At 69.5% G+C, this 55,750-nt stretch carries 56 protein-coding genes (2 of these 56 only partly in view); 30 read left to right on the forward strand and 26 right to left on the reverse strand.

Annotated elements, in window-relative coordinates:
- The 9 genes in view from DMH01_RS01610 to DMH01_RS01650 are tightly spaced (at most 48 nt apart) and all read left to right on the forward strand, a layout consistent with a single transcriptional unit that may run on beyond the window.
- Window positions 1-598: the 3' portion of an MCE family protein gene (locus DMH01_RS01610; protein WP_125673340.1), read on the forward strand. 668 nt of this gene lie to the left of the window's left edge; only the last 598 of its 1,266 coding nucleotides appear in the window; the start codon falls outside the window, past its left edge; it ends in the stop codon at window positions 596-598.
- Complete coding sequence (locus DMH01_RS01615; RefSeq protein ID WP_125673341.1) at window positions 595-1,602, forward strand: MCE family protein; 1,008 nt, start codon at window positions 595-597, stop codon at window positions 1,600-1,602. The genes DMH01_RS01610 and DMH01_RS01615 overlap by 4 nt, the downstream gene beginning before the upstream one ends.
- A complete protein-coding gene (locus tag DMH01_RS01620; RefSeq protein ID WP_125673342.1) occupies window positions 1,599-2,588 on the forward strand; it encodes an MCE family protein in 990 nt (329 codons plus the stop codon). The genes DMH01_RS01615 and DMH01_RS01620 overlap by 4 nt, the downstream gene beginning before the upstream one ends.
- Window positions 2,585-3,577, forward strand: coding sequence for an MCE family protein (locus DMH01_RS01625; RefSeq protein ID WP_125673343.1), 993 nt, complete (start codon window positions 2,585-2,587; stop codon window positions 3,575-3,577). The genes DMH01_RS01620 and DMH01_RS01625 overlap by 4 nt, the downstream gene beginning before the upstream one ends.
- Window positions 3,577-4,632: an MCE family protein gene (locus DMH01_RS01630; protein ID WP_125673344.1), complete on the forward strand. Its 1,056-nt coding sequence runs from the start codon at window positions 3,577-3,579 to the stop codon at window positions 4,630-4,632. Before DMH01_RS01625 ends, DMH01_RS01630 begins: the two co-directional genes overlap by 1 nt.
- Window positions 4,632-5,825: an MCE family protein gene (locus DMH01_RS01635; protein WP_125673345.1), complete on the forward strand. Its 1,194-nt coding sequence runs from the start codon at window positions 4,632-4,634 to the stop codon at window positions 5,823-5,825. The genes DMH01_RS01630 and DMH01_RS01635 overlap by 1 nt, the downstream gene beginning before the upstream one ends.
- On the forward strand, window positions 5,810-6,313 hold the full coding sequence (locus tag DMH01_RS01640; protein WP_125673346.1) for a hypothetical protein: 504 nt from the start codon (window positions 5,810-5,812) through the stop codon (window positions 6,311-6,313). The genes DMH01_RS01635 and DMH01_RS01640 overlap by 16 nt, the downstream gene beginning before the upstream one ends.
- The gene (locus DMH01_RS01645) at window positions 6,310-6,879 is read left to right on the forward strand and encodes a hypothetical protein (RefSeq protein WP_125673347.1); all 570 of its coding nucleotides are present in this window, start codon (window positions 6,310-6,312) and stop codon (window positions 6,877-6,879) included. Before DMH01_RS01640 ends, DMH01_RS01645 begins: the two co-directional genes overlap by 4 nt.
- A gap of 48 nt (window positions 6,880-6,927) precedes the next feature.
- Entirely contained in the window at window positions 6,928-7,587 is a 660-nt protein-coding gene (locus DMH01_RS01650; protein WP_125673348.1) for a hypothetical protein, read from the forward strand.
- Window positions 7,588-7,640: 53 nt separating this feature from the next.
- Here DMH01_RS01650 and DMH01_RS01655 read toward each other — a convergent pair whose 3' ends face one another.
- Window positions 7,641-8,558, reverse strand: a complete 918-nt coding sequence (locus tag DMH01_RS01655) for a hypothetical protein (protein WP_125674281.1) — start codon at window positions 8,556-8,558, stop codon at window positions 7,641-7,643.
- A gap of 366 nt (window positions 8,559-8,924) precedes the next feature.
- On the opposite strand from DMH01_RS01655, the gene DMH01_RS01660 reads away from it, so the two are divergent.
- The 5 genes from DMH01_RS01660 (at window position 8,925) to DMH01_RS01680 (ending at window position 12,808) form a co-directional block, all read left to right on the forward strand.
- The gene (locus DMH01_RS01660; RefSeq protein ID WP_233621374.1) at window positions 8,925-9,530 is read left to right on the forward strand and encodes a DUF6801 domain-containing protein; all 606 of its coding nucleotides are present in this window, start codon (window positions 8,925-8,927) and stop codon (window positions 9,528-9,530) included.
- Window positions 9,531-9,599: 69 nt separating this feature from the next.
- Window positions 9,600-10,205, forward strand: a complete 606-nt coding sequence (locus tag DMH01_RS01665; RefSeq protein WP_125673350.1) for a DUF6801 domain-containing protein — start codon at window positions 9,600-9,602, stop codon at window positions 10,203-10,205.
- Between the two features lie 20 nt (window positions 10,206-10,225).
- Window positions 10,226-10,846, forward strand: a complete 621-nt coding sequence (locus DMH01_RS01670; protein WP_233621375.1) for a DUF6801 domain-containing protein — start codon at window positions 10,226-10,228, stop codon at window positions 10,844-10,846.
- Between the two features lie 16 nt (window positions 10,847-10,862).
- A complete protein-coding gene (locus tag DMH01_RS01675; protein WP_125673352.1) occupies window positions 10,863-12,227 on the forward strand; it encodes a DUF6801 domain-containing protein in 1,365 nt (454 codons plus the stop codon).
- Window positions 12,191-12,808 (forward strand): hypothetical protein, encoded by a 618-nt coding sequence (locus DMH01_RS01680; protein WP_125673353.1) that lies wholly within the window; start codon window positions 12,191-12,193, stop codon window positions 12,806-12,808. Before DMH01_RS01675 ends, DMH01_RS01680 begins: the two co-directional genes overlap by 37 nt.
- A 23-nt stretch (window positions 12,809-12,831) precedes the next feature.
- Here the strand turns inward: DMH01_RS01680 and DMH01_RS01685 are convergent, their stop codons facing one another.
- The 5 genes from DMH01_RS01685 to DMH01_RS01705 all read right to left on the reverse strand — a co-directional run bounded on the left by DMH01_RS01685 (window position 12,832) and on the right by DMH01_RS01705 (window position 21,044).
- On the reverse strand, window positions 12,832-14,112 hold the full coding sequence (locus DMH01_RS01685; RefSeq protein WP_125673354.1) for a CdaR family transcriptional regulator: 1,281 nt from the start codon (window positions 14,110-14,112) through the stop codon (window positions 12,832-12,834).
- A gap of 220 nt (window positions 14,113-14,332) precedes the next feature.
- On the reverse strand, window positions 14,333-15,127 hold the full coding sequence (locus tag DMH01_RS01690; RefSeq protein WP_125673355.1) for an arginase family protein: 795 nt from the start codon (window positions 15,125-15,127) through the stop codon (window positions 14,333-14,335).
- Window positions 15,128-15,448: 321 nt separating this feature from the next.
- Window positions 15,449-18,826, reverse strand: a complete 3,378-nt coding sequence (locus tag DMH01_RS01695; protein WP_125673356.1) for a pyruvate carboxylase — start codon at window positions 18,824-18,826, stop codon at window positions 15,449-15,451.
- 88 nt (window positions 18,827-18,914) lie between these two features.
- Window positions 18,915-19,814, reverse strand: a complete 900-nt coding sequence (locus DMH01_RS01700) for a S8 family peptidase (protein ID WP_125674282.1) — start codon at window positions 19,812-19,814, stop codon at window positions 18,915-18,917.
- 69 nt (window positions 19,815-19,883) lie between these two features.
- Window positions 19,884-21,044 (reverse strand): erythromycin esterase family protein, encoded by a 1,161-nt coding sequence (locus DMH01_RS01705; RefSeq protein WP_125673357.1) that lies wholly within the window; start codon window positions 21,042-21,044, stop codon window positions 19,884-19,886.
- Between the two features lie 31 nt (window positions 21,045-21,075).
- Between DMH01_RS01705 and DMH01_RS01710 the strand changes: the two genes are divergently transcribed.
- Window positions 21,076-21,684: a TetR/AcrR family transcriptional regulator gene (locus DMH01_RS01710; RefSeq protein WP_125673358.1), complete on the forward strand. Its 609-nt coding sequence runs from the start codon at window positions 21,076-21,078 to the stop codon at window positions 21,682-21,684.
- Between the two features lie 288 nt (window positions 21,685-21,972).
- Here the strand turns inward: DMH01_RS01710 and DMH01_RS01715 are convergent, their stop codons facing one another.
- Window positions 21,973-23,226, reverse strand: coding sequence for an HNH endonuclease signature motif containing protein (locus DMH01_RS01715; protein WP_125673359.1), 1,254 nt, complete (start codon window positions 23,224-23,226; stop codon window positions 21,973-21,975).
- 219 nt (window positions 23,227-23,445) lie between these two features.
- Here DMH01_RS01715 and DMH01_RS01720 point away from each other — a divergent pair, with 219 nt between their 5' ends.
- Entirely contained in the window at window positions 23,446-23,847 is a 402-nt protein-coding gene (locus DMH01_RS01720; protein ID WP_125673360.1) for a hypothetical protein, read from the forward strand.
- On the opposite strand, the gene DMH01_RS01725 is transcribed toward DMH01_RS01720, so the two are convergent.
- The 5 genes from DMH01_RS01725 to DMH01_RS01745 form a co-directional block, all read right to left on the reverse strand.
- Complete coding sequence (locus DMH01_RS01725; RefSeq protein ID WP_125673361.1) at window positions 23,837-24,340, reverse strand: GNAT family N-acetyltransferase; 504 nt, start codon at window positions 24,338-24,340, stop codon at window positions 23,837-23,839. The two genes, DMH01_RS01720 and DMH01_RS01725, sit on opposite strands and share 11 nt — an antisense overlap.
- A gap of 2 nt (window positions 24,341-24,342) precedes the next feature.
- Window positions 24,343-26,403, reverse strand: a complete 2,061-nt coding sequence (locus DMH01_RS01730) for a caspase family protein (protein WP_125673362.1) — start codon at window positions 26,401-26,403, stop codon at window positions 24,343-24,345.
- Window positions 26,400-26,780, reverse strand: coding sequence for a hypothetical protein (locus DMH01_RS01735; protein ID WP_125673363.1), 381 nt, complete (start codon window positions 26,778-26,780; stop codon window positions 26,400-26,402). Before DMH01_RS01735 ends, DMH01_RS01730 begins: the two co-directional genes overlap by 4 nt.
- Window positions 26,781-26,864: 84 nt before the next feature.
- The gene (recG, locus tag DMH01_RS01740) at window positions 26,865-29,018 is read right to left on the reverse strand and encodes an ATP-dependent DNA helicase RecG (protein WP_125673364.1); all 2,154 of its coding nucleotides are present in this window, start codon (window positions 29,016-29,018) and stop codon (window positions 26,865-26,867) included.
- A gap of 4 nt (window positions 29,019-29,022) precedes the next feature.
- Complete coding sequence (locus DMH01_RS01745; RefSeq protein ID WP_125673365.1) at window positions 29,023-30,609, reverse strand: DAK2 domain-containing protein; 1,587 nt, start codon at window positions 30,607-30,609, stop codon at window positions 29,023-29,025.
- A 133-nt stretch (window positions 30,610-30,742) separates the two neighbouring features.
- Between DMH01_RS01745 and rpmB the strand changes: the two genes are divergently transcribed.
- The gene (gene rpmB / locus DMH01_RS01750) at window positions 30,743-30,934 is read left to right on the forward strand and encodes a 50S ribosomal protein L28 (protein WP_007031450.1); all 192 of its coding nucleotides are present in this window, start codon (window positions 30,743-30,745) and stop codon (window positions 30,932-30,934) included.
- A 331-nt stretch (window positions 30,935-31,265) separates the two neighbouring features.
- Here rpmB and DMH01_RS01755 read toward each other — a convergent pair whose 3' ends face one another.
- From DMH01_RS01755 to DMH01_RS01765, 3 genes are read right to left on the reverse strand one after another with little or no spacing between them, the layout of a single operon-like run.
- Window positions 31,266-31,943 (reverse strand): uracil-DNA glycosylase, encoded by a 678-nt coding sequence (locus DMH01_RS01755; RefSeq protein ID WP_125673366.1) that lies wholly within the window; start codon window positions 31,941-31,943, stop codon window positions 31,266-31,268.
- A gap of 11 nt (window positions 31,944-31,954) precedes the next feature.
- Window positions 31,955-32,485 (reverse strand): gamma carbonic anhydrase family protein, encoded by a 531-nt coding sequence (locus DMH01_RS01760; protein ID WP_125673367.1) that lies wholly within the window; start codon window positions 32,483-32,485, stop codon window positions 31,955-31,957.
- An 8-nt stretch (window positions 32,486-32,493) separates the two neighbouring features.
- Entirely contained in the window at window positions 32,494-32,964 is a 471-nt protein-coding gene (locus DMH01_RS01765; RefSeq protein ID WP_125673368.1) for a GNAT family N-acetyltransferase, read from the reverse strand.
- A 51-nt stretch (window positions 32,965-33,015) separates the two neighbouring features.
- Between DMH01_RS01765 and DMH01_RS01770 the strand changes: the two genes are divergently transcribed.
- Window positions 33,016-33,738, forward strand: a complete 723-nt coding sequence (locus DMH01_RS01770; protein ID WP_125673369.1) for a GNAT family N-acetyltransferase — start codon at window positions 33,016-33,018, stop codon at window positions 33,736-33,738.
- Here DMH01_RS01770 and DMH01_RS01775 read toward each other — a convergent pair.
- A complete protein-coding gene (locus DMH01_RS01775; RefSeq protein ID WP_034320373.1) occupies window positions 33,735-34,691 on the reverse strand; it encodes a thiamine-phosphate kinase in 957 nt (318 codons plus the stop codon). The genes DMH01_RS01770 and DMH01_RS01775 overlap by 4 nt on opposite strands.
- Window positions 34,692-34,824: 133 nt before the next feature.
- On the opposite strand from DMH01_RS01775, the gene DMH01_RS01780 reads away from it, so the two are divergent.
- Entirely contained in the window at window positions 34,825-35,058 is a 234-nt protein-coding gene (locus tag DMH01_RS01780; protein ID WP_007031456.1) for an Lrp/AsnC family transcriptional regulator, read from the forward strand.
- A gap of 19 nt (window positions 35,059-35,077) precedes the next feature.
- Window positions 35,078-35,620 carry a DUF3515 domain-containing protein gene (locus DMH01_RS01785; protein ID WP_125673370.1) on the forward strand — a complete coding sequence of 181 codons (543 nt, stop codon included), beginning with the start codon at window positions 35,078-35,080 and terminating at the stop codon, window positions 35,618-35,620.
- Window positions 35,621-35,624: 4 nt separating this feature from the next.
- Here the strand turns inward: DMH01_RS01785 and DMH01_RS01790 are convergent, their stop codons facing one another.
- Together DMH01_RS01790 and DMH01_RS01795 are read right to left on the reverse strand one after the other, a co-directional pair.
- The gene (locus tag DMH01_RS01790; protein WP_125673371.1) at window positions 35,625-36,593 is read right to left on the reverse strand and encodes a zinc-binding dehydrogenase; all 969 of its coding nucleotides are present in this window, start codon (window positions 36,591-36,593) and stop codon (window positions 35,625-35,627) included.
- Between the two features lie 33 nt (window positions 36,594-36,626).
- A complete protein-coding gene (locus DMH01_RS01795; protein WP_125673372.1) occupies window positions 36,627-37,985 on the reverse strand; it encodes a PLP-dependent aminotransferase family protein in 1,359 nt (452 codons plus the stop codon).
- A gap of 88 nt (window positions 37,986-38,073) precedes the next feature.
- Between DMH01_RS01795 and DMH01_RS01800 the strand changes: the two genes are divergently transcribed.
- Window positions 38,074-38,727, forward strand: a complete 654-nt coding sequence (locus DMH01_RS01800) for a pyridoxamine 5'-phosphate oxidase family protein (RefSeq protein ID WP_125673373.1) — start codon at window positions 38,074-38,076, stop codon at window positions 38,725-38,727.
- Between the two features lie 202 nt (window positions 38,728-38,929).
- On the opposite strand, the gene DMH01_RS01805 is transcribed toward DMH01_RS01800, so the two are convergent.
- Together DMH01_RS01805 and DMH01_RS01810 are read right to left on the reverse strand one after the other, a co-directional pair.
- On the reverse strand, window positions 38,930-40,363 hold the full coding sequence (locus tag DMH01_RS01805; protein WP_125673374.1) for a cell wall metabolism sensor histidine kinase WalK: 1,434 nt from the start codon (window positions 40,361-40,363) through the stop codon (window positions 38,930-38,932).
- Window positions 40,360-41,055, reverse strand: coding sequence for a response regulator transcription factor (locus DMH01_RS01810; RefSeq protein WP_125673375.1), 696 nt, complete (start codon window positions 41,053-41,055; stop codon window positions 40,360-40,362). Before DMH01_RS01810 ends, DMH01_RS01805 begins: the two co-directional genes overlap by 4 nt.
- A gap of 136 nt (window positions 41,056-41,191) precedes the next feature.
- Between DMH01_RS01810 and DMH01_RS01815 the strand changes: the two genes are divergently transcribed.
- From DMH01_RS01815 to DMH01_RS01840, 6 genes are all read left to right on the forward strand, one after another.
- Window positions 41,192-42,538, forward strand: coding sequence for a ferric reductase-like transmembrane domain-containing protein (locus DMH01_RS01815; protein ID WP_199745332.1), 1,347 nt, complete (start codon window positions 41,192-41,194; stop codon window positions 42,536-42,538).
- A gap of 17 nt (window positions 42,539-42,555) precedes the next feature.
- Window positions 42,556-42,975, forward strand: coding sequence for an FMN-binding protein (locus tag DMH01_RS01820; protein ID WP_125673376.1), 420 nt, complete (start codon window positions 42,556-42,558; stop codon window positions 42,973-42,975).
- A complete protein-coding gene (locus DMH01_RS01825; RefSeq protein ID WP_125673377.1) occupies window positions 42,972-43,709 on the forward strand; it encodes an FAD:protein FMN transferase in 738 nt (245 codons plus the stop codon). The genes DMH01_RS01820 and DMH01_RS01825 overlap by 4 nt, the downstream gene beginning before the upstream one ends.
- 42 nt (window positions 43,710-43,751) lie before the next feature.
- A complete protein-coding gene (locus DMH01_RS01830) occupies window positions 43,752-44,132 on the forward strand; it encodes a VOC family protein (RefSeq protein WP_125673378.1) in 381 nt (126 codons plus the stop codon).
- Window positions 44,129-44,953: a bifunctional 2-polyprenyl-6-hydroxyphenol methylase/3-demethylubiquinol 3-O-methyltransferase UbiG gene (locus DMH01_RS01835; protein ID WP_125673379.1), complete on the forward strand. Its 825-nt coding sequence runs from the start codon at window positions 44,129-44,131 to the stop codon at window positions 44,951-44,953. The genes DMH01_RS01830 and DMH01_RS01835 overlap by 4 nt, the downstream gene beginning before the upstream one ends.
- Window positions 44,954-45,091: 138 nt before the next feature.
- Entirely contained in the window at window positions 45,092-46,105 is a 1,014-nt protein-coding gene (locus DMH01_RS01840; protein WP_125673380.1) for an asparaginase, read from the forward strand.
- Window positions 46,106-46,121: 16 nt separating this feature from the next.
- Here the strand turns inward: DMH01_RS01840 and DMH01_RS01845 are convergent, their stop codons facing one another.
- The 3 genes from DMH01_RS01845 to DMH01_RS01855 all read right to left on the reverse strand — a co-directional run bounded on the left by DMH01_RS01845 (window position 46,122) and on the right by DMH01_RS01855 (window position 48,553).
- Entirely contained in the window at window positions 46,122-46,601 is a 480-nt protein-coding gene (locus DMH01_RS01845; RefSeq protein WP_125673381.1) for a cysteine dioxygenase family protein, read from the reverse strand.
- A 195-nt stretch (window positions 46,602-46,796) separates the two neighbouring features.
- Complete coding sequence (locus DMH01_RS01850; RefSeq protein WP_199745333.1) at window positions 46,797-47,810, reverse strand: NAD(P)H-dependent glycerol-3-phosphate dehydrogenase; 1,014 nt, start codon at window positions 47,808-47,810, stop codon at window positions 46,797-46,799.
- Window positions 47,810-48,553 carry a 1-acyl-sn-glycerol-3-phosphate acyltransferase gene (locus tag DMH01_RS01855; protein WP_199745334.1) on the reverse strand — a complete coding sequence of 248 codons (744 nt, stop codon included), beginning with the start codon at window positions 48,551-48,553 and terminating at the stop codon, window positions 47,810-47,812. The genes DMH01_RS01850 and DMH01_RS01855 overlap by 1 nt, the downstream gene beginning before the upstream one ends.
- Window positions 48,554-48,643: 90 nt before the next feature.
- On the opposite strand from DMH01_RS01855, the gene cofC reads away from it, so the two are divergent.
- The 3 genes from cofC to DMH01_RS01870 are packed head-to-tail and all read left to right on the forward strand — an operon-like array spanning window position 48,644 to window position 52,540.
- Window positions 48,644-49,249 carry a 2-phospho-L-lactate guanylyltransferase gene (gene cofC / locus DMH01_RS01860; protein ID WP_370323332.1) on the forward strand — a complete coding sequence of 202 codons (606 nt, stop codon included), beginning with the start codon at window positions 48,644-48,646 and terminating at the stop codon, window positions 49,247-49,249.
- 58 nt (window positions 49,250-49,307) lie between these two features.
- Window positions 49,308-51,608: an RNA degradosome polyphosphate kinase gene (locus tag DMH01_RS01865; RefSeq protein ID WP_199745335.1), complete on the forward strand. Its 2,301-nt coding sequence runs from the start codon at window positions 49,308-49,310 to the stop codon at window positions 51,606-51,608.
- Entirely contained in the window at window positions 51,605-52,540 is a 936-nt protein-coding gene (locus DMH01_RS01870; protein WP_125673386.1) for an NUDIX hydrolase, read from the forward strand. Before DMH01_RS01865 ends, DMH01_RS01870 begins: the two co-directional genes overlap by 4 nt.
- A gap of 482 nt (window positions 52,541-53,022) precedes the next feature.
- Here the strand turns inward: DMH01_RS01870 and DMH01_RS01875 are convergent, their stop codons facing one another.
- The 3 genes from DMH01_RS01875 to leuC form a co-directional block, all read right to left on the reverse strand.
- A complete protein-coding gene (locus tag DMH01_RS01875; RefSeq protein ID WP_125673387.1) occupies window positions 53,023-53,688 on the reverse strand; it encodes an HU family DNA-binding protein in 666 nt (221 codons plus the stop codon).
- A 253-nt stretch (window positions 53,689-53,941) separates the two neighbouring features.
- A complete protein-coding gene (gene leuD, locus DMH01_RS01880; protein WP_125673388.1) occupies window positions 53,942-54,544 on the reverse strand; it encodes a 3-isopropylmalate dehydratase small subunit in 603 nt (200 codons plus the stop codon).
- A gap of 31 nt (window positions 54,545-54,575) precedes the next feature.
- Window positions 54,576-55,750 carry the 3' portion of a 3-isopropylmalate dehydratase large subunit gene (gene leuC / locus DMH01_RS01885; protein ID WP_125673389.1) on the reverse strand. The gene runs 244 nt beyond the window's last position, so 1,175 of the gene's 1,419 nt are visible here — the last part of the coding sequence; its start codon lies off the right edge, out of view — the gene reads right to left on this strand; its stop codon occupies window positions 54,576-54,578.

The raw sequence follows: 55,750 nt of genomic DNA on the forward strand, positions 1-55,750 counted from the left end.
CGACGCGCTGAGCGCCTCGGCCGTCACGCTCGACACGGTCAAGGAGAAACGGGCCGAACTGGCGACGGTGTACCAGCAGGTGACGTCGTCCTCCCAGCACGTCACGACGTTCCTCGTCAACAACCGCGCCAACATCATCGCGCTCGCGGCCGACAGCCGCGCACCGCTGGAGGTCGGCGCGAAGTACTCGCCCAGCTTCGCCTGCACGCTGGACGCGCTCGCCAAGCTGAAGCCGCAGATGGACCAGGTGCTGGGCGCCGGCACCGGCGAACCCGGCCTGCACGCGGAGATCACCATCTCCCAGGCCCGGGGCAAATACGTACCCGGCAAGGACGCTCCGGTCTACGACGCCACCGGCGAACCGCGCTGCTACCCGTCGAACGGCCTGATGAGCCAAGGGATCGTGGCGACCGGTGAGCAGACCGCGGCGCTCCCGGGCGCGCAGGGTGATCTCGGCCTGGCGAACTCGCCGCAGGAGCGGGAACTGATCTCCACGCTGGTCGCGCCGTCCATCGGTGTCCCGGCAGCGCAGGTCCCCGCCTGGGGCAGCGTGCTCGTCGGCCCGCTCTACCGGGGAACGGAGGTGACCCTGCGATGAGGAACTTCGTGAGCCCGCTGATCAAGGGGCTGATCTTCGTCGTCGTCACGACGCTGGCCACGGTGCTGCTGGCGGTGTCCATCACGAACACCGGCCTCGGCGACACCAAGACCTACAGCGCCAAGTTCCTCGACGCCACGTCGCTCAACGTCGGCGACGACGTCCGGATCTCCGGGGTCCGGGTCGGCCAGATCGAGGAACTCGAGATCGCCGACCACAGCCTGGCGCGCATCCGGTTCTCCCTCGACTCCCAGCGCAGGCTGCCCGCCGACGTGACCGCGGTGATCAAGTACCGCAACATGGTCGGCCAGCGCTACATCGCGCTCGAACGCGGCAAGGGCACCCCCGAGCTCCTGGAGCCCGGCGCGGAGATCCCGCTGGAGCGCACGACGCCCGCGCTGGATCTCACGGAACTGTTCAACGGCTTCAAACCGCTGTTCCAGGCCTTGTCGCCCAAGGACGTCAACCAGCTCTCCGGCGAGATCGTCCAGGTGCTGCAGGGCGAAGGCGGCACGGTGGAAAGCCTGCTCGCGCACACCGGTTCGCTGACCACCACGCTCGCCGGCCGCGACAAGGTGATCGGCGACGTGATCACGAACCTGGACACGGTGCTGAAGAGCATCAACGGCAAGGGCGACGCACTGTCCACTTTGGTCTCCACGCTGAAGGAGCTGGTGGCGGGGCTCGCCGGCGACCGCACCGAGATCGGGGAGGCCGTCTCCGGGCTCGCGGATCTCACCACCGCCACGGCGGGCCTGCTCGAACAGGGCAGGAAACCGCTCAAGGACAGCATCGAGGGGCTCGGCCTGCTGGCCGGTCAGCTGACGACCGACGAGGGCAAGGCCGAAGTCGACCGCGTCCTGACCGTGCTCCCGGGGAAGCTGGACGACCTCGGCCGGATCGGCTCCTACGGATCGTGGATGAACTTCTACCTGTGCTCGTCCGTCCTGCAGACCAAACCTCCGCGCGGGGTACCGGCGACGGCGGAGAGGTGCACGTCGTGAAACCCTTCAAGGAGCGGAACCCGATCGTCATCGGTGTCGTCGGCAGCGCCGTCGCGGCCGCGCTGCTGACCGCGACGCTCAACTACGAGAACCTCCCGATCATCGGCTCCGGAACCACCTACCAGGCCGAATTCTCCGAAGCGGCCGGGTTGCAGGAGGACGACGAAGTCCGCATCGCCGGGATCAAGGTCGGCGAGGTGAGCGACGTCCGGCTCGCCGAAGACCACGTGGTGGTGAGCTTCCGGGTCAAGGACGCCTGGATCGGCGACAAGACCGCCGCCGAGATCAAGATCAAGACCTTGCTGGGCCGGAAGTTCCTCGCCCTGCGCCCGACCGGCGAGACGGTGCAGAACCCGAAGCAGCTCATCCCGCGCACCAGGACCGTGACACCGTACGACGTCACGGAGGCGTTCAACGGGCTGGCCGACACCGCGGGCGCCATCGACACCGATCAGCTCGCGGAGAGCTTCACCACGCTGAGCGACACGTTCAAGAACTCGCCCGCGCACATCAAGAAGGCGCTCGAAGGGCTGACATCGCTGTCGAAGACCGTGTCCTCCAGGGACAACGAGCTCGCCAGCCTGCTGTCCAACGCGCACGGCCTCACCACGACGCTCGCGAACTCGAACGACGACTTCGCCAAGCTCCTCTCGGACGGCAATCTGCTGCTGACCGAACTGGACAACCGGCGGCAGGCGATCCACGACCTGCTGACCGGCTCGCAGGAGCTCGCCACCCAGCTTTCGGGACTGGTGAAGGACAACAAGGACCAGCTCGGCGGAGCGCTCAGCCAGCTCGGAGAGGTGACGGACATCCTGCAGCGGCAGAACGACAATCTCGCCAAGAGCCTCGACCTCGCCGCGCCGTACTTCCGCGTGGTGAACAACTCGCTCGGCAACGGACGCTGGGTGGACGGCTACCTGTGCGGGCTCATCCCGGAGAACCGGGATCCCTGCACCGCGCCGATCCCGGGAGGTGGCCGGTGATCAGCAGGTTCGTCACCCTCGCGCTCGTGCTCGCGCTGGCCGTCGTCGGCGGGCTCTGGTGGATCTTCTCCGGCAACGGGCTCGACCGCGTCACCGTGTACTTCTCGCGCGCCGTCGGCGTCTACAGCGGATCGGACGTGCGGGTGCTCGGCGTCCGGGTCGGCCAGGTCGAATCGGTCGCCCCGGAAGGAGAACGGGTCAAGGTCGTCCTGACCGTCGACGGGTCGACCCCGATCGCCGCCGACACGAACGTGCTGGTCGTGGCGCCGAGCGTGGTGGCCGACCGCTACGTCCAGTTCACCAAGCTCACGCGCGCCGGGAACCGGCTGGACGACGGCGCGGTGATCCCGGTCGAGCGCACCGGAACGCCGGTGGAACTCGACCAGCTCTACTCCAGTCTCGACACCCTCGCCAAGGCGCTCGGCCCCAAGGGCGCGAACGCCGACGGCGCGCTTTCGGAGCTGCTGCGCACCGGCGCGAAGAACCTCCAGGGCAACGGCAAGCCGTTCAACGAGTCGGTGCGCAACTTCGCCGACCTCGCCAGGACCCTGTCCGGGAACTCGCAGAACCTGTTCGCCACCGTCGACGAACTGCAGCGGTTCACCTCGATGCTGGCGACCAACGACCGGAACGTCAGCGAGGTCAACAAGCAGCTCGCCTCGGTGACCGGCACGCTCGCGCGGAACAAGGACGAGCTCGCCCGCGCGCTCAACGGCCTCGGCGGTGCCCTGGCGGAGATCCAGCAGTTCATCAAGGACAACCGCGCGCTGATCAAGTCCAATGTGGACAAGCTCGCGGTGACCACCGGGACGCTGGTCGACAAACGCGCGGCGCTGGCCGAAACCCTCGACACGATCCCGCTGGCGGTGACGAACGTGCTCGAAGCCGTCGATCCGAAGACCGGCAAGCTGCAGAGCCGCGGCAACATGCTCGAGTACGCCCCGCTCCCGCTGCCCGTCGCCGGCGCCACCTACACCGGGGGGCGCTGATGGCCACGAAACGGGCGCTCGCCGTGCTCGCCGCGTGCTGTGTCGCGCTCACCGCCTGCTCCTCGGATTTCAAGGGCGTCTACGACCTGCCGCTGCCCGGCGGCGCGGACATCGGCGACCATCCGTACCGGGTGACCGTGCAGTTCGCCGACGTCCTCGACCTGGTCCCGCAGGCCGCGGTGAAGGTCGGCGACGTCCCGGTCGGCCGGGTCGAGACGATCAAGCTCGGCGAAGACGGCTGGACGGCCGAGACCGTCCTGGCGGTCAACGGCGACGTCCACCTGCCCGCCAACGCCATCGCGCGGCTACGGCAGTCCAGCCTGCTCGGCGAGAAGTTCATCGAACTCGCCCCGAGCGCGGCGAAGGCCGAGGGCAGGCTCGGCGAGGGCGCGGTGATCCCGGTCGCGAGCACGAACCGCAACCCGGAGTTCGAAGAGGTCTTCGGCGCGCTGTCCCTGCTCCTCAACGGCGGCGGGATCGGTCAGTTGCAGACCATCAACCGGGAGCTGTCGAAGGTGATGGACGGCAACGAAGAGGAGATCCGCTCGTTCCTGTCCACTGTGGAACAGCTGGTGTCCAATCTGGACACGCACCGCTCCGACATCACCTCCGCCCTCGACGGGCTCAACCGGCTCTCGACGACGCTGGCGAACCGGAAGAAGCAGGTCGAAGGCGCGCTCACCGATCTCACCCCCGGCCTCCAGAGCCTCTCCGACCAGCGCACCCAGCTCGTCTCGATGCTGCAGTCGCTGGACCGGCTCTCCGGGGTCGGCGTCGACGTGATCAAGAAGAGCCGGGCCGACCTCGTCGCGGACCTCACCGCGCTCGCGCCGATCCTCAAACGGCTGGCCGACGCCGGCGAGAGCCTGCCCAAGTCGCTGGAGATCCTGCCGACGTTCCCGTTCACCGACGCCGTCCGCGACGGCATCAAGGGCGACTACCTGAACGTCTACGCCTCGGTCATCCCCGCGCCGGGCGTCGAGCTCCCTCCCCCCGGCGAAGGGGTTCCGCCGGGACTCCCGACCTTGCCGCTGCCGTCCTCCGGAGGTAGCTGATGCTCACCACCCGTGTCCGGATCCAGGTGATCGCGTTCGTCATCCTCGCGCTGGCGACGACGGCGTTCGTCGGCGCCAGCTACGCGGGGCTCGGCCGGCTCTTCGGGGCGGGCGGGTACACCGTGAAGCTCGCGCTGACCGACGGCGGCGGCCTGTTCACCAACGGCGAGGTGACCTATCGCGGCGTCGCCGTCGGCCGGGTCGGCGAACTGCGGCTCACCGACGGCGGGATGGAAGCGGATCTGGTGATCGACGACGACGCCCCGCCGATCCCGGCGAACTCGCGGGCCGTCGTGGCGAACCGGTCCGCGGTGGGCGAGCAGTTCGTCGACCTCCAGCCGCGGACCGGAGACGGGCCGTACCTCGCCGAAGGTTCGGTCATCCCGCGCGAGGCGACGGCCGTTCCGCTGCCGGTGCAGCATCTGCTGACCGACCTCGACTCGCTGACCGCGTCCGTGCCGACCGAGGATCTGCGGACCGTGGTCGACGAACTCGACAACGCCCTGCGTGGTTCCGGCGCGAACCTGCAGGTGCTGCTGGACTCCACCACCGACTTCACGAAACAGGCCGCGAACCACCTGCCGCAGACGGAGAAGCTGATCACCGACGGCTCGACCGTGCTGAAGACCCAGGTCGACTCGTCGCAGGCGTGGCGGCAGTTCAGCGGCAACGCCAAGCAGTTCGCCGAACAGCTGTCCCGTTCGGACGGTGACCTGCGGCGGCTGATCGCGACCGCGCCCGACGCGGCGACCCAGCTCTCCGGGCTGCTGCGGGACAACGAGCCGGGCCTGCCGATCCTGCTGGCGAACCTGCTCACCACGTCGCAGGTGTTCTCCGCGCGCACCGACGGCCTCAGGCAGTTGCTGATCAACACCCCGAAGGCGGTGTCCGCGGTCGACGCCGCCGTCGACGGGGGTTCCGTGCGGACCGAACTGGTGCTGACCTTCTTCGACCCCATGCCCTGCGCCAAGGGCTACGAGGGCACGAAGATCCGCAGCAGCGCGGAAGTCTCGCCGCTGCCGTTCAACACCGGTGCCGCGTGCACGCTCGACAGGGGCAACCCGAGTTCGGTCCGAGGCTCGCAGAACGCGCCGAAGGGCGGCGTCCCGCCCGCCGCGATCCCCGGCGGCTTCGGCGCCGACGGCCAGCCGACGTCCACCAGCCTCGAGGAGATGTTGTGGCTGCGCAACTGAAGATCGCGATCGCCGTGTTCGCCGCGGCCTGCGCCTTCGCGGGATGGGCCGGGTACACCTGGTTCACCGCGACGGGTTCGACGGCGGTGGCCTACGGGAACTCCCGCGACGAAGCGCTGAAGTCCGGGCGTGAACTCGTCGCCCGGCTCACGAGCCTCGACCACCACCGCGTCGACCAGGGCATCGCCGACTGGCTCGCCGCGTCCACGGGCCCGCTGCGCGATCAGCTGGGCAAGGCCGACGACGCGACGAAACGGACGCTCACCAAGGACGCGACCGTCTCGACGGGCAAGGTGCTCGACGCGGCGATCAGCGAGCTGGACGACCACGCGGGAACGGCCAAGATGCTGGCGTCGGTGGAGATCACGATGGCGAAGGAGGGCGCGGCGCCGACGACGAAGCGCAACCGGTTCGCCGCCGGGCTGACCAGGACGGACGAAGGCTGGAAGCTCAGCGCGCTCGACCAGCTGCCGGTGGGTGCGCGATGACCGCCACGGCCGACACCGAGACCGAGGCCGTCGAAGAAGAGGTCGTCGCCGAGAAGCCGTCGCGCCGCCCGAAGCTGCCGTTGATCCTGCTGGTCGCGGCTGCCGTGCTGGTGGCGGCCGGGGTGTGGTTCACGCTGGAGGCGAGGTCGATCTCGGCGGCGCCGTCGGCGGCGAACACCGCGCTCACCGACGTCGGCGCGACGGCCGAGGTGAACTCCGCGGTGACCGTCGCGCTCGACAAGATCTTCTCCTATTCCTACGACCGGACCGACGCCACCGAAAGGGCGGCCGCGTCGGTGCTCAGAGGCAAGGCACTGGAGTCGTACAACCAGTTGTTCGCCCAAGTCCGGGAAAAGGCTCCGGCACAGAAACTGGTTCTCACCACCCGCGTCTCCTCATCCGCCGTCCAGGAACTCGGCGACGGTAAAGCGAGGCTGCTGGTATTCCTCGATCAAGCGGCCACCCGGGCCGACAACAATTCTTCGACAGCGGCCGCGGCGCAGCTTTCGATCACCGCGGAACGCGAAGACGGCAACTGGGTCATCACCGATCTCGTTCCCCGATGATCCCTCATTCGTCCGCTTTGTAAACCAGGAGAGAAAACGAGGAGAAACATGTTCGGTCGAACGCGCCCTAAAACAGCCCGTCGCCGTCTCGGCACGGTCGTCGCGCTCACTTCCGCGCTCGCCGTGGCGGGCAGCCTCGCGGCGACCCCGGCCCTCGCGGACGACCCGGTGGAGATCCCGGTGTCCTACACCGTCACCGGGAAGACCACGGTGAAGAAGACCGGCGGCACCCTCGACCTCGGCCCGGGCCAGCTCGACGGCGCCCTGGTCATCGACGGTGACAACGTCGGCATCCGGGGGAACCTTTCCCTGCCGCCCTCGACGGCGAACATCTCGCTGGTCTCGGGCGTCTTCAAGATCAAGGCCCGCGTGCGGATCGAGCCGACCGGCCCGGTCACCGGCACGCTCGCCAACGGCGATCTGACCACCCATTCGCAGGCGAACATGCTGATCGACAACATCGTGGTGGGCCTGTTCTGGCCGGTCATCCCGCTCCCGACGGTGCCGAACGCCTGCAAGACGGTCAAGCCGCTGGACCTGACCCTGGTCTCGAAGAACGTCGACCTGTTCGCGCCGACCATCCCGTCTTCGGGGACGTTCACCATCCCAGAGTTCAAGGACTGCTTCATCAACGACCTCGCGCTGGGGGCGTTGATCTCCGGTCCGGACAACACGATCAACCTGAGCATGAAGTCGAACCTGTCCTAAGACCTGGTGAGTGGTGAGGACGGTTCCCACCGTCCTCACCACTCACGAGATCGTCAGCAGAACTGCGGCGCGGCCGGGTCGACCAGCGCGACCCCGGTGCCGTCACCAGCGGAAACGGCGTAGACCGGAGTGCACACGCCGGACGATTTCCACATGTCCATCGGCGGATCCCAGCTGGTGTCCCGGCTTTCCTGCTTGAGGTTGCTGCCCCAGGCGAAGACACTCCCGTCCGCCTTCAGCACGACGTTGTGGTTGTAGCCGGCGTCGATGGCGACGACGTCCGACTGTGCCTCCGGTGGCACCGACGACTGGCCATAAGTGTTGTCGCCCCAGGCGATGACACCGCCGTTCTTCAGCGCGATGCTGTGGCGGAACCCGCCCGAGATCGCCGTCACCCCGGACACCGCCGCCGACGGCACGGCGATCTGGCCCTTCGAGTTGCTGCCCCAGCCGATCACGCCACCGTTCTTGATGGCGAGGCCGTGGTCGACGCCCGCGGCGATCGCGGTCACGCCCGAGGTGACCGCCGGGGGAACGGTGGTCCTGGAACCCCAGCTCAGCACGCCGCCGTTCTTGAGCGCCAGGTTGAAGTACGCGGTGGTGGAGATGGCCGTGACCCCCGAGGTGGCGGCGGCCGGGACGACGTTCTGACCGTAGAAACCGTTGCCCCAGGCGATCACACCGCCGTTCTTGAGCGCGAGCTCGTGCGCCCAGCCCGCCGCGATCGCCGAGACGCCCGACGTGGCCGAGGCGGGCACGGTGGCCTGGCCGTAACTGTTGTTGCCCCAGGCGATCACACCGCCGTCCTTGAGGGCGAGGTGGGTGAGCGAGCCCGCGGAGACGGCGGTCGCGCCGAAGGCCGAGACGGGCACGGTGCCCTGCCCCTGTTGATAGTCGTTGCTTCCCCAGGGCCGCGGTTCGCCGGTGGGCGCGGCGTGCGCGGTGCCGGAAAGGGAAACCGTGGCGATCATTACGGCTATCGCGGTACTCGTCACGCGCCGTGTCGCGGATCGTCGATTGACTGAAGCCATGCGGGAAATGTTAACCCGGTTCCGCCGGTCGGCGGCTTCTTTGTCATCGCCGGACAAACTTCATAATCGCATTCAGCGTCCACTGACAAGAAAGAACGGGCTCCTCACCCACTCCGAAACATGTCGACATGAATCCTTGTTACGTACATAACTCGCGGGTAACCTCGGTTTACCCCACCACCGAGAAAGCCGCTCTAGTCGAGCATATTTGATCAGAAAAATCCGCCGAAAGGCGCATGGGGAAAGCCGCCCGAGACGTAAACTGGATCAAAGGAGATGACAGGTATGTCCCGTAGACTTGGCAAGTTGTCAGCCGGCGTCGCCACCACCGGCATCGTGTTCGGCGCCGTCGCCGTGCTCACCGCCGGCACGGCCGCGGCCGCGACCACCTACGCCACCGGCACCGTCGCCTACATGTGCAACTTCCCCGGCATCGGCCAGCAGCAGCTGGACGTGAAGGCGAACTTCACCGGACCGGACTCGGTCGCCGCCGGCGGCACCTTCACCCCGGCGTCCGTCGCGGGCTCCGCCACCATCAACGCCACCATCAACGCGCTGCTCAACGCCGCCAACTACGACGGCGTGCGCGGCAAGGCGAACATGCCGGTCACGGTCACCAACGCCTCGCCGGCTTCGGCGACGGTGACCAACCTGGACGTTCCGACCCAGATCAACCCGTACGTGCCGGGGCCGCGGACGTTCAACATCGTCCAGGACGCGGGCACCGGCGTGCCGACGTTCACGGCGGGCACGCCGGGTTCGGCGACCGCCTCGCTCGGCACCACGATCAACGCGCCGCTGGACTTCCACAAGAAGGACGGCACCTGGACGGCGTGGAACTTCAACTGCACCGTGAAGAACACCAACCCGGCGCAGAACCGGGCGTTCAGCCCGGCGATCCCGGTCACCTGATGAACCACCCGTGCGGTGCGGGGACGCCCGCCCGCACGGGTCCCCCTCGCGACCGTGAAAGGAGTCCGCATGCGACGGGCACTCGGCAGGCCGGCCGCCATCATCGCCGTCCTCGTGTCCGGCGTTCTCGCGGCGCCCACGGCCGCGGCGGCGACGGACCACTCCACCGGCACCCTCACCTACTCCTGCAACCTTCCCGGCGTCGGCGCGCAGCCGGTGTACGTCACGATGTCCTTCGACGGCCCCGATTCCGTGCCGAGCGGCGGCAGCTTCACCCCGGCCGGATTCACCGGCTCCATGACCTTCAACGCCGCCGCCGTCGCCTTCTTCAACGCCGGTTTCGACCGTATCCGTGGCGGGCTGGCCGCACCGATCACCGGGACGAACGTGCTCCCGCCCCCGGTGAGCACCGTGACCATGAAGCTGCCCGAGGTGCCAGGCCCGTTCGTGGCGCCCTTCACCGCGCACCTCGTGGAAGACCCGGGCAGCGCCGTGCTCACCTTCACTGCAGGATCACCCGGGACGGCGACGCTCGCACTCGGTACACCGCTGAGCTTCACCCTCGAACTCCGCAACCGCAACGGCGCATGGATGCCGTGGCAGGTCGCTTGTGCCGTGCGAGTCACCAACCCGCCGCAGAACCGGACGTTCGCCCCGGCGATCCCGGTCACCTGACGAACATGAGAGGAAGCCTGGTGAGACAGCAGGTCCGGCGGATGAGCGCGGTCTTCGCCGTCTCGGTCGCGGCGCTCACCCCGCTCGCCACCGGACAGGCATCGGCCGCCACCGCTCACGCCACCGGCGTCGTCGTGTACATGTGCGGCTTCCCCATGATCGGCCAGCAGCCGCTCGACATCACGGCCAGGTTCGACGGCCCGGGCACGGTGGCCGCCGGCGGCACGTTCACCCCGGACGCGATCGCGGGTACCGCGACCTTCAGCGCCCTCCACAACGCGACGATCTTCAGCGCCGCCAACTACGACGGGGTCCGCGGCCGGGCCACCGCACCGCTGTCCGGCACGAACGTCACCCCCGCATCGGTGACCGTGGCGGGACTGGACGTGCCGGAGCAGATCACGCCCTACGTACCCGGGCCACGCACGGTCGGCTTCGCCCAGGACACCGCCACTTCCGCGCCGGCCTTCACCGCGGGGGCGCCCGGTTCCGCGGTCCTGGCTCTCGGCACGACGTTCAAGCTCGAACTCGATTTCCACAAGCGCGACGGAAGCTGGGATCCGTGGACGCTGAACTGTACGGTCAAGAACACGAACCCGGCGCAGAACCGCGCGTTCGCCCCGGCTATCCCGGTCGTGTGACAGGAGAGGAAGCCAGATGACGCAGCAGGTTCGCCGGACACTCGGGAGGCTTCCCGTACTGGCGGGCGTGATCCTGCTCGCGGGGGCGCACGGGGCGCTCGCCTCCTCGGCGGCGACCGATCCGGCGACCGCCGAGACGCCGCTGCAGGGCGCCGCGCCGGCCCGGCAAACCCTGGGAAACACTTGCGTCTTCCCGGATCCGGTCGGCGAACGGCCGGTGCCGATGGAGGTCCAGGCCACCCTGCCGAAGGTCGTACCCACGGGAAAACCATTACAGGTCAGGGATTTCTCCCTGACGTTCACCCTCCCCGAGGGAACGCTGGGCGGCCTCACCGAAGTGGCCGGCGCGGCGACGATCGAGCTCACGGCCACGCGCGAGGACAAGAAGAGCCCGGTCCCGGTCGCCCTCGAGATCCCGGCGACCAAGGTCCCCGCCACCGGTGAGCTGAAGCTGGTCGCGAAGGGCAAGGTGCCCGACATCGTGGTGAGCCTCCCCGGCGAACTCCGGCTCACCACGGGAACGCCGTCCCTCGCGCTGACCGCCGTGCCGGCGACGGAGACGCCGCTGAAACCGGTCACCTGTACACAGGCTCCGGATCAGGACACCGAACTGGGCAAGATCACGCTCCTGAAGATGGAGGCCGCGAAACCGGGGGACGCGAAACCCGGCAAGAAGCCCGCGGCCGAGGCGAAGGCACAGGACGCCGACGACGAACGTGAGCCGATCTTCGTGCAGCCCTTGCTGCCGTTCGAAACGCAGGGCCTCTCGACGGTGGCGAAACTGGGCGCGGTCGTCCGGCTGGCGCCCTCGTTCATCTTCAACGCCTTCTGGCACGTGTACATGGAACCGCCGCATCGCTTCACCGGCTCCACGATCATGCCGCCGAGCAAGGTGACGATCCTCGGCTTCGGTTTCGTGCCGATCAACGGGACGCTGGAACTCCTGCCGCCCGACTACAAGACGGGCAACAACGTCATCGACGTCGACGGCCAGCTCCACGGGGACACCACGACGACGGCCACCACCCGGCTCGAAGTGTTCGGGAAGTTCAAGGACGTGACCGTCAACGGCGTCGCCCTCGACGTCGGCTCGAACTGCGTGACCAGTGAGCCGATCGTGCTGAACCTGCGCGGACCGAACTGGGACGTGAGCTACGGCGGCGTGCTGCGGACGGACCCGAACGACCCGAATCCCGCTTACCGGGGCTTCACCCTGCCCACGTTCTCCGGTTGCGGGGTCAAGGAGGACCTCGACTCCCTGCTGAGCGGAATGGGCTCGGGGCCGGGCAACCAGGCGTGTGTCGGGGTCAACCAGGTCGGCTTGCCCTGGGACGACGTCCGCAAATGCCCGAACGCGGAGCCGCCGGTGGCGCGTCGCTGACGATCGGCGAGGACTCGTTCATGAGCGAAAACCAGACGGTACTACCCACGTTCTCGGAGGTCAGGTGGATGACCTTCGAGGAGCTGACCGACATGCTGGCGGCCGTCGATCCCGCGCGGCTGGCGAGGGCGAATCCGATCGATCTGCTGGAGGCGCCCTGGGTGTTGATCGACGAGGACTTCCGGGGCGGGTTCATCAAGCACTGCCGGGAACTCACCGACGATCGGTTGCGGCACTGCGCCGAGATCGCCGAGACGTTCTTTTCCTGGCTGATGCCCTACGGCGGTTACAGCTGGCGGTCCGCGACAGCGAACAGGTTCCATCTGTCCACGACACTGATCCTCGCCATCGGCCCCAGGACGGACATCGCTCTCCTCGACCCGATGCGACTACTCCACGAGCTCCTGCACGACTCGCCGCCGGTCGAAACGGCACGCGAACTCCTGGCGGGTCCGTCGCCAGGACCTGAAGCCCGCGCGATCGTCGGACGGCTGAGCCTGCTCTGGCACCTCCGGCGGATCGACCACCTCCTTCCCCCGTCCGCGGAAAAGGAGTGCTACGAGCAATGGAAAACGCTGTGAGAGCTCGGATCTGAAGACCGTCGCTACGAGCCGCTCGGCGTCCACTGTGGACTTTTGCGCGGCGCCGGAAGCACCTCCGGCAGCGCGAATCCCGCCGACGCCGAAGGGTTGACGCCGGCCCGCAGCGCGAGCTCCATTTCGAACCGCGCTCCCGGGTCGCGCAGGTGCTCGCCGAAGGTCGCCTGCAACTGCCGCATGCGGTAACGCACGGTCTGCGGGTGCACCTGGAGACGTTCGGCGATGTCGACGACGTTGCCCTGGCTGTCCAGCCAGGCGCGCAGGGTTTCGAGCAGCCGTTCCCGCTGTTTCCCGGTCATCTCCGCGAGCGGGGCGAACAGGCGGTCGCGCAGCTGGCAGGTCAGCGCGGCGTCGGCGTTCACGAGCAGGGTGGCGAGATGGTCTTCGGCGCGGATCACCCGGCGGGCCTGGATGATGCCGCGTTCGGACAGGTGCAGGGCCTCGCGCGCCCAGCGGAGGGAATCGGCGACGGAGTCCAGCGGGCGGCACGGGCCGATCGAGAGCCGGTAGTCCGGCAGCGCGGCCTGCAGGGTGGCCAGGCGGGCGGCGGAGAGCTCGCCGGGGACGAGCACACGCGGCTCAGCGCAGTCGAGTTCGGCGAGGACGTCCGAATCCACCGCGTTGTGCCGCCGCGGTCTGACGGTGTCGCCGATCGGGTGCAGCACCACCGGCGTCGCGCGCTCGGGCACCGTCCAGCCGGTCAGCTGCGCGAGTTCCGCGATCGCCTTCGACGGCGCGGGCGGGGTTTCCAGCACCAGGTGCAGCAGTTTGCGGCGCCAGGTGTCCAGCGCCCCGGCGGTGCGCGCCTTCGCTTCGAGGTAGCCGTCCAGCGCGACGGACGCGAGCTCGTCCATGAACGCGAGCATCGCGTCGGCCAGTTGCGACATCACCGCCGACGAGAGGCCGCTGCGGCGGCCGACCCGCATGATGCGCCGCCACGAAACCCTGGCCCCGACCCGGTACGCCGACTGGAGGGTGTCGAGGCTGCGGCCTTCCCGCATCTCGTTCTGCCCGAGGCGATGGTGGACCTCGTGCGACTGTTCCTTCGACACACTCGGATCCGCGATCTGGGCGACGAACAACGTGATCGCGTACTCGACGCCCGCGCGGATCGACTTCCCGTACGGCCCGTCGAGCGGGCGCGCGTACGCGGGGATGGTCGCCCGGATCTCGTCGACGATCTCGTTGGCGAGACTGCCCAGTTCCGGTCGCAAAATGTCGGCGAGCTTGCGGGGAAGTGCCGCAGGGGGCTGCGCAGCGTGTTCGATTCCGCGCTCCACCGACATCGCAGCTCCTTTGCTCCGCCCAGCGTCCTGACATCCCACGATCGTCGTGGGGTGACAACGAACACATCGCGAAGTCGCTCGTGAATGTGTCACCTTTCGCAGAAGAAACCGATTTCTTGTCACCATCGTGACAAAATCACGGGTCATCCCTGAATTTTGATGACAAGTGCCCGGCAAACGCCTCGCGCGGTACGTACGAACGGCCGATGAATACGGAGCGTCACTGCTTTCCGGTGAGCAATTCCCCGAGTACTTCGAGCACGGGCTCCAGCACGCGGACCTCGGTACCGGCGCATTCGGTGATCCCCGCGCCGACGACTTCGAACCCGCTCAGCCCGCGAAGCATCGCCACCAGGCGCTCGATCGTCAAGCCACCGGGCTCCGGATAGTTCAACCCGTCGAACTCCGCGGGATCGAGCACGTCGAGGTCGAGATGGACGTAGACCTTGTCCGCGCCGGCCAGCCCGGCGGCGACGTCGGCCGTCTCGACGACGAGCCCGCGGTCGACCGCGGCCCGCTCGGCGTCGTCGAAGGCCCTCGTCCCCGCGAGGACGACGCGCCCGGGTTCGACCGGCGGGTTCGCGGCGAACTCCGGGTCGCCCTCACCGAGCAGCGACCGCAGCACCATGCCGTGGAACGCGCCGGACGGGGACGTCTCCGCGGTGTTGAGGTCGGAATGCGCGTCGAACCAGGCGACGCCGAGCCCCGGCCCGAAGCGGTAGCGCGCCACCCCGATCGGGATCAGCTCGACGCCGCAGTCCCCGCCGATGGTGAGCACCGGCCCACCCGGCGCCTCGAGGGCGGCCAGCTGCGCGGACCGGTTCGCGCCGGTGAGCACCGCGCGGTTGGCGATGCCGTCGACCACGGGCGACGTCTCGCGGGTCTGCCGGATGTGGTGCACCGGCGCGCTCAGTACGTGGCCGGCCAGCTCGGCGAGCGCGACGCAGCCTTCGGGCAACTCCGGCGCGCGCTCGGTCAGAGCGCCCTGGAACTGGGGTACGGCATTGATCAGCACCCGGCCCAGGCTAGCGGCGGCCGCAAGTCCGTGAAGAGCGGACGGCCGGGGCTTGGGCGGATCGAGATGCCGCGTTGCGAAAGCCACTTTCGCAACGTTGAAGGTTGCGAAAGTGGCTTTCGCAACGTCAGCGAAGGTGGTCACCCCGGGGCCCAGCGACCATGTCGCGAAAGCCACTTTCGCGACTTCTGATGTCCCGAAAGTGGCTTTCGCGACACCACCGCCCCGCCGCCGCGCGGTGAAGGGCCCCATCCCCGCATAAGACGCGACGAAGGGGCCCTTCACCGCGTGGCATGCGGTGAAGGGCCCCTTCAGCCCACGTCACTCCAGGACGAGCAGGAGGTCCCCGCCTTCCACCTGCTGGACGGCGTTGATCGCGCGCCGCGCCACCTTGCCGCCGGTCGCCGCGGTGATCGACGCCTCCATCTTCATCGCCTCGATGGTCGCCACCGTCGCGCCGGCCTCGACCTCGTCGCCCTCGGACACCTGCAGCGTGACCACACCCGCGAACGGCGCGGCGATCTGCTTCGGGTCGCCCTTGGCGGCCTTCTCCGTCGCCGGGATGTCCGACGCGATCGAGGTGTCGCGCACCTGGATCGGGCGCAGTTGGCCGTTGAGCGTCGACATCACCGTGCGCAGCCCGCGCTCGTCGGCCTCGCCGATGGCCTCCAGCTCGATCAGCAGCCGGACACCCTGTTCCAGGTCGACCGAGTACTCCTCGCCCGGCCGCAGGCCGTAGAAGAAGTCCTTGGACGGCAGGACGGAGGTGTCACCGTACTGCTCGCGGTGCGCCTCGAAGTCCTTCGTGGGCCCGGGGAACAGCAGCCGGTTCAGCGTCGCGCGCCGGTTCTCGGCGAGCCCCTTGTGGTCCTCTTCGGACAGTTCCTGCACCGGCTTCGGCTGCGCCCGGCCTTCGAGGGCCTTGGTGCGGAACGGCTCCGGCCAGCCTCCGGGCGGGTCGCCCAGTTCGCCGCGCAGGAAGCCGATCACCGAGTCGGGGATGTCGAACTTGTTCGGCTCTGCCTCGAAGTCGGATGGCGAGACACCCGCGCCGACGAGGTGCAGCGCGAGGTCACCGACCACTTTGGACGAAGGCGTGACCTTGACCAGGTGCCCGAGGATCTTGTCCGCGGCCGCGTACATCGCCTCGATGTCCTCGAACCGCTCCCCGAGGCCGAGCGAAATCGCCTGGGTGCGCAGATTCGACAGCTGACCGCCCGGGATCTCGTGGTGGTACACCCGTCCGGTCGGCGAAGAGAGCCCCGCCTCGAACGGCGCGTAGATCTTGCGCACGCTCTCCCAGTACGGCTCCAGGTCACCGATCGCCTGCAGGTCGAGCCCGGTCGGCCGGTCCGAGTGGTCGGTGGCCGCGACGAGCGCGGAAAGCGACGGCTGCGACGTCGTGCCCGCCATGGAGGCGACGGCACCGTCGACGGCGTCCGCCCCGGCCTGGATCGCGGCGAGGTACGTCGCCAGCTGGCCACCCGCGGTGTCATGCGTGTGGATATGCACCGGGAGGTCGAACTCCTTGCGCAGCGCGGAAACCAGCCGTGCCGCCGCCGGCGCCCGCAGCAGGCCCGCCATGTCCTTGATGGCCAGGACGTGCGCCCCCGCGCCGACGATCTGCTCCGCCAGCTTGAGGTAGTAGTCCAGCGTGTACAGCTTCTCCGACGGGTCCGACAGATCCGAGGTGTAGCAGAGCGCGACCTCGGCGACGGCGGTCCCGGTCTCGCGGACGGCTTCGATCGCCGGGCGCATCTGCTCGACGTCGTTGAGGGCGTCGAAGATCCGGAAGATGTCGATGCCGGTCGCCGTCGCCTCCTCGACGAAGGCGTTGGTCACCTCGGTGGGGTACGGCGTGTACCCGACGGTGTTACGGCCGCGCAGCAGCATCTGCAGGCAGATGTTCGGCACCGCTTCCCGCAGCTTCGCCAGCCGCTCCCACGGGTCTTCCGCGAGGAACCTCAGCGCGACGTCGTAGGTCGCGCCGCCCCAGCATTCGAGCGAAAGCAACTGCGGTGTGGTCCGCGCGACCACCGGCGCGACCGCGAGCAGGTCCTTCGTCCGCACACGGGTGGCGAGCAGCGACTGGTGCGCGTCGCGGAAGGTGGTGTCGGTGACGCCGATGGTCGGCGACTCCCGCAGCCAGCGGGCGAAACCGTCCGGGCCGAGTTCGGTGAGCTTCTGCTTCGAACCGGCCGCCGGTTCGAGCCCCTTGGGCAGCTTCGGCAGTTTGACCTGCGGGTCGAGGGTGCGCGGACGCTCGCCGTGCGGTTTGTTGACCGTCTTGTCGGCGAGGTAGGTCAGCAGCCTGGTCCCGCGGTCGGCCGAATGGCGCGCGGTGAGCAGATGTGGGCGCTCCTCGATGAACGACGTCGTGACGCGGCCTTCGCGGAAGTCCGGGTCGTCGAGGACGGCCTGCAGGAACGGGATGTTCGTGGCCACACCGCGGATCCGGAACTCGGCGACGGCGCGGCGGGCGCGGCCGACGGCGGTCTTGAAGTCGCGGCCGCGGCAGCTGAGCTTCACCAGCAGCGAGTCGAAGTGCGCGCTGATCTCGGTGCCGGCGAACGCCGTCCCGCCGTCGAGGCGGATACCGGAGCCGCCGGGCGAGCGGTACGCGCTGATCATCCCGGTGTCCGGGCGGAAACCGTTGGCGGGATCCTCGGTGGTGATGCGGCACTGCAGGGCGGCGCCGCGCAGGTACACCTTGTCCTGCGACAGCCCGAGGTCGTCGAGCGTCTCGCCGGAGGCGATGCGCAGCTGCGACTGGACGAGGTCGACGTCGGTGACCTCCTCGGTCACCGTGTGCTCGACCTGGATACGCGGGTTCATCTCGATGAAGACGTGGTTGCCGTCCCGGTCGAGCAGGAACTCGACGGTTCCGGCGTTGCGGTAGCCGATCTGGCGGGCGAACTTCACCGCGTCGGCGCAGATCCGGTCCCGCAGTTCCGACGGCAGGTTCGGCGCCGGGGCCAGCTCGACGACCTTCTGGTGGCGCCGCTGGACCGAGCAGTCGCGCTCGTAGAGATGGATCACGTTGCCCTCGCCGTCGGCGAGGATCTGGACCTCGATGTGGCGGGGCTCGACGACGGCCTTCTCGATGAACACTGTCGGGTCGCCGAAGGCCGACTCGGCCTCGCGCGCGGCGGCCTCGATGGACTCGCGCAGCTGCGCCGGGTCCTGGACGCGGCGCATACCGCGCCCGCCACCGCCGGCGACGGCCTTCACGAAGACCGGGAAGCCGATCTCCTCGGCGGCGGCGATCAGTGCGTCGACGTCGGAGGACGGTTCGGAAGAACCCAGCACCGGCACCCCGGCCTCGCGCGCGGCCTTGACCGCGCGGGCCTTGTTGCCGGTCAGTTCGAGGATGTCCGCGCTCGGCCCGACGAAGGTGATGCCTTCGTCCTCGCACGCGCGCGCGAGGTCCGGGTTCTCGGAGAGGAAGCCGTAGCCGGGGTAAACGGCGTCCGCGCCCGCCTTCTTGGCGGCCGCGACGATCTCCTCGACCGACAGATAGGCCCGCACCGGGTGACCGGGTTCGCCGATCTCATAGGCCTCGTCGGCCTTCAGCCGGTGGAGCGAATTGCGGTCTTCGTGCGGGAACACAGCCACCGTGCCCGCGCCGAGCTCGAATCCGGCGCGGAACGCGCGGATGGCGATCTCACCCCGGTTGGCGACCAGTACCTTGCGGAACATGCCGGTCCTTCCCATCATCGGATCGGTAGGTGAGGCACGTTACCTGTTCGGTCCCGCAGGGCGGGAGTTGTTGCCCAGGTGATGGACATCATCCCCGCCTGAGTTGCACACCCGGACTCTGGAGCACCCGGTTCGCGGTGCCCTCGTGGACCCCGGTCAGCACGTCGACCGCGGCGAGGTCCACGAGTGCCTTCGCGACGTCCGGCGCGGAGACCGCGGGATGCAGGGACCGGTACAGCGCGGCCACCCCGGCGACATGCGCGGCGGCCGACGACGTGCCGCTGAGCACCCTGCCGCCGTTGCCCCCGGCGTTGGGTCCCGGCACGTCCACGCCCGGTGCGAACAGGTCGACGACCTCGCCGTAGTTCGACGTCGACCCGACCTGGTCGCTCGCGTCGGTCGAGCCGACGGTGAGCGCTTCGGTGACCCGGCCGGGTGAGAACTTGCCCGCGTCGGTGGCCTCGCCGCCCGCCGGGAGGGCGATCGGGACGACCGCCGCGAGCGCGCGGACGGCGGCGTCGAGCTGGTCGTTGGCCGTGCCCCCGATACCGAGGACGGCGACGGCGGGCTGCTGTGCGTTCTGCGTCACCCAGTCGATACCCGCGATGATCTTGTCCGTCGCGCCGCCGCCCTGGGCGTCGATCACCCGGACCGGGACGATCTGCGCGCCCTTCGCGACCCCGAAGGTCCTCGACGCGGCGACACCGGCCAGGTATGTGCCGTGACCGTTGGTGTCGGTGGTGTCCGTGCCACCGTTGAGGAAGTCCTTACCGGGCTTCACCCGGCCGCCGAAATCCGGATGCGCCGCGTCGACCCCGCTGTCGATCACGTAGACCGTGACGTCCTTCGCTTCGGTCTCGTAGTGGTAGAGCTGGTCGAGCCCCGTTCGCTGGTCGATCCGGTCCAGCCCCCAGTTCGGCGGGTTCTGCTGGACTTCCGTCGCGGAGGCGGGCGGTGCCACCAGCACCAGGAGCGCCAGCGCGGCCATGACCCGTACCAGTCGAATGATCATGCCTTGGCTCTACGCCTGTCCACCGGGGGCGGCAACCCCGGAGTGTCACCCGTTCGACTGGTCTTGGCCGATGTGGCCGCTGACCGTCGACTTCGGGAAGCAGACCAGCGCGTCGAAGGCGTCGACGACGTCGACCGGGTTGAACAGATGCGCGTGCCGGATGCTCCGCGGTCCGGCTGTTCCCCGGCGTGCGCGGAGGTCCACGAGCCCAGGGCCCTCGGCTTCGACGCTGTCGTCCGCGGGCGCTTCCAGTTCTTGGCGGTACACGGTGAAACCGAGCCGCGCGGCCGGGTCGGGCTTGAGCCCGGTGGTCTCGCCCTCGACGGCGGTGAGCCCGAGCGCGAAGTAGTCGTCGCCGAACTCGGCGGCCAGATGCGTGCCCGCAGACGGTGCGGTGAGCCCGGGGAACGGCGAGAACGGCACGCGCTGGAGGTGTCCGTTGTGGAGCATCACGACGATTTTCGTGTCGTCGCCGTGCAGCCGCCGGATCAGCCGGACGGTCTCCGCCATGTACGCGTCACGCGAACCGCTCTGCAAGGCGGGCGCGTCGCCGGACATCATCGCGGCGACCTCGGCGAGGTACGCGTCGACGCGCAGGGCGCCTTCGACGTGGTGCTCCGCGACGGCCGTGTTCCCGTAGACGGGACGCAACGAGGTCAGATGCGTTTTGAGGCGGGTGAGCGCCGCGGTCGCCTTGTCCTTGGCCGCGTCGTCGAGCGCGGCGTACTTGGCGGGCGCCTCCGCGCTGCTGACCGACGCATACCCCTTGGTCGCCTCGATCGCCGCATCGACCAAGCCCGTGGCTGCGTCGTCCACAGTGGACAGGTAGGCGCGGACCGCGTCGAGCGACGGCATCGGTGAGCCCGAGGAACTCGGCACGTCGAGGCCGTAGTAGCGGACGTCGCCCCGTTCGCGAAGCCACGTGAGCATTTCGTGGGCCTCCGGCGACTCTCCGAGCGAGAAGGTGAAGCCGTCGCGGCCGATGTCGGCGACGTCGCCCGGGGCGCCGTTCAGCCAGTCATCGACGAGCTTTCCCTCGGCGAAGCCGGATTCGAAGGCCACGACCCGGAAGCCGTGCCGCTCGATTAGGTGCTGGAGCAAACGATTGCGCAGGTCGCCGAACTCGTGGAGGTGGTGGTTGTTCTCACCGATGGCGACGATCTTCGCGTCCCCGATGAGTTCGGCGATCTTCGCTGGGTCTGACATACTGCCCACACTAACGCAACAGGAGTAGCAATTGGCAACCTCCGGTACCCAGCGGCCCGGCGGCCGGACCGAACGGACCCGCCAGGCCGTCCTGCACGCCACCCTCGATCTGCTGGCCGAACGCGGATTCAGCGAACTGACCGTGGACGCGGTCGCCGAACGGTCCGGGGTGCACAAGACCACGGTGTACCGGCGCTGGTCCTCGCCGGACGGCCTCGTCGGCGCCGCGCTGCAGATGGGCGCGGAGGACGACTGGGCGGCGCCCGACACCGGTTCGCTCGAAGACGATCTGTACGAAGTGGCCGCGGAGGTCGTGCGGTATTTCACCGAGCCCGCGCTGAAGGAACTGCCCACGGCGTCGGTGCTGGCGGCATTCCAGTCGCCGCAAGCGGCCGAGGCACTGCACGACTTCTACACCGACCGGCACGTGCGCATGGCGCCGATCGCGGAGCGGGCCGTCGCGCGGGGCGAGATCCCTGCCGGCACGGACGGCGACGAACTGGTGCGGGCGGTGTGCGGGCCGATCTTCTACCGGCTCTTCCTGTCGCGGGAAAGCGTCACGGTGGCGGAGGCGCGGGTCACGGCGCGGGCGGTGGCCGTCGCGGCGCGGGAGGGTGCTTTCGTGCGGTCGCGGGATTAGTCCTGGGGCGGAGTTCGCGTGGCTGGCAGTGGCTACGCGTTTAGTCCTCTCGATGCGGGTGATTCGAGTCGCCGTTCCGTGAAGGAGGCCTTGAGGGACCCAGGGTCCCTCGAAGTTCCCCTCACGGTGCGGAACTCTCCCTCGGCTCAGCCGAGGAAACTCGACCTTCACACCTTGCCGAGTACGTGAAGGCCTCCTTGCCTACCCTCAGGGTAGGCAAGGAGGCCTTCACGGAGCATCGGGCATGGCGAGGGGCCCGTCGCCGGCGGCTGACGGGCTCCTCGGGGTTCAGCGGTGATGCAGGGTGTTGCGGCGGGGTTGTCGGAGCGGATCTCGGTATTGGGGCGGGATGAATTCCGGTAACCCATCGGGCGCCATGCGGACTTCCCAGTCACCATGATGGATCAGCCGGTGGTGAAAACCGCACAGCAGCACGAGATTCCGGAGATCCGTGGGCCCGCCGTCTGCCCAGTGATGAATGTGATGGGCGTGGCAGTTCTTCGGCTTCCGATGACATCCCGGGAACGCGCAGCCACCGTCGCGGATGTTCAACGCACGGCGCTGGCCCGGGGTCACGAACCGCCGTAGTCGTCCCACGTCGAGGGGTTCTCCGGCGGCGCTCATCACGACCGGCAGCATCAGGCAGTCGCAGGCCGCCAGCCGTGCTTCGCGGGCGGTCATCGTCCCGACAAAGTCCAGGCAGGCGGTCCCAAGACCGGACTTCAGCTCCTCGAGTCCGATGGTGACGTTCACCAAGGTCCGGTAGCCGCTGGTGCCCGGCTGATCCGGGCACGCGATCGCCAGATCCAGAATGTCGACCCACGCATCACCCAGGCGCTCGCACTTCATCCGCAGATCCGCCTGCCCGAACTCATCGACAGGCCGCGGCTGGGCATACACCTCCAGTGCGGCGGCGGTGCGGGCCCCGGTCTCGTCATCAAGCAGACCGGTCAGCTTCCAAAACCCGTCCCTACGGCGCTCCAGCGTGATCTCCCGGCGCGGCTCCTTCGGTTCCGGGTCTTTCGGCTCGTTCCCGTCCGGGTCCAGCAACCCAAGCAGGTTCGCTTCAGCGTCCGCGAGCTGCCGGGGACCGGCGTCGCGGGCAAGGGTCGCGAGGATCTTCTCGGCATTCGCCCGATCCTCAGCGGAGGTGTCGGCGGGGAGTCTCTTCAAGAACTCCAGGATCTGATCGATCCGCTCATCCCCGACCAAACCTTCGGCCGCCACCGCGGCCGTAGCCGGTGCCACAGCAGGAACCTCGGTGCCGCCCAAAGCCCGTGTCGGGTTCAACGCGATCGCCCGGTTCACCACCGCACGCGCCTCACCGACCGACAACCCCGCGATATCGGCGAACCACTTATCCGTACGGCCATACCCATACAAGTCCTTGACACCCCGAGACTCGATCTCCGCCAAAAACCGCCCCAAACCGGCGGTCGCCATCCGAATCACCTGCAAGGACTGCTGCACGCCATGGGCAAGCTCCAGCTTGCCAGCACGCCACAACTCCTGCGGCAACTCGGGAAGGAAAGTCTCGGACACCCCTCAAGAATACACGAAAAAATCGAACAAACGTTCGTAATTTTAAGCGACATTGAAAAGAGCGAAACAACACTGAAGGGTGATCGGGTCCGAAAGCGCCGCTACACCCCGAAGCCTCCAGAGACCCAGAACCGCCGAGGGATTGAGGACAGTTTTACCGTCAGCGCCAACGACTTTCCGGGCCAGACTGGTCTCTCCGCACCAGGAGAGGGGACCGTCATGACCGAGGAAGTCCGGAACGTGAAGATGCCGGGCAGGCTCAAGTTCGTCCGCGGTTTCCTTTGGGTGCAAGCGGTCCTCAACGTCCTGGCGAGCGCGCTCGTGACCGCCCTCGCGGTCGACGAGCTCGAGCACGGCAACGAGGAGGCGGGCCTCGCGCTGGCGCTGGCACTGCTCGGTTTCGTGGTCGCGGTCGCGTTGATCGCTTGCGCGATAAGGATTTCCCGCGGTTCGCCGTGGGTGCGGCCGACGGTCATCGGCGTGGAAGGGCTGGTCGTGGTCATGGGGCTGATCAGCCTGGTCAACGGCGGGGCGATCACCCAGCTGATCGGGATGGGCATCGCCGTCGGCGTCATCGTCGTCCTCAACAAACCCGAGGAAAGCGCCTGGTTCAGGCGCTGACGAGGTCGATCCGGTAGCGCACTTCGGAAAGCGGGACGTCCTCGCCGGGCATGATGTCGGTCTTGGTCGCCCCGTCCGGCACCCATCCCCCGGCGGCGTAGAAACGCTGGGCGCGCTTGTTGGTGTCGAGCACCCAGAGCGTCGCCTGCCGGTGTCCCGAGTCCCGCAGCGCGGCGACGGCGGTGTCCAGCAGCTGTCGGCCCAGTCCCGTACCCCAGCGGTCGGGTTCGAGGTAGATCGCGCGCAGTTCGCCGCGGATCCGGTCGACGGCGGTGAAGCCGAGGAGCGTTCCGTCTTCGACCAGGACCAGGATGTCGCCTTGGTTGGCGGGATCGGCGAGGGTCCGCTGCCAGCGGGCGGCCCTGCCCTCGACGGAAAGATCGCGGAGGTAGAGCTCCGGCAGCAGGCCCTGATACGCCGCCTGCCACGACCGCACGTTCACCTCGGCGATCGGCCAGGCGTCCTCGACGGTCGCGGGGCGGATCGTGGCCATCGTCAGCCGTTCTCCTTGCGGGCGGCGAGACCGGTCACGATGGCGAGCACGAGCACCATCGACAGCGCGATCCCCCAGCCCGCGCCGGTCACGCTCGAACTGCTCGGCATCGCGTAGAAAAGCATGCACACCATGACGATGCCGCCTCCGGCCACGCCGCCGAGGAACGCGATTCCGAACGTCGCCGGCCGCAGCAGCACGCCGAGCATCGTGCCGATGAGGAGCATGACCGAGACAACGAGGTAGATCGTCCCCTCGTCGGCCCGGGTCGACGAGTAGCCGAAGAGTTCGACGGCCTCAATGACGAGGCCGAGCGCGCCGAGAAGCGCCGACACGATGGCCGCGACGGCGAGGGCGTCCCGCGGTTTCCCCAGCCCGAGCCGGAAACTCCGGTCACGACGCACCGACACCAGCGCGCAGACGGCCGCGGCGATCAGGCAGCCGTCGGCGAGGACGAGAAGGACCGGGCCGGACGGGATCGCCGAGAGCAGCGTCAGCCCGCACAGCGTTCCCGGCCCTGCCATCCGGCGTGTCTTCGGCAGGAACATCGCGATCCCCGCCCCGATCGCGAAGGCGACGAGCGGAAGGACGGCCCAGCCGCCGTCCTCGAAGAAGTCCTCCACACTGCTGCTGAGCGCGAACGCGATGACCACCAGGTACACCGCCGCCGCGAAGGCGAGCAGGCCGGCGGCGACGGCGAACGGGCCGGGCTTCGGCCGCACCGGTTCAGGCTTCGGAAGTACGGGTGGATCAGGGTTCCTGGAGGGTTCCGGGGTCGGCGCGGGCGTGTGCACCGGACGCGGTTCCGGCACCGGCTTCGGTTCTTGGACGACCTGCCCCTCGACTCGCACCGCCACCTCGCCGGTCGGCCCGGTCACGGTGACCCGCGCCTCGAACGCCCCGAGCTCCGCCTGGTCCAGCACGATCTCGGCCCCGTCGCCGTCTTCGGTCACCCGCAGCCAGGAATGCGAAGACGCGAATCGGCACGCCCGCGCGATCGGCGGGCCTTCCAGCCGGATGCGCGCCACCGGCCGCGATCCCCGGACGACCTCACCGAACCGCACCACCTCGGGCTCGGTGCGCACTCGCGCGTCCCGCCTCGCCAGGTCGGCGGCCTCGGCGATGTGTTGGATGTCCGTCTGCGCCATCGTGGTGAGCACCTCGTGCGCGCCGATGGCGACGGAGAGGTTCTCGCTCGTCAGCCTCCGCTGGAGTTCCGTCACCGCGCCGAGGCGCGTGAACATGTTCTGATCCTCGCTCGCCGCGCGCAGATCGGCCGGAACCGGCGACGGTTTGATCCGGCGGCGCCTGCTCCGCGCCAGATACAGCTCGCCCTGCATCTCGATGTCGCGGCTCGGTGTCTGGTTCGGATTCCGCTCACGAACGCTGTCGAACAGGTAGTCGTACAGTTCGCCGAGCGCGACCCAGCCGTCCTCGTCGCGGTCCGCGTCGCCGGTCCGGAGCCCGTCGACCAGTGCCGACGTGAACACCGACGGCTGAACGTGATCGTCGGCGAGGTGGTCGCCCTCGAAGGCGTACTCGATGGAGTTCGACGCGGTGATCACCGCACGGCCGCGGCCGCCGAAACCGCCGGCCGGGAACGCGTCGAGCACGTTGGCCTCACCGGTGGCGCGCACGGCGACCCCTTGGCTGAAAGCGCCGCCGTAGCAGCAGTCCAGCAGGAGGACGATGCTCCGCGACCGGCTCATCCGCATGCAGCGCTGGACGAAATCGGCGGGGACGGCGGTCGACGCGAGCCGCTCCGGCCGGGTGTTGCGGGCGGCGAAGAACAGCTCACCCGACTCGCTTTTCAAGCCGTGGCAAGAGAAATGCACCAGCAGGACGTCGTCCGGCGCGCTGTCGGCGAACAGGTCCTCGACCCGGCCCGCGATCACGTGCGCGGTCTCGTCGCGTACCACCTGGACGGCGAATTCGCTGATGTCGCGATCGGCGAGGACCTCGGCGAGCGCCTCCGCGTCGGCCGCCGGGGATCGCAGCGCGCTCAATCCGGGGTTGTCGTACTCCCCGTTGGCGATGATCAAGGCACGCCGCTCGCCGGTCATGACGACGAATGCCTGCTCACGAAGAGATCGACGAGCTTGTCCTGATCGGTGAGCGTCGCTTCGGACAGTTCCAGCACGTCGCCGTCGATCTCCAGCCGCACCGTGCGTTTGACCCGTCCGCCGCGCGAAAGCCATTCCCGCACGGCCGCGACGACAGAGCGCAGTCCTTCGGCGGACTGTCCCAGCGTGACCAGCAGTCCGCCCACCGTCGCGACATCGAAGGCACGGGAACCGGCCGGCGGCGGACCGGCGGGCAGCGCCTTGACCTCGGCGACCCCGCGATCGATCAGTGCGCTTCGGAGGTACCCGGTGAGCTGGTCGACGCGCTCGGCGTCGGCCCCGTCCTCACCGAGCTGGACACGAACCGCTGACGTCATCCCCGGCCTCCCTCGCCCGTACGGAAAGAGGAAAGCGCCTCGGCCCGTCCGGCGGCAAGGTCCGAACGGGCAGAGATGTTCACGTCAGCTTTTTTCCAGGTACTCCACTCGATCTTCGTCGACGACGTCGGCGATCATATGCGCCAGCCCCAAGTAATTCCCCAGAGCCGGGTCCTTTTCGACGATTTCCAACGCGCGGGCCCTCGCCTCGGCGATGACGTCCTCGTCGCGCAGCAGCGACAGCAGCTTCAGGGTCGACTTCTTCCCCGACTGCGCGGCGCCGAGGATGTCACCCTCGCGGCGCAGTTCCAGGTCCATTCTGGACAGTTCGAAACCGTCCGTCGTGGACTCGACGGCGGCCAGCCGCTCGCGGGTGGTCGTCCCGTCCAGGGTTTCGGTGACCAGCAGGCACAGCCCCGGCACACTGCCCCGGCCGACCCGCCCGCGCAGCTGGTGCAACTGGCTGATGCCGAACCGGTCGGCGTCCATGATCACCATCGCGGTCGCGTTCGGCACGTTCACGCCGACCTCGATCACGGTGGTGGCGACGAGCACGTCCAGGTCGCCTCTGGAGAACGCCTGCATCACGGCGTCCTTGTCGTCGGCGGGCATCCGGCCGTGCAGGACGCCGATCTTCAGCCCCTTCAGCTGTCCCTCGGCCAGCTCGGGCGCCACGTCGAGGACCGCGAGCGCGGGCCGTTTGTCGCCCTTGTCCGACGCCGGTTCGTCGCCGATACGCGGGCAGACGATGTACGCCTGGTGGCCCTTGCCGCATTCCTCGCGGACCCGCTGCCACGCCCTGTCCAGCCACGCGGGCCGCTCCGCGACCGGCACCACCGACGTCTTGATCGGCGACCGGCCGACCGGCATCTCGCGCAGCGCGGAGATCTCCAGATCGCCGTAGACGGTCATCGCGACCGTGCGCGGGATGGGCGTCGCCGTCATGACGAGCACGTGCGGGCTGGTCTCGTCGGAGCCGCGGGAGCGCAGCGCGTCCCGCTGCTCCACCCCGAAGCGGTGCTGCTCGTCGACCACGACCAGGCCGAGATCCGCGAACGACACCGTGTCCTGGATGAGCGCGTGCGTGCCGACGATGATCCCGGCCTCGCCGCTGACCGTCTCCAGCAACGCCTTCTTGCGTTCCTTGGCGCCCATCGAACCGGTCAGCAGGGTCACGCGCGTCGCGTTCTCCGCGCCGCCGAGCTCACCCGCCTGCCCGAGGTCGCCGAGCATCTCGCGCAGCGAGCGGGCGTGCTGCGCGGCGAGGACCTCCGTCGGCGCGAGCATCGCCGCCTGCCGCCCGGAATCGACGACCTGCAGCATGGCGCGCAGCGCGACCACGGTCTTGCCGGAACCGACCTCGCCCTGCAGCAGCCGGTTCATCGGATGCTCGGTGGACAGATCCCCGGCGATCTCCTCGCCGATCTCCTGCTGGCCCGCGGTCAGCGCGAACGGGAGCCGCTTGTCAAAGGCGTCGAGGATGCCGCCCTTGGTGTGCGGACAGGCTTTCGCGGGCCGCGAGACCAGGGAATGCCGCCGCTGCGCGAAAATCAGCTGCACGGCCATGGCCTCGTCCCATTTGAGCCTGTCCCGCGCGGAGTTCAGCGCCTGCCAGCTCGACGGCCGGTGGATCCCGCGCAGCGCGCTTTCCAGGCTGGGCAGGCCGTACCGGGCCAGCAGCTCGATCGGCATCGGGTCCTCGTCGACCTCCAGCACGTCCAGCACCTGCCGGACGGCCTTGGCGATCACCCAGGTCGGGATCCCCTGCGCCGCCGGGTACACCGGGATGATCTCGGCGAGGAAGTCGTCCATCGCCTCGGCCTGACGTTCGGCGTCGAAGAGTTCGTACTCGGGGTTCGCCAGCTGCAGGACGTCGCGGAAGGCGGTGACCTTGCCCGCGAAGAGCCCGTTCTTGCCGGGCACGAGTTCCTTTTCGCGCCAGGCCTGGTTGAAGAAGGTGCACTGCAGGCGGCGTTTGCCGTCGGTGATCACCATTTCGAGCAGGGTGCCGCTGCGCGCCTTCATCCGGCGCTTGTTGACGCGCTCGATGCGCGCCATCACGGTGGCGTGCTCGCCGAGTTCGAGCCCGGCGATGTCGGTGAGCTGGCCGCGCTCGGCGTACCGGCGCGGGTAATGGCGCAGGAGGTCGCTGACCGTCTCGATCTTGAGGCCCTTGGCGAGGGCCTTCGCCGTCGCCGCGCCGACGACCAGCTTGAGGTCCGCGCGCAGGTTGGTCATGCGGTCACTCCACCCCCATCAGCAGCACGGCGTCGGTTTGGCCGCCCGCGTAACTCGTCACTTCGACCTCGGGATGCTCCAGGCGCAGCTGATCGGCCAGCTCACCGGGCAGCCGGACCGGCGCGTCCTGCCCGGTCAGCACGGTGACGAGCTCGCCGCCGAGGGCCAGCATCCGGTTCAGCACGCCGACCGCCGCCGCGACCAGGCTCGTCTCCGAGGCGGGCGCGGGCTCGATCAGCACGACCTCGCCGTCGACGAGACCGACGACGTCACCGGCCTGCGCCCGGCCCACCCAGGTTAGCGACTCCTCCTGCGCGATCCTCAGTTCGCCACGCCTCGTGGCGGCGGCCGCTTCGGCCATCGCGACCACGTCGTCGTTGGTGCGGCGGTCCTGGTCGTGGACGGCCAGTGCGGCGAGCACCTGGACGGGTGACACGCACGGGATGACGACGACGTCGCGGTCAGCGGCCATCGCGTGACTCGCGGCCGCGTCGGCCGCCGCGGTCAGCTCCTGGCCGCCGGGAAGGACGGTGACGTGATGCCCGGCGGCCTCGTTGATCAGGCCCAGCATCTCCTCGACCGTCGGCTGGACCCCATGCGGGACCGAAAGCACCGCGACCCCCTCCGCGCGGAGGAGTTCGGCCAGCGGCCCGCCGTGGACCACGGCGACCACCGAACGGTCGATCCCGCCGCCGACCTCGACCGGGGTGGGCGTGATCAGCGGCTCGACCCGGACCCGGCGCGGGCGGCCGAGCTCGATCCCGGCCTCCAGCGCCGCGCCGATGTCCGCGCAATGGACGTGGACGGCATACGCGCCGGCGCCGTCCCCGGCGACCGTGACGCTGTCGCCGAGGCCGCTGAGGGTCTTGCGAAGCCCGGGAAGACTGGTTTCGTCGACGCCGTCCAGCAGGTACATGACCTCCCAGGCCGTCGGCGCGTCGATCGTCGCGTGATGGTGATGTGCCTCGAGCGGGTGCTCCGGCTCCGTGAGGCCGCCGGAGATCACGCCGGAAAGAGCGTCGAGGACCGCGACGAGACCGCGGGCGCCCGCGTCGACCACGCCGGCCACCGCCAGAACCGGCAGTTGCTTCGGGGTCTCTTCGAGGGCTTCGGCGGCGACGCTCGCGGCCGCGGCGGCCACCTCTTCGAGTGACCCTGTCGCGTCACGGACGGCGGCGGCGACGGTGTGGAGGACGGTCAGGATGGTCCCGGCCACCGGGCGGCTCACCGCGCCCGTGGCGGCCCTGTCCGCGCACCCGAGCGCCTCGGCGAGCCCGGGCCCATCGATCTCCCTGGCGGCCGCCGACTCGGCGATCCCGCGCACGACCTGCGACATGATCACGCCCGAGTTGCCCTTGGCCGCGGCGACCGCGCCCTTGGCGAACGCCGACAGCGCCTCGGCGGCCGTCGCGGGCTCGGCCTCCGCCAGCGCGTCACGGGCCGCGGTCATGGTGAACAGCAGGTTGGAGCCGGTGTCGGAGTCGGCGACCGGGTAGACGTTGATGCCGTCGATCGCCGGCCGGAGCACCGCCAAGCTGTGCACACAGGCCGCCGACCAGGCCGACACCGCCGCCACGTCCAGCACCCGCACCCCGTAACCTCCTAGCTGTTCCAGCGAGGGTATCGACCCGGTGCCGGAGGGCTCTGAGCCACTGGTTACTATGGTCGAGTTGCCCAGCATGCTGGGCGCATCATTCTTTGTCCCAGATCCAGAGGAGTTCGACGTGGCTGCCGTGTGCGACGTCTGTGGCAAGGGACCGGGCTTTGGCAAGTCGGTCTCGCACTCCCACCGGCGTACCAACCGCCGGTGGAACCCGAACATCCAGACCGTTCACGCCAAGATCGGTCTGTCCCAGCGCAAGCGCCTGAACGCCTGCACCTCGTGCATCAAGGCGGGCAAGGTCGTTCGCGGCTGAGCCGGGTTTTTGGGGAATGGCGGGTGCTCTTCGGAGCACCCGCCATTTTTTATGGGACCGGGCCGGGCTTCTCAGGCGGGCCGTTCCGTGAAGGCCTCCTTCCCGAGTACATGAAGGACCCCTTCCTTGCGCCTAGGTACAGGAAGGGGTCCTTCATGTACTCGGGAGCGGCCACCCCAGCCCAGGACGTAGTGAAGGCCTCCATCCCTACCCTCAAGGTAGCGAAGGAGGCCTTCACGGACTCCGGCGAAACCTCAGGAGTCACACCGGTCACTGCTCTCACTGCTGTCACCGAAGCGCGTGAAGGGGGCCTTCACGCGCAACACAAAAATCAGGGGAGCTTCCAGTCCACGGGACCGGCGCCCTGCTGCTCCAGCAGCTGGTTCGCCCGGCTGAAGGGCCGCGAGCCGAAGAAGCCGGCGTGCGCCGAAAGCGGGCTCGGGTGCGCCGACTCGATGCACGGCACCTGCCCCAGCATCGGCTTCAGGTTCCGCGCGTTGCGGCCCCACAGGATCGCCACCATCGGCTCGTCCCGGGCGGCGAGGGCCTTGATGGCCTGCTCGGTGACCGCTTCCCAGCCCTTGCCCTGGTGCGAGTTCGACTTCCCGGGCTGCACCGTCAGCGACCTGTTGAGCAGCAGCACCCCTTGGTCGGCCCACGGCGTCAGGTCGCCGTTCGACGGCAGCGGGTGCCCGAGGTCCTCGCAGTACTCCTTGTAGATGTTGATCAGGCTCTTCGGGATCGGCCGGACGTCCGGCGCCACCGAGAAGCTCAGCCCGACGGCGTGCCCGGGCGTCGGGTACGGGTCCTGGCCGACGATCAGCACCCGCACGTCGTGGAACGGCTGCTGGAAAGCCCGCAGCACGTGTTCACCCGCCGGGAGATAGGTCCGGCCCGCGGCGATCTCCGCGCGGAGGAATTCCCCCATCGCGGCGACCTGCGGCGCCACCGGTTCGAGGGCCTGCGCCCAGCCTGCTTCGACGATGTCCTGCAGCGGTCGTGCGGTCACGGCGTGCGAGCTTACTCACGTCCGTCGAGTCGCCGGAGTTCGACCCGGAACCGCGCCGCACGCTCGACGTAACCGTCGACGACCAGCTTGATCTTGTCCGGCCCGAACGACGTGTTCGGCCGCGTCTTCGCCGGGACGCCGAGCGCGATGTGCCCACTGTCCACATAGGACCCATAGGAGAGGACGGCGCCCGCGCCGACCATTCCGCCGTCCTCGACGACGGTTCCGTTCAGTACCACCGCTCCCGACGCGATCAAGCAACCCTCGCCGATGCGCGCGCCTTCGATGTGCACCGAATGCCCGACGGCGGAGGATTTCCCGATGATCGTCGGCTCCTTGCGGGTGCAGTGCAGGACGCAGCCGTCCTGGACGTTGGACCGCTCGCCGATCTCGATGTGGCCGTGGTCGCCGCGCAGCACGGTCTGCGGCCACACCGACGCGAACGCCGCGATCCGGACGTCGCCGATGACCGTCGCGTCGGGGTGGACGTAGGCGTCCGGGTGGATCGACGGTTCGAGGTCGCCCAGCGCGTAGATCGGCATGCGTTCTCCTAGACCAGCGGCTTGCCGAAGCAGATGCTCTCCGGTTCGTCCTTGTAGTACCCGAAACCCGGGATTTCCCGGTACCCCGCCGACAAGTACAGCGCGATGGCTTCCGGCTGCTTGTCACCGGTCTCCAGCACCATACGCAGCCGCCCGGCCTCGGCGGCCGTCCGCTCCAGGTCGGCGAGGATCGCTCTCGCCAACCCGCGGCCTCGCGCCGAAGCCATCACGAACATGCGCTTGATTTCGGCATCGCCCGGCAGCAACGGGTCCGGCCCGTCGTGCGCCCGCCAGGCGCCGCACGCGACCGGGGCGTCGTCGAGGTAGGCGGCCATGAACAGCCCCCTCGGCGGGGCGAACTGCGCCGCGTCCATCGGTGTCTCGTCTTCGCTGCCGTACCGGGCGGCCAGTTCGAGCTGCGCTTCGGCCAGCAGCTTCACCGCGTCGGGGTGGTCGTAGGCCAGCACACGAAGGTCCATGGGCGCGAGATTAGCGAGAAGACTCGCCGATCCCCAAAGTAGATTGCGTCCATGTCGATCGAGACGTCCCTGCGCCAGGCACGGAATTCCGCCGCGTTCTGGGCCGCGACCGGCCGGTCCCGCGGCCACGAGGTGATCCGCCGCCGCGGCTTTCTCGCCGTCGCCGGTGACGAGCGCGCCGGACTGCGCGTCCTGATCCAGGAGCCCGGCCTCACCGCCGAGGAGCTGGCGGAGATCACCGAGCTCGCCGCGCGGGCGACGGGGCCGGTGGAGGCCGAGGATCCCTTCAGCGTCACCGATCTGAACCATCTCGGCGACCTGCGCAGCTGGCAGATGCCCGTCATGCTCCGCCCACCCGCCCCGGTCGCCGAACCCGCGATGGAGGTGGTCCGGGTACGCGAGGAGGCCGATCTGCGGGCGGCCGAACGCGCGGTGCTCGAAGGTTTCGAACTCGCGCGGTTCCGGCCGGGTGAGATGTTCCCCATGGCCATCCTCGACCAGCCGGGCGTCGCCGTGTTCGTCGCGCGGCTCGACGGCGAGGTCGCCGGGGCGTGCGTCACCGTCGTCGAAGACGGCTACGGCAGCCACTACTGGGTCGGCACGCCGGACGCCTTCCGCTCGCGCGGCGTGGGGCGAGCCGTGATGCTCGGCTCCCTCGCCCCGCTGGCGGAGCTGCCCGTCACCCTCACCGCGTCCCGGCTCGGCAGGCCGCTGTACGAATCCCTCGGTTTCACCGTCGCCGCGCCGTCGACCTGGTGGGCCTCACGCTCCTAGCGCCAGTGCTGCCAGCCGCTGTCGTGCCCGTACCGCTTCCCGTCCACCGTCACCCCCGAATCCGGCATGGTGACGACGCCGATCTCGGTCCAGCCCTCCGGCAGCTCGGCGAAGGACGGGAAGGTCGCCGCGAACGCGTGGTCCTCGCCGCCGGTGAGGACCCATTTCAGCGGGTCGGCGCCGAGCGCGGTGCCGACCTCGGTCAGCCTGCTCGACACGTCGAGGTCCGCCGTCCGCACGTCGATCCCGACGCCGGAGGCCTCGGCGATATGGCCGAGGTCGGACAGGAGCCCGTCGGACACGTCGATCATCGACGTCGCGCCGCCGTCGGCCGCTCGGATACCCGCCTCGTAGTCCGGTTCGGGGCAGCGCTGCGCGTTGACCACACTGACCGGTGAGCGGAACCCCCGCCCGAGCACGGCCAGCCCGGCGGCCGCCCAGCCGAGCCGCCCGCAGACCGCGACGACGTCGCCGGGACGCGCGCCGGACCGGGTCACCGGTTCCCTGCCGCCGAGGTCGCCGAGGGCGGTGACACTGATCACGATCTGATCGGCGCGCACCATGTCGCCGCCGACGATCCCGATCCCCGCGCGGTCGGCTTCGAGCCACATGCCCTGGGTGAGTTCGGTGACGAGCGACGTCGGCGTGTCCGAGGGACACGCGAATCCCATGAGGACGGACGTCGGGCGCGCGCCCATGGCGGCGATGTCGGTGAGGTTCACCGCGACCGCCTTGCGCCCCACCTGCTCGGCGCTGGACCAGTCGAGCCGGAAATGGACGCCCTGCACGAGGACGTCGGTGGACGCCACCGTCCGCCCGTCCGGGCTGGCCACGACGGCCGCGTCGTCCCCCGGTCCGAGCAGTGTCGTCTCCGGCTGTTTCCGGCCGGCGGTCACCGCCTCGATCAACCGGAATTCACCGGTCCCGGCGACCGTGCCGTCGTTCGGTGACACCCGTCACCTCCACTTTCCCTTGTCCGGACAAATAGCGATCACCGATAGTCGGAAGCCCTAGGTTTTTCCCGGGGCTGGCGATACGTTGCTACAACGTTCCTACCTTGAGCCGACTTTTACGAAGGGGCGCGCCGTGGTCCACGCATACATCCTCATCCAGACCGAGGTCGGCAAAGCAGCCGCGGTCGCCGCGGAGATCTCCACCATCCCCGGTGTCACCAGTTCGGAGGATGTCACCGGCCCGTACGACGTCATCGTCAAGGCCGCGGCCGACACCGTCGATCAGCTGGGTCAGCTCGTGGTCGCCAAGGTGCAGAACGTGGAGGGCATCACGCGGACGCTGACCTGCCCGGTCGTTCACTTGTGACAAGTGGTGTAGTTGACCGGTGGCTGACACGGACACCGGCGCACCGCCGAAACCCCTGCTGATCGCGGCCGCCTGCCTGGCGATCCTGCTCGTCGCGGGCGTGGCCGTCTTCGGGCTGACCCGCGGCGCGGATCCCGTCGCCCCCGCCGCCGACGGTCCGCTCCCGCTCGTCCCGGTCCCGGCGCCTCAATCGGGGTCACCCGAATGCGCGAAACTCATCGGCGCGCTCCCGCACGAACTCACGTCGTCCGGGAACACGCTGGTCCGGCGGAAGCTGGCCGATCCCGCCCCCGAGGCGACGGTCGGCTGGGGCACCGGCGACCCGGTGGTCCTGCGGTGCGGCCTCGGCAAGCCGCCGGAACTCACCCGGACCTCGCAGCTGCGGACGATCAACGGCGTCCAGTGGCTGCAGGTCGAGGGTGAGGGAACCGCGACGTGGTTCGTGGTGGACCGTCCCGTCTACACGGCGCTCACCGTGCCGGTCACCGCGGGGACCGGGCCGCTCCAGACCGTTTCCGAGGTCATCGCCGCCAATCTCCCCGCGGTGCCGCTGCGGTTCTGAGCGTTCAGGGCAGGAGCAGGCTCTTGCCGGTGTATCGCCGCGCCTCGATGTCCGAGTGCGCGGCGGACGCTTCCGCCAGCGGGTACGTCCGGCCGATGACCGGCGTCAGCTTCCCGTCGGCAGCCTGCCGCAGCACTTCCCGCACCCGGCGCGGGTTGTCGGGCCAGAACCCGACCAGCTGCGCCATGTCCACAACGGACAGCCGGGCGCGGTGGGCGTCGCCGATCACGGTCTCCGCGCCGCTGGACATGCCGTAGCCGGAGAAGCGGCCGCCGTTCCTCAGCAACGCCAGCGAGGCGGCGCCGAGTTCTCCGCCGACGCCGTCGAAGACCACGTCCAGCCGGTGGCCGCCGGTGAGGGCGAGGACCTCTCCCGTCCAGTCCGCCGCCGAGTAGTCGACCGGCTCGGCCCCCAGTTTCCGCGCGATCGCCGCCTTTTCGTCGCCGCGGACCGCCGCGAAGACGGTCGCGCCCGCCGCGCGGGCGAGCTGCACCAGAACGCTGCCGAGCCCGCCGACCCCCGGCGCCACCAGGATCCGTTCCCCGGCCGCGACCGGGGTCTTCTCCAGCAACGCCAACGCGGTGCTGCCGTCGTCGAACAGGGCCACCGCGTGCCGGGGATCCAGCCCGTCCGGAATGGGGAACGTGTCGTCCGGCAGCGCGACGACCGTGTCCGCGTATCCCCCGCCGTACCCGCCGGGCGCGTGGGTGAGGACCTGCTTCCCCAGCCAGGTTTCGTCGACTCCGGCCCCCACCGCGTCGACGGTGCCCGCCACCGACCCGCCCGGTACGTACGGCGGCTCGACCGCGAACACGTCGGGACCTTCGCCTCGCCGGATGAGGGCGTCGAGCCAGCCGACGCCTGCCGCCGTCACCGCGACGCGGAGCTCGCCCTCCGCAGGTTCGGGGGTCGGCACCTCGACCTGCTCCAGGACTCCGGGATCACCGAACCGGGACACTCTGATCTCACGCATGATCGCAAGCTATGACCTCCAGTTCGCTTGAGGTCAAGCGAGCACGGCGATCAGCGGTTTGAGCGCGGAGTGCAGCGCCTCGCGCGAGCAGCCCGCGTAGCCGATGAGGTTCCCGAACACCGTCGGCGTCCCGGCGAAATGCCGGGCCAGCCCGTCGAGCCGGATCCCGGCGCGTTCCGCCGCCGCCATCCGCGCCGCCTCGTCGGCGGCCGAGCCGCACGGGACGACCAGATGCGCGCCCGCGTCGTCGCCGAGCACCGGGATGCCCGCCGACGTCAGCGCGGCCGAAACCAGGGACCGGCGCTCCGACAGTTCCCGCCGGAGCTTCCGCAGATGCCGCCCCAGATCGCCGTGCCGCGCCAGTTCGGCGAGCACCCGCTGCCCCGCGGGCGAAGGTCGCGTCCCGGTCGCTTCGCGGTACTCCAGTACCGCCGACGCGACCTGGGACGGCGCGACCATCCAGCCCGCGCCCAGCGCCGGCGTGAGGATCTTGCTCGTGGTCCCGAGATGCGCGACGACGTCGGGCGCGAGCGCGGCCAGCAGCGGCAGCGGCGCGACGTCGAACCGCAGCTCGCCGTCGTAGTCGTCCTCGATCACCAGCATGCCGTTGGCGCGGGCGAGTTCGACCAGCTCGACGCGGCGCGACGCGCTCATCCGGCTGCCGAGCGGGTACTGGTGCGCGGGCGAGCAGTACACCGCGCGCACGTCGGCGGGGACGGCGTCCGGGCGCAGGCCCTCTTCGTCGACCGGGACGGGCACGACCTCCATCCCCGCGCGCCGGAACGCCTGCACCGCACGCTGGTAACCCGGCTCCTCGATCGCGACCCGGTCGCCGCGCGAGAGCATCGCACCCGCGAGTTCGATCACTGCGGCCGTCGTCCCGCCGGTCGCGAGGACCGTTCCGGCGGCGAGGCCGCGGTGCCGCAGCAGATGCTCGGACACGGCGTCCCGGTACGCGGGCAGACCGGCCCTGTCCTCGCGATAGGTCGGACGCGGATCGGCGGCGGCCCGCCACGCGCGGCGCCAGGCGGCCTTCTCGATGCCGTCGGCCCATGGGACGCCCGGGGTGAGGTCGACCAGCGTGGGCGGCGTGGCGGGGGTGCCCGGCGCTGGCCCTTTCGACGGCCTGTCCGCGGGCGGCGTGGTGGTGACGTAGGTGCCGGAGCCATGACGGCCGGCGATCCAGCCCTCCGCGTGAAGCTGTTCGTACGCCGCCGACGTCACCGTGCGGCTGACGCCGAGACGGCTCGCGAGCGCCCTGGTCGAGGGCAGCCTGTCGCCGCCGCGCAGATGCCCGTCGCCCGCGGCCGCGCGCAACGCGTCGGCCAGCTGGACCGCGAGCGGGACGAGCGAATCGCGGTCGAGGCTGACCGGCAGAGCGGTGTCGGACATGATGTACTCCGCACTTCCGAAGTGGCCTTCTCAAGTATAGGAGAATTGGACGTTATTACAGGCCACTCTCCCGGGTGAGACTACTCGCATGTCCACGCCGCTCTCTCCCACCGACCGGACCACCCTCGGCCGCAAGAAGAACCGCGCCCTCACCGACCGCTCGGCGCTGTACTCGGTGCTCGACGAAGGCCTGATCTGCCACCTCGGTGTCGTGCGCGACGGCGTCCCGCTGGTCATCCCGACCGGCTACGGACGCGACGGCAACACGCTCTACCTGCACGGATCGACCGGCGCGAGGAGTATGCGCGACTCCGACGGCGTCGAGGTCTGTGTCACGGTGACCCTGCTCGACGGCATCGTCTACGCGCGCTCGGTCAACAACCACTCGATGAACTACCGCAGCGCGGTGATCCTGGGCAAGGCTGCCGCGGTCACCGATCGCGAACGCAAGATGCACGGCCTCCGCGTGCTGACCGACCACCTCGCGCCCGGTTCGTGGGAGCACGCGAGGGACGTCAACGCGAAGGAGTTCGCGTCCGTTTCGGTGCTGGAGCTGGACCTCACCGAGGCCTCGGTGAAGATGCGCGGCGAGGGCCCCGACGATCCCGAGGACGAGGTCGCGGCCGATCTCTCGTGGGCGGGGGTGCTGCCGGTGCGGACCGTGTTCGGTGAACCGGAGCCGTCGGCGGATCTCGTCAGTGACTGGACGGTGCCGGACCACGTGAAGCGGCGGGTCGGGTAGCGGACCTCGGCAGCCCGTGCCCAGTGCGGTTCCTGGCCGGCTGGGTTGCGAAAGCCACTTTCGCAACGTTGAAGGTTGCGAAAGTGGCTTTCGCAACGTCACGAGGTCCAGCACCGGTGATCTCGCGTGAGTGAACGGACGACACGTGTGATCAGAGGGACGACACGACCGCACCCTTGGGCATGACACCCGGGAGATGAACTCAGCGGCGCCTCGGCAGCCGCACGGTGAACGTCGTCGTCCCCGGCACGCTTTCGACCTCGATCGTCCCGCCGTGCGCCGAAACCAGCGAGAGCACCACCGAAAGCCCGAGCCCGGTCCCGCCGTTGCCACGCGTGCGGGCGGTGTCGACCCGGTAGAACCGGTCGAAGATCCGCTCCCGCGCCTCCGGCGGGATCCCGGGCCCGGCGTCGCTCACCCGCAGGACGACCTCCGAGTCCGAAGCCGCAGCCGACAACGTCACCGGGGTCCCTGGCGGCGTGTGCACCGCGGCGTTGGCGAGCAGATTGTCCAGCACCTGCCGCAGCCGCACCGGATCCGCTTGCAGGACGACACCTTCCGGGAGCGCGCCGATACTCAGCGGATGCTCCGGGCGGCCGGCGGCGAAGGCCTCCCCCGCGTCGGTGATCAGCTCGGCGACATCGACGTCGACCAGCCGCAGCGGCGCCTCGGTCTCCGGCGCGTCGAGGCGCGCGAGGAGCAGGAGGTCGTCGACGAGCACGCTCATCCGCTGCGTCTCTTCCCGGATCTTCGACAGATGCGCCTCACGTTCGGCGGGTTCGTTCGCCGCGGCATAGCGGAAAAGCTCGGCGTAGCCCCGGATCGACGTCAGCGGCGTGCGCAGTTCGTGGGAGGCGTCGGCGATGAAGCGCCGGAGCCGCTCGTTCGCCTCCCGGCGCGCGACCAGCGAGGAATCGAGGTGCGCCAGCATCACGTTGAACGCCGTCCGCAGTTCCTCGACCTCGGCACCGCCGCCGCTCGCCTGCGCGCGCACCGGGAGATCGGCGTTCGCGGTGAGGTCGTGCGACGCGATGTCGTGCGCGGTCCCGGCCATGTCGCTCAGCGGCCTCAGCCCGCGCCGCAGCACCAGCCGTCCGGCGATCACCAGCACCGCCAGCGCCAGCAGGAACGCGACGACCTCGACCATGATCAGCTGGCTGACCGTCCGGTCCAGATCGGCCTGCGGCGCGGCGCTGACCAGCACGATGTTCTGCGCCGGTTCGATCGGGCAGGCCCGGACCCGGTAGGTGCCCTTGTCCTCGATGTAGACGGTGCGCAGGACTTCGGTCCGCGTCGCGTCCTCGGCGACCTTTTCGAGCGCCTTCGTGTCCGGCGGCAGGGAACCGCCCGCCTGCGGCAGCGCGTCGCCGTCCCGCACCGCGAAAACGGCGGAGAACCAGCCGTAGGCCTGCTGCGGTTTCCCGCCGTGCGTGGTGCGCAGCGACGGCACCTGGCTGATCTGGGTCTTGGCGAGCTGTTCGTCGAGCCGGTCGTTGAGATAGCCCTTCATGATGCCGACCATCACGGTCCCGACGACGGCGAACACCACCAGCGCCAGCGCGCCGAGCCCGAGCGCCAGCCGCGTGCCGAGCCTCGATCGACGCCAGGCGTCGTACCACCGGCGCAGTACCTTCATCTCGCCGCCTGCCGGACGACATAGCCGACGCCGCGCACGGTGTGGATCAGCGGTTCGCCGCCCGCGTCGAGTTTGCGGCGCAGATGCGAGATGACGAGTTCGACCACATTGGACCGGCCGCCGAAGTCGTATTCCCAGACGTGGTCGAGGATCTGCGCCTTGGTCAGCACCGAAGGCGAACGCCGCATGAGATAGCGAAGCAGTTCGTACTCGGTGGGGGTCAGCTCGGCGGGTTTGCCGCCGCGGGCGACCTCGCGGGTGTCCTCGTTCAGGGTCAGATCACCCACCCGCAGGACCGCCGCCTTGGCCTGGTTGGTGCTCCGCCGCAGGACGGCGCGCAGCCGCGCCATCAGCTCCTCGACGGAGAACGGCTTCACGAGGTAGTCGTCGCCGCCGCGGGTGAGCCCGGCGACCCGGTCCGCGGTCGCGTCCTTCGCGGTGAGGAAGACCACCGGCACCGCGGTCCCGGACTCGCGGAGCTTGTCCAGCACGGTGAACCCGTCGATCCCGGGCAGCATCAGGTCGAGCACGACGATGTCGGGCCCGAATTCGGCGGCGCGCTCGAGCGCGGCCTCCCCCGATCCGGCGGTGACGGCCTGCCAGCCCTCGTAACGGGCGACGGTGGCCACCAGGTCGGCGATATGCGGCTCGTCGTCCACCACCAGCAGGCGGACGGGGTTCTCGGTGTTCACAAGGCCATCCTCCGTGAACGCGCGCGCGAGGGCGAGGCGGGAGCGCACACGACAGGAAGCCGACAGCTTCCGCCAAGAAAGGTCACAGGTTGGCCAAGCAGGCTCAGCACTTGAACCGGACCGGAAAGGACCACGTGTGACCACCATGACGCAGACCGCCGTGAGACCGCGCCCGGCGATCCGTCCCAGGATCGCCGCACGCGCCGGGCTCTTCACCTTCCTCGGGGCCAACGTGGCCGCCGTGACCACGCTCTTCTTCGCCGCCGGGCCGTCGGACAACGTGCTCATCGGCATCGGCAGGCTCGCCGGGCTGTACGGGGCGCTGACGATGGCGTTCCAGCTGCTGCTGGTCGCCCGGCTGCCGTGGCTCGACCGCCGCCTCGGCATGGACCGGCTCACCGGCTGGCACCGCTGGACCGGGTTCAGCCTGCTCTGGACGCTGCTCGCCCACTTCGTCTTCATCGTCTCCGGCTACGCGCAGGTCGAGGACAACGGCGTGGCCGACGAGTTCGTCACGATGGTGACCAAACTGGAGGGGATCCTGCGCGCGGTCGTCGCGTTCGCGCTCATCCTGCTCGTCGGCGCCGTTTCCGCCCGGTTCGCCCGGCGCCGTCTGGCGTACGAGACCTGGCATTTCCTCCACCTCTACACCTACGCCGCGGTCGTGCTGGCGTTCAGTCATCAGATCGCGCTGGGCGGATCGTTCGCGTCGTCGCCGGGGGCCCAGGTCTACTGGTGGGCGGTGTGGGGTGGCGCGCTCGGCTCCGTCGTCGCCGGCCGGGTGGTGCTGCCGCTGGCACGCAACCTGCGTCACCGGTTGAAGGTCGTCGCCGTCGTCCCCGAATCCCGCGACGTCGTCTCGGTGTACATCTCCGGCAAGCACCTCGACAAGATGCCCGCGCGGGCCGGCCAGTTCTTCCTGTGGCGCTTCATGACCCGGGATCGCTGGTGGCAGGCGAATCCGTTCTCGCTGTCGGCCGCGCCCGACGGCCGCACCCTGCGGCTGACCGCGAAGGCCGCCGGTGACGGCAGCGCGTCCCTGCGGTCGCTGAAGGTCGGCACCCGGGTGTTCGCCGAAGGCCCGTACGGCGCGTTCACCACGATGCACCAACAGAAACCGGACGCGTTGCTCGTCGCGGGCGGCGTCGGGATCACCCCGGTCCGCGCGCTGCTGGAGGAGATCTCCGGACATGTCGTGGTGCTCTACCGCGTCCGCGACGAACGCGACGCCGTCCTCCTGCCCGAGCTGATCGGGCTGGCGCGGGCGCGCGGCGCGGTCGTCCGGGTCCTCAGTGGACCGTCCGATCAGGCCGGTCCGGTCCTCGGCGCGCCCAACCTGCGGCGGATGGTGCCGGACATCACGGACCGGGACGTCTTCGTCTGCGGCCCGCCGGGGATGACCTCGGCGGCCCTGCGCAGCCTGCGGGAGCTGCGGGTGCCGTCCCGGCAGATCCACGCCGAACGCTTCAGCCTCGCCGCCTGATCCAGGGAGTCCCGATCATGAAGAAGACCATCGTCGCCGCCACGGTCGCCCTTTCTGCCGCCGGCTTCCTCGGTGTCTGGCTGTACGAACCCGGTCCGCTCGGCTCGGAGACCGTGGCCGTCGCCGCGCCCGCTCCGTCCACTGTGTCCACTCCGGACGGTGGAGCGTCCGAAGGCGCCGAGCGCACCGTCGACGGTTCGGTGGAGAGCAACCGGTACGGCACCGTCCAGGTGCGGCTGGTGATCTCGGCCGAGGACAAGATCGCCGAGGTGCGCCTGCTGCAACGGCCGACCAGCGGCCGCGGGGTCGCCGCCATCCCGATCCTGCAGGAGGAGACGCTGACCGCGCAGAGCGCCGACATCGACACCGTTTCCGGGGCGACGTCGACGAGCGAGTCGTACGTCAAATCGCTGCAGGCGGCGCTGGACGCCAGGTGAACCGGGTCGAACAGGTGATGGGGCTGCCGGTCTCGGTCGACGTCCGGGCGGGTGGTGACCTCGTCGACCGCGCGATCGACGGTGTTTTCGGCTGGCTGCGGGAAGTCGACGCGCGGTTCAGCCCGTTCAAGGCCGACAGTGAGGTGTGCCGCTACGACCGTGGCGAACTGGCGCCTTCGGAACTGAGCGACGACCTCCTGGAAGTCCTGTCACTGTGCGATCACTACGAACGGTTGTCCGGCGGGGCGTTCACCGCCCGGCTCCCCGGGCGGCGGCTCGATCCGAACGCGGTGGTGAAGGGCTGGGCGGTGCAGCGGGCGGCGTCCCTGTTGCTGGCCCAGGGCATGGACGTGTTCTGTCTCAACGCCGGCGGCGACGTCGTCACCGCCGGCGAACCGGAACCCGGCCGCGCCTGGCGGGTCGGCATCCGGCATCCCGAACGGCCCGGCGCGGTGTGCGCCGTGGTCGAATCGTCCGGCGGCGCCGTCGCGACTTCGGCGGAATACGAACGCGGCGCGCACATCCTGGACGGCAGGACCGGGCGCCCGCCCACCGGTCTGCTGAGCGTCACGGTCGCCGCCGACGACCTCGTCACCGCCGATTCCCTCGCCACGGCCGCTTTCGCCATGGGCACCGAGGGAATCGCCTGGGTCGCCTCGCAACCGGGGTGCCAGGTGCTGGTCATCGACGCGGAACGGCAGGTGCACCGGTCGCCGGGCCTGAGGCTGGCTTAAACCGTTGGCCGGGCTTCGCGGGCTCAGGCAGACTGCGGCGTCATGACCTCTGTCGTACAGAACTTCTTCTTCGACTGCGCCAACGCCTACGAACTGGGGCGCTTCTGGAGCGGCGTCGTCGGCAAGCCGATGCACGACGACGATCAGCCCGGTGACCCCGAAGCGATCATCGAGATGGACAACGGTGTCACCCTCTTCTTCGGGGAGGTCCCGGAACCGAAGACGGTGAAGAACCGGATCCACCTCTGCCTCACGCCGGACATCCCGCGCGATGAGGAAATGGAGCGTCTGCTCAAGCTCGGCGCGACCCTCCTGCACGACCGGCGCAACCCGGACGGCACCGGCTGGGTCGTCCTCGGTGACCCCGAAGGCAACGAATTCTGCGTGCTGCGCAGCGCCGCCGAAAAGGCCGCCACCGCATGACGGACTACCTGACCGTCAACCGGGCGAACTGGGACGAACGCGCTCCGGCACACGCCGCTTCGGCGGACTACGGCTACAAGAAGTTCGTCGCGGATCCCGCGCACCTCAGCGGCGTGGTCACCTTCGACCGGCCGCTGCTCGGCGACGTCTCCGGCGCCCGGGGAGTGCACCTGCAGTGCCATATCGGCACGGACACGCTTTCCCTGTCCCGCCTCGGCGCGCGGATGACCGGCCTCGACTTCTCCGCGCCCGCGCTGGAGATCGCGCGAGGGCTGGCCGCCGAGACCGGTGCGGAGATCGATTACCACGAGTCCGATGTGTACAGTGCCGCCGACGTGCTGGGCGCCGGGGAATTCGACCTCGTCTACACGGGAATCGGCGCGCTCTGCTGGCTGCCCGACATCGCCCGCTGGGGGCAGGTCGTCGGCGCGTTGCTGCGGCCGGGCGGGCGCCTGTTCATCCGGGACATGCACCCGATGCTGGGCACCCTCGACGAGACCCAACCGGTGATCACGCCGCGCTATCCGTACTTCGAGCAGGCCGAACCGCTGGTGTTCGACGAACCGGGGACCTATGTGGACACCGACGTCGCGTTCCAGCACAACCGGACGCACGAATGGAACCACGGGCTCGGCGAGATCGTCACTTCGCTGCTCGACGCGGGGCTGACCCTGACGCGGCTGGTGGAACACGACAGCGTGCCGTGGAACGCGCTGCCCGGGTTCATGACGCTGAACGAGGCGACCGAGGAATGGCGGCTGACCGAGGAGCCGCGGCGGCTGGCGGCGAGTTTCACGATCGAAGCCGTGAAGGCGCGTTGAGTGAGTGGTGTCGCGAAAGCCACTTTCGGGACGTCAGACGTCTCGAAAGTGGCTTTCGCAACCCCGGCCGGGTCTCGTGAGTGGTCAGGACGCTTAGAACCGTCCTGACCACTCACGAGTCTTTGGAAGAATGTCCTCATGAGCGTCTCTCCTGAGAAACGGCCCCTTGTCGCCGTCGCCGCCTTGGGCGGCACCATCTCGATGGTCCCCGGCGACGGTGAAGACCACGCCGTCCCCCGGCTCACCGCCGCCGACCTGCTCGGCGACCTGGTCGAGAACCTCGAGATGGACGTCCGCGCGGAGACGCTCGCGGGGATTTCCAGCGCCTCGATGGATTTCGCGACCCTGGTCAGGACGCGGGAGTGGGCGGCCAGGGCAGTCGACGAAGGCGCCGAAGGTGTCGTCGTGGTCCAGGGCACGGACACGCTCGAAGAGACCGCGTACTTCTTCGAACTGACGTGGGCTTCCGAGGCGCCGATCGTGATCACCGGCGCGATGCGCAACCCCAGCCTGCCCAGCGCCGACGGAGCGGGGAACCTGCTGGCCGCGCTGACCGTCGCCGCCGATCCCCGCAGCCGGGGCCGCGGCTCGCTGGTCGCGTTCAACGACGACGTCCACGCCGCGCGCTGGGTGCGCAAGACGCATTCGAGCCACGTCGAGGCGTTCTCCTCGAATCCCGCCGGGCCGCTCGCGCTGCTGAGCGAGGGCTTGGTGCACTACTTCCACCCGGTCGCCGCCCGCCCGGCGGCGTTGTCCTTGGAGAACGCGGACTTCTCCGGGCTGGTGCCGATCGTCGAGAGTGGTGTCGAGGACACCGGCGAACTCCTGGAAACGCTGGTCAAGGCCGGGGTGAAGGGCGTGGTGCTCGCCGCGAACGGCGCCGGGCACGTCTCCGCAGGGTCCGCCGAGGTGATCGAGCGGGTCCTGCCCGAGGTGCCGATCGTGGTCGCCGGCCGCACCGGCGCCGGGCCGACGTTCCGCGGTACCTACGGCTTCCGCGGTTCCGAAGCGGATCTGATCGCGATGGGCGCGACGATGGCGGGCTGGCTGGACCCGCGCAAATCCCGGCTCCTGCTGCACACCCTGCTCGCCACCGGCGCTTCGCGAGACCGCGTCGAGGCCGAATTCCGGCTTCGGGGCGACCTCACCTGACTCCGCATTCAGAGGACTAAATGCGGGTCGGGCCCGAGACGGGGTCCAGGTGGTACGGCCGCATCGCGCGGGGCCGGTGCCGGTAGACGTGCACGCTGACGGCGGGATCCGGGCCGTCGTTGCGCACTTCGTGGACGTAGCCGGGGCCGAAGACGCGAGACTGGCCTTCCGACAGTGAGTGCAGCTCGGTGACGGCCCGCCCGTCGACGGCGCGCCGGGCGACGGTCTCGCTCAGGTTCCCGCTGACGACGGTGAACGCGCCCGCGGCGAATTCGTGGTCGTGCAGGTCGGTGCGCTGGCCGGGCAGCCAGCTCATCAGCCAGATCTCCTGCAGTTCGTCCGCGTCGACGAGCGCGGAAAACCGCTCCTCGGGGTCGTACCGCAGCAGGTGCCGCCAGCGGTCACGGTCCGCGGCGAATTCGAGCGCGACGCGCACCGGGTGGCGCAGCGCGGGGTTTTCGGGAATGACGAGCGTGTTGGCCGGGACGGCGAACATGGAGATGTCCTCACAGAAGGAAGAAGGTGTCGAGCTGGGCCGGGGGCTGGTTCACCGACAACAGCGACACGACGCACACGAGACGGCGCCAAGACCGGAGAGGCCCCGCGACACAGTCATCCCACGTGCGAACATGCGCCCAGCGAACCAGCACCGAGCCCGCCGGTCAACCGATCCCACTCCGTGGACCGCGCCTCAGGACCACTCGTGCTTCTGCGACCGTCCGAGCAGCTCGGCTCCCGCGCGCCGCGGGTCGACCCCTTCGTGGCACACGCGGTGCATCGCGTCGGTGATCGGCATGTCGACACCGAGGCCCATCGCGAGTTCCCGGATCGACGTGCACGATTTGACGCCCTCAGCGACCTGGCCGCCGGTGGCCGCGAGCGCCTGCTCCAGTGTCTCGCCCCGGCCGAGCCGCTCACCGAAGGTCCGGTTCCGCGACAACGGCGACGAACAGGTCGCCACCAGGTCGCCGACGCCGGCGAGCCCGGCGAAGGTCAGCGGGTCGGCGCCCAGTTTCGCGCCGAGCCGGGCCATCTCGGCCAGCCCGCGGGTGATCAGGGTGGCCACGGTGTTCGCGCCCAGCCCGAGCCCGGCCGCCATCCCGCAGCTGAGCGCGATGACGTTCTTGCACGCCCCGCCCAGCTCGCAGCCGACGACGTCGGTGTTGGTGTACGGCCGGAAGTACTGGTTGAAGCTCGCCCGCTGGATCGCCTTGGCGTTGTCGTGGTCGGTGCAGGCCAGCACCGCCGCCGCCGGCTGCCCGAGCGCGATCTCCTTCGCCAGGTTCGGCCCGGAAACGACCACGATCTGCCCGGCGTCGACGCGGGCGATCTCGGCGATGACCTCGCTCATCCGCTTGAGCGTGCCCAGTTCGACGCCCTTCGCGAGACTCACCAGGATCGCGTCGGACGGCAGCAGACCGGACCACTCGGACAGATTGGTCCGCAACGTCTGGCTCGGCACCGCGAGCACCACGGCCTGCGCGCCGTCGAGGGCCTCGGCCGGGTCCGCTGTCGCGGTGATGCGCTCCGGCAGTTCGATATCGGGTAAATAGGACGAATTGCGGTGCCGTTCCCGGATGTCGGCCGCGACCTCGGGCCGCCGGGCCCAGATGGTCACGTCCCGCCCGGCGTCGCCGAGCACCTTCGCGAACGCCGTCCCCCACGATCCGGCGCCGAGCACGGTCACCCGCTGGACCTCGGCCATCAGGCGTCGTCCTCCGGCTTCTTCGCGGGCGGTTCCTCCTGGCGGATCTCCGCGAGCAGCGCGGTGATCTCGGTCATCATCAGATCGGTGACCTCGCGCAGCTTGGACGCGCTGCGGGTCGAACCGTTCTTGTAGGCGGAAAGATCCATCGGCTCGCCGACGAGGTGCGTGATCTTCTTGCGCGGGAACGGCGTGAACTTCTTCGTGTAGCCGTTGAAGATGTGGTTCGTGCCCCAGCGGGCGATCGGGATCACCGGGACGTCGGTCTCCAGCGCGAGCCGCGCGGCCCCGGTGAACGGCTTCTTCGGCCAGCCGTCCGGGTCCTTGGTGATCGTCCCCTCCGGATAGATCACGACGACCTTGCCGTCACGCAACGCCTGGTGGGCGGCCTTGAGGCTGTCGCCGGCGGCGGCCGAACCGCGGGAGACCGGGATCTGCCCGGCGCCGACGAAGATCTTGCCGAAGACCGGCGCCCTGGTCAGGCTCTCCTTGCCGAGGAACCGCGGCACCCGCTTCTGGCGGTGCACGAAGACCGCGTCCACCGCCGGGTCCATGTGGGACACGTGGTTGAGCAGGAGCAGCGCGCCGCCTTCGCGGGGGATCCGCTCGGCGTTGCGGTAGACCCGCTTGCCGATGGCCGTCGCCGGGTAGAACAGTGCGGCGGCGATGCCCACCCAGATGCCGCCCTTCTCACGCCGGGCCAATTCGTCCTCCTCGAAGTCACACGTGTCGTCCCAGGCCACTGATCCTGCCGCGCGCATCCGAGCGCGGTCCAGGGAGGGTCGGGTAAGAAGTGAGATGTGGACCGTGTGGGCTTTGACCTGATAGTGCCGATGAAACGCCCCGCCGAGGGCAAGTCGCGGCTTCGCGGCGCGGTCGTGCCCGAGCGGCACCCCGAACTGGTGCTGGCGCTGGCCTACGACACGCTGTCCGCGGCGACCTCGGCGGACGGGGTCCGGCGGGTGCTGGTGGTCGCCGCCGACCCGGCGTCGGTGGCGGAGCTCACCGAACTGGGTGTCGAGATCGTCACCGAACCGTCGCTCGGCGGCTTGAACGAGGCCCTGCGCCACGGCGAAGAGCTGCTGCGCCGGGACTCGCCGTCCGGTCTCGTCGGTGCGCTGCAGGCCGACCTGCCCGCGCTGCGGACCGAAGACCTCACCGCCGCCCTCGCCGAGGCGGCCGGGGATCGGGCGTTCGTCGCGGACCGGCAGGGAACGGGCACGACCCTGTTGCTCGCGGGGGCGGGCCGCGCGCTGGCGCCCCGGTTCGGCGCCGGTTCCGCGCGGGCGCACACCGCGTCCGGCGCGACCCCGCTCACGATCGCCGCGGAATCGCTCAGGGCCGACGTCGACACCGCGGATGATCTCGCTCACGTTCGCACCCTGGGTGTCGGAAAGCGCACTTCAACGCTGTTGGGAACACCCTGCGTGGTGATGTGACGAGAGTTCACCCCGGCGACCCGCGCGCGGCGCACATAATCGCCCCGAGTGGTGAACAATGAAGCCCGTGAGCACAAATGACGGCGGCACCCCGAACTCGGCAAGGAAGCGGAAGACCTCCGCCGCGAAACCGGAACCGGACAACGGCACGGCGAAACCCGCCAGGGCGCGGAAGACCACTCCAGCGGCGAAGACCACCCCGCGCGCGACGCGCGGCGGTTCGGCGAGCCGTCCCGCGCAGGAGTTCCGCGCGCTGCCCGCCGCGCCTCCCGCGGTGACGTCGGCGCCCACCGCCGTCGAAACCCTGCCCGACGACCGGTACTTCAACCGTGAGCTGTCATGGCAGGACTTCAACGCGCGCGTGCTCGCGCTGGCCGAGGACGAGTCGCAGCCGCTGCTCGAACGCGCCAAGTTCCTGGCGATCTTCGCGTCCAATTTGGACGAGTTCTACATGGTGCGGGTCGCCGGGCTGAAACGCCGCGACGAGACCGGGCTCCCGGTCCGCAGCGCGGACGGGCTCACCCCGCGCGAGCAGCTGGCGTACATCGCCAAACGCAACCAGGACCTGGTCGAGCGGCACACGAACGCCTTCGAACTGCACCTGCGGCCGCAGCTGGCGGAAGAGGACATCCTCATCGTCGGCTGGAACGACCTCACCGGCGCGGACCAGCTCCGGCTGTCCAACTACTTCAGCGAGCAGATCTTCCCGGTGCTCACACCGCTGGCCGTGGATCCCGCGCACCCGTTCCCCTACATCTCCGGCCTTTCGCTCAACCTGGCCATCACCGTCCGGGACCCCGAAGCGGGCACGGAGCGGTTCGCACGGGTCAAGGTGCCGAGCAACGTGCCGCGCCTGATGCGGATCGAGCAGCAGCCGCGGGAGAGCCGCACCGCGACCTTCCTTCCGCTGGAGGAACTGATCGCCGCCCACCTCGGCGAGCTGTTCACCGGCATGGAGGTCACCGAGCACCACGCGTTCCGGGTCACCCGCAACGCGGACTTCGAGGTCGAAGAGGACCGCGACGAGGATCTTCTCCAGGCGCTGGAACGCGAACTGGCCCAGCGCCGGTTCGGCCCGCCGGTGCGGCTCGAAGTGGCGCAGGACATGAGCGAGCACATGCTCGAACTGCTGCTGCGCGAGCTGGAGGTCGACCCGCGCGACGTCGTCGAGGTCCCCGGTCTGCTGGATCTCACCTGTCTGCACCAGTTGTCGGGTGTCGACCGGAAGGAACTCAAGGACCGCCCTTTCGTTCCCGCCACGCATCCGGCGTTCGGTGAGCGCGAGACGCCGAAGTCGGTGTTCGCGACGCTGCGCGAGGGCGACGTCCTCGTGCACCACCCGTACGACTCGTTCTCCACCAGCGTCCAGCGGTTCATCGAACAGGCCGCCGCGGACGACAAGGTGCTCGCGATCAAGCAGACGCTGTACCGCACCTCCGGCGACTCCCCGATCGTCGACGCGCTGATCGACGCCGCCGAGGCGGGCAAACAGGTCGTCGCGCTGGTCGAGATCAAGGCGCGGTTCGACGAACAGGCCAACATCACCTGGGCCCGCACGCTGGAACGCGCGGGCGTGCACGTGGTCTACGGGCTCGTCGGGCTGAAGACGCACTGCAAGGTGTCGATGGTGGTGCGCCAGGAGGGTTCGACCATCCGCCGCTACTGCCATATCGGCACCGGCAACTACAACCCGAAGACCGCGCGGCTGTACGAGGACCTCGGCATCCTGACCGCCGACCCGACGATCGGCGCGGATCTGACGGATCTGTTCAACGTGCTGACCGGGTACTCCCGCCAGGACACCTACCGCAACATCCTCACGTCGCCGCACGGGATCCGCCGCGGCATCGTGCGCGCGATCGGCGAGGAGATCGAACTCGCCCGCGCCGGCCAGACCGCCGGGATCCGGATCAAGTGCAACTCGCTCGTCGACGAGCAGGTGATCGACGCGCTGTACCACGCCTCACAGGCCGGGGTGCCGGTCGACATCGTGGTGCGCGGGATCTGTTCGCTGAAACCGGGTGTGGAGGGACTGAGCGAGAACATCCACGTGCGGTCCATCCTCGGCCGCTTCCTGGAGCACTCGCGCGTCTTCACCTTCCTCGCGGGCGGTACGCGGTGGATCGGCAGCGCGGACATGATGCACCGCAACCTGGACCGCCGCATCGAGGCGCTGGTGCGGGTCAAGGATCCGAAGCTGACGGCGCAGCTGGACTACATCTTCGAATCCGCGCTGCACCCCTCGACCCGGTGCTGGGTGCTGAACTCGACCGGTGAGTGGAGCCCGTTCCCGGCCTCCGGCGACGACGTCCGCGACCACCAGGTCGAGCTGGCGAAGCGGCACGGGGCGGCGGGATGAGCGGGGTCATCCGAGCGTCGGGAGCCGTTCTCTGGCGCCGTGACGGGGACCGGATCGAGGTCGCGCTGGTCCACCGGCCGCGCTACGACGATTGGTCGCTGCCGAAGGGAAAGCTGGATCCGGGCGAGACCATCGCGGGCGCGGCGGTCCGGGAGATCGAAGAGGAGACCGGATTCGAAGCGGTGCTCGGCCGTTATCTGGTCCGGACCGAATACACCGTGGCGGGCGCGCCGAAGACCGTCGACTACTTCTCCGCGCACGCCGTTTCCGGTGCTTTCGCGCCGAATGAGGAAGTCGACGAGCTGCGCTGGCTCGACGCGGAAGCGGCGGAGAAACTGCTGACGCGGCCCGAGGACGTCCGGGTGCTGCGCGAGTTCTCCGCGCTGCCGCCCGAACTCACCACGGTCATCCTGGTGCGGCACGCCAAAGCGGGTAAACGCGACGAGTGGAACGGCGACGACGACCTGCGGCCGCTGTCGGACGCGGGCCAGCGCCAGGCCGAAGCGCTGCGTTCGCTGCTGCGCCACTACGCGCCCGGCAGGGTGCTCTCGGCGCCGCGGCTTCGTTGCGTCCAGACGGTGAACGGGCTCGCCGAAGACCTCGGGGTCGAGATCCGGCACGAGCCGCTGCTGTCGGAAGAGGGCTACTGGCCGGACCCGGTGCTCGGTGTCGCACGGCTGCTGGCCATCGCGGGCGACGGTGGGACGCCGGTGATCTCCAGCCAGGGCGGGGTGATCCCGGACGTCGTCAGCGCGCTGGCCGACCGCGACGGCGTCGACCTGACCGCCGCGCGCGGCGGCGTGGTGCCGTCGAAGAAGGGTTCGTTCTGGGTGCTGTCGTTCCGGGCGCCGACCGAACAGGACGGGCCGGTGCTGGTGGCCGCGGACTACTTCGCGTCGCCTTTGCCCACGCCCGCTCCCGCCCACCCCTGACGTTGCGAAAGCCACTTTCGCAACGTTGAAGGTTGCGAAAGTGGCTTTCGCAACTCCCCGGTGAGACGGAACTCGCGAGTTACCTCCCCAAGCACGCGAGTTACGTCTTTGATCACGCGAGTTCGGCGTCTGGACACGGGGAAAGTCGTGCGGCTCCCCCACGTGGGTGACCTGCCTTACTCCGGCAGTGTTCCTGCCCGTCGCTCCACTGTGGAGGGCGAAGCCGGGAAAGCGCGGCGATGCGTCCATCGGGGTGACCGGTGAAGCGGATTCTTTTCCGCGACTTCGCTCACCGGCACGAGAATCGCATCACATTCGCCGCAGAGGGGCCGCGGATCCGTTCCGGGACATGATCCCCAGGACATCCGGAGCGAGCGCGTCGGGGGAAACCAGGCGGCCGCACGGCATACCGGCCGGAAAATGCGGCAGGGCCCCGCGCCGTGCGCGGGGCCCTGCCGTTGGCTCACTCGTGACGAGGGAGCTTACTTCTTCTTCGCGGCAGCCGAAGTCCGCTTGGCCGGAGCCTTCTTCGCGGGAGCCTTGGCAGCGGTCGCCTTGGCGGCCGGCTTCGCGGCGGCCTTGGTGGCGGTCGCCTTCTTGGCCGTGGTGGCGCGAGTCGTGGCCTTGGCGGCCGTCTTCGGCGCGGCCTTGGTGGCGGTCGTCTTGGCCGCCGCCTTGGTCGCGGTCGCCTTGGCGGCCGGCTTCGCGGCGGCACGCGTCGTCGTGGCGGCGGCGCGGGTCCGCGTGGTCGTGGAACGCGTCGCGGCCGGGCGGCTGGCGGCCGTCCGGGTCGTCGTCGCGCGGGTGGCGGTGGTGCGGGTGGCGGTGCCGGCGGTCGCGCGCTTCACAGCGGTGGCCTTCGGCAGCTTCTTCGAACCACTGATGACGTCCTTGAAGGTCGTGCCGGCGCGGAACGCGGGCACGTTGGTCTTCTTGACGCGAACGGTCTCACCGGTGCGCGGGTTCCGCGCGGTGCGGGCGGCGCGGGCGCGCTTCTCGAACACACCGAAGCCGGTGATGTTCACCTTCTCGCCCTTGTTGACCGTCCGGATGATGATGTCGACAAGGCCATCGACGGCCTCCGACGCGACCTTCTTGTCGCCCAGGCGCTCCGACAGCGCCTCGATCAGCTGGGCCTTGTTGGCCATTCCAGTCCTCCAAGAAGAACTACTTGTACACGGCCCCGTCGGCCGACTTAGCGCACACGGTATTACCAATGCAGCACAAATTCCAAACGACGCGCGGAAATTTCCCTTGTCTCGGGGGCTGTTCCGCCTCCCGAGGGACCCCTTCGGGGCCTCTCGAGGTGCCGTTCGGTGTGGTTTCGGGGCTGCTGTGGAGGACCCCGGCCGGGGTGCGGATTCCCTGCTCAGCAAGGGAATCCGCCCCCTTCGGCCGGCCTTAGGAGGAGGCCGCCGGGAGGGTCACCGGCTTCCAGGAGGGGCGCCGGGTCTCGAAAGTGTCGATCTCCTCCGCGTGGCGGAGTGTCAGGGCGATGTCGTCGAGCCCTTCGAGGAGCCGCCAGCGGGTGTAGTCGTCGATCTGGAAGGGCGCGGTGAAGTCCTTGGCTCGTACCGTCTTCGACTCGAGGTCCACCGTGACCTCCGTCCCGGGCTCGTTTTCGAGCAGCTTCCACAGCAGTTCGACGTCCGCCTGCTCGACCTGAGCGGCGACAAGGCCCTGCTTGCCCGAGTTGCCGCGGAAGATGTCCGCGAACCGGGAGGAGATCACGACCCGGAATCCGTAGTCCATCAAGGCCCACACCGCGTGCTCGCGGGAGGAGCCGGTGCCGAAGTCCGGGCCCGCGACCAGGACCGACCCGTTCTTGAAGGGCTCTTGGTTGAGGATGAACGACTCGTCGGACCGCCAGGCGGCGAAGAGCCCGTCCTCGAAGCCGGTGCGGCTCACGCGCTTGAGGTAGACCGCCGGGATGATCTGGTCAGTGTCCACGTTGGACCTGCGCAGCGGGACCCCGACGCCGGTGTGGTGGGTGAACGCGTCCATGGTGGGAACTCCTTCGCGGATGTCAGCGATGTCAGCGAGCGACGGCGGGCTGCAGGTCTTCGGGGCTGGACAGCGTGCCCCGCACGGCCGTGGCGGCCGCGACGAGCGGCGAAACCAGGTGCGTACGGCCGCCCTTGCCCTGCCTGCCTTCGAAGTTACGGTTCGAGGTCGACGCGCTCCGCTCGCCCGGCTTGAGCTGATCCGGGTTCATGCCGAGGCACATCGAGCAGCCCGCCTGACGCCATTCCGCGCCCGCTTCGGTGAAGACCCGGTCCAGCCCTTCGGCTTCCGCCGCCTGGCGGACGCGCATCGAGCCGGGGACGACGAGCATCCGGACCGAGTCGGCGACCTTGTGCCCGCGCAGGACGTCCGCGGCGGCCCTCAGATCCTCGATACGGCCGTTCGTGCACGAGCCGAGGAAGACGGTGTCCACCGCGATCTCGCGCAGCGGCGTGCCCGGCTTCAGGTCCATATAGGACAGGGCCTTTTCAGCGGCGATGCGCTCGTTCTCGTCGCCGATCCGCTCCGGGTCGGGCACCTCGGCGCCCAGCGGGAGCCCCTGGCCCGGGTTCGTGCCCCAGGTCACGAAAGGCGTGAGCTCGTCGGCGTTCAGGCGCACCTCGGCGTCGAAGACGGCGTCGTCGTCGGTGCGCAGTTCGCGCCAGTTTTCGACGGCGGCGTCCCAGTCGGCGCCCTGCGGAGCGTGCGGACGGCCCTTCAGATACGCGAACGTCGTCTCGTCCGGCGCGATGAGCCCGGCGCGCGCGCCGGCTTCGATGGACATGTTGCACACCGTCATCCGGGCTTCCATCGACAGCTTTTCGATGGCCTCGCCGCGGTACTCGAGGACGTAGCCCTGTCCGCCGCCGGTGCCGATCTTCGCGATCACCGCGAGGATGACGTCCTTCGCGGTGACGCCGGGACGGAGTTCACCGTCGACCGTGATCGCCATCGTCTTGAATGGACGGAGCGGCAGGGTCTGGGTCGCCATCACGTGTTCGACCTCGGAGGTGCCGATGCCGAACGCCATCGCGCCGAAGGCGCCGTGCGTCGAGGTGTGACTGTCGCCGCACACCACGGTCATCCCGGGCTGCGTCAGGCCCAGCTGCGGGCCGATGACGTGCACGATGCCCTGCTCGGCGTCGCCCATCGGGTGCAGCCGGACGCCGAACTCCTTGCAGTTGGCGCGAAGGGTGTCGACCTGGG

This window comes from Amycolatopsis sp. WAC 04182 (assembly GCF_003947465.1).
Lineage (GTDB): Bacteria > Actinomycetota > Actinomycetes > Mycobacteriales > Pseudonocardiaceae > Amycolatopsis.

Excerpts from the sequence above, each read along its gene's own strand:
- DMH01_RS01615 (WP_125673341.1), top strand. The coding sequence starts at position 595 with ATGAGGAACTTCGTGAGCCCGCTGATCAAGGGGCTGATCTTCGTCGTC.
- DMH01_RS01835 (WP_125673379.1), top strand. The coding sequence starts at position 44,129 with ATGACGGACTACCTGACCGTCAACCGGGCGAACTGGGACGAACGCGCT.
- recG (WP_125673364.1), bottom strand. The coding sequence starts at position 29,018 with ATGACCAACCTGCGCGCGGACCTCAAGCTGGTCGTCGGCGCGGCGACG.
- DMH01_RS01700 (WP_125674282.1), bottom strand. The coding sequence starts at position 19,814 with ATGGCCGCGCTGGCGCTCCTGGTGCTGGTGGCACCGCCCGCCTCCGCG.
- DMH01_RS01865 (WP_199745335.1), top strand. The coding sequence starts at position 49,308 with ATGAAGCCCGTGAGCACAAATGACGGCGGCACCCCGAACTCGGCAAGG.
- DMH01_RS01840 (WP_125673380.1), top strand. The coding sequence starts at position 45,092 with ATGAGCGTCTCTCCTGAGAAACGGCCCCTTGTCGCCGTCGCCGCCTTG.
- DMH01_RS01720 (WP_125673360.1), top strand. The coding sequence starts at position 23,446 with ATGACCGAGGAAGTCCGGAACGTGAAGATGCCGGGCAGGCTCAAGTTC.
- DMH01_RS01820 (WP_125673376.1), top strand. The coding sequence starts at position 42,556 with ATGAAGAAGACCATCGTCGCCGCCACGGTCGCCCTTTCTGCCGCCGGC.
- DMH01_RS01830 (WP_125673378.1), top strand. The coding sequence starts at position 43,752 with ATGACCTCTGTCGTACAGAACTTCTTCTTCGACTGCGCCAACGCCTAC.
- cofC (WP_370323332.1), top strand. The coding sequence starts at position 48,644 with ATGAAACGCCCCGCCGAGGGCAAGTCGCGGCTTCGCGGCGCGGTCGTG.
- DMH01_RS01805 (WP_125673374.1), bottom strand. The coding sequence starts at position 40,363 with ATGAAGGTACTGCGCCGGTGGTACGACGCCTGGCGTCGATCGAGGCTC.
- DMH01_RS01845 (WP_125673381.1), bottom strand. The coding sequence starts at position 46,601 with ATGTTCGCCGTCCCGGCCAACACGCTCGTCATTCCCGAAAACCCCGCG.
- DMH01_RS01735 (WP_125673363.1), bottom strand. The coding sequence starts at position 26,780 with ATGACGTCAGCGGTTCGTGTCCAGCTCGGTGAGGACGGGGCCGACGCC.
- DMH01_RS01650 (WP_125673348.1), top strand. The coding sequence starts at position 6,928 with ATGTTCGGTCGAACGCGCCCTAAAACAGCCCGTCGCCGTCTCGGCACG.
- DMH01_RS01790 (WP_125673371.1), bottom strand. The coding sequence starts at position 36,593 with ATGCGTGAGATCAGAGTGTCCCGGTTCGGTGATCCCGGAGTCCTGGAG.
- DMH01_RS01665 (WP_125673350.1), top strand. The coding sequence starts at position 9,600 with ATGCGACGGGCACTCGGCAGGCCGGCCGCCATCATCGCCGTCCTCGTG.
- DMH01_RS01795 (WP_125673372.1), bottom strand. The coding sequence starts at position 37,985 with ATGTCCGACACCGCTCTGCCGGTCAGCCTCGACCGCGATTCGCTCGTC.
- DMH01_RS01635 (WP_125673345.1), top strand. The coding sequence starts at position 4,632 with ATGCTCACCACCCGTGTCCGGATCCAGGTGATCGCGTTCGTCATCCTC.
- DMH01_RS01645 (WP_125673347.1), top strand. The coding sequence starts at position 6,310 with ATGACCGCCACGGCCGACACCGAGACCGAGGCCGTCGAAGAAGAGGTC.
- DMH01_RS01680 (WP_125673353.1), top strand. The coding sequence starts at position 12,191 with ATGCCCGAACGCGGAGCCGCCGGTGGCGCGTCGCTGACGATCGGCGAG.
- DMH01_RS01730 (WP_125673362.1), bottom strand. The coding sequence starts at position 26,403 with ATGACCGGCGAGCGGCGTGCCTTGATCATCGCCAACGGGGAGTACGAC.
- DMH01_RS01705 (WP_125673357.1), bottom strand. The coding sequence starts at position 21,044 with ATGTCAGACCCAGCGAAGATCGCCGAACTCATCGGGGACGCGAAGATC.
- DMH01_RS01765 (WP_125673368.1), bottom strand. The coding sequence starts at position 32,964 with ATGGACCTTCGTGTGCTGGCCTACGACCACCCCGACGCGGTGAAGCTG.
- DMH01_RS01695 (WP_125673356.1), bottom strand. The coding sequence starts at position 18,826 with ATGTTCCGCAAGGTACTGGTCGCCAACCGGGGTGAGATCGCCATCCGC.
- DMH01_RS01760 (WP_125673367.1), bottom strand. The coding sequence starts at position 32,485 with ATGCCGATCTACGCGCTGGGCGACCTCGAACCGTCGATCCACCCGGAC.
- DMH01_RS01870 (WP_125673386.1), top strand. The coding sequence starts at position 51,605 with ATGAGCGGGGTCATCCGAGCGTCGGGAGCCGTTCTCTGGCGCCGTGAC.
- DMH01_RS01875 (WP_125673387.1), bottom strand. The coding sequence starts at position 53,688 with ATGGCCAACAAGGCCCAGCTGATCGAGGCGCTGTCGGAGCGCCTGGGC.
- DMH01_RS01850 (WP_199745333.1), bottom strand. The coding sequence starts at position 47,810 with ATGGCCGAGGTCCAGCGGGTGACCGTGCTCGGCGCCGGATCGTGGGGG.
- DMH01_RS01725 (WP_125673361.1), bottom strand. The coding sequence starts at position 24,340 with ATGGCCACGATCCGCCCCGCGACCGTCGAGGACGCCTGGCCGATCGCC.
- DMH01_RS01655 (WP_125674281.1), bottom strand. The coding sequence starts at position 8,558 with ATGATCGCCACGGTTTCCCTTTCCGGCACCGCGCACGCCGCGCCCACC.
- DMH01_RS01630 (WP_125673344.1), top strand. The coding sequence starts at position 3,577 with ATGGCCACGAAACGGGCGCTCGCCGTGCTCGCCGCGTGCTGTGTCGCG.
- DMH01_RS01800 (WP_125673373.1), top strand. The coding sequence starts at position 38,074 with ATGTCCACGCCGCTCTCTCCCACCGACCGGACCACCCTCGGCCGCAAG.
- DMH01_RS01770 (WP_125673369.1), top strand. The coding sequence starts at position 33,016 with ATGTCGATCGAGACGTCCCTGCGCCAGGCACGGAATTCCGCCGCGTTC.
- DMH01_RS01675 (WP_125673352.1), top strand. The coding sequence starts at position 10,863 with ATGACGCAGCAGGTTCGCCGGACACTCGGGAGGCTTCCCGTACTGGCG.
- leuD (WP_125673388.1), bottom strand. The coding sequence starts at position 54,544 with ATGGACGCGTTCACCCACCACACCGGCGTCGGGGTCCCGCTGCGCAGG.
- DMH01_RS01685 (WP_125673354.1), bottom strand. The coding sequence starts at position 14,112 with ATGTCGGTGGAGCGCGGAATCGAACACGCTGCGCAGCCCCCTGCGGCA.